At 56.9% G+C, this 57,671-nt stretch carries 57 protein-coding genes, 1 pseudogene and 2 riboswitches (2 of these 60 running past the window's edge); of the genes and pseudogenes, 1 reads left to right on the top strand and 57 read right to left on the bottom strand.

Annotated elements, in window-relative coordinates; genetic code table 11:
• The 26 genes and pseudogenes from OCY70_RS24115 to OCY70_RS24240 all read right to left on the bottom strand — a co-directional run.
• On the bottom strand, positions 1–1,264 hold the 5' portion of the coding sequence (locus tag OCY70_RS24115; protein ID WP_249724722.1) for a glycosyl hydrolase family 95 catalytic domain-containing protein. Its footprint begins 596 nt before the window's first position; the window shows 1,264 of its 1,860 coding nt (coding positions 1–1,264); the start codon lies at positions 1,262–1,264; its stop codon lies off the left edge, out of view.
• Positions 1,265–1,331: 67 nt separating this feature from the next.
• Positions 1,332–1,859: pseudogene (locus OCY70_RS24120) on the bottom strand (glycoside hydrolase family 95 protein); the annotation flags it as partial.
• Positions 1,860–1,979: 120 nt separating this feature from the next.
• Positions 1,980–3,488, bottom strand: coding sequence for a lysine--tRNA ligase (lysS, locus tag OCY70_RS24125; protein WP_213427238.1), 1,509 nt, complete (start codon positions 3,486–3,488; stop codon positions 1,980–1,982).
• Positions 3,489–3,778: 290 nt separating this feature from the next.
• Positions 3,779–4,255 (bottom strand): transcription elongation factor GreA, encoded by a 477-nt coding sequence (gene greA, locus OCY70_RS24130; RefSeq protein ID WP_006678253.1) that lies wholly within the window; start codon positions 4,253–4,255, stop codon positions 3,779–3,781.
• A 372-nt stretch (positions 4,256–4,627) separates the two neighbouring features.
• On the bottom strand, positions 4,628–5,620 hold the full coding sequence (gene dusB / locus OCY70_RS24135) for a tRNA dihydrouridine synthase DusB (RefSeq protein ID WP_213427193.1): 993 nt from the start codon (positions 5,618–5,620) through the stop codon (positions 4,628–4,630).
• 95 nt (positions 5,621–5,715) lie between these two features.
• Positions 5,716–5,931, bottom strand: coding sequence for a helix-turn-helix domain-containing protein (locus tag OCY70_RS24140; protein WP_197259756.1), 216 nt, complete (start codon positions 5,929–5,931; stop codon positions 5,716–5,718).
• Entirely contained in the window at positions 5,913–6,422 is a 510-nt protein-coding gene (folK, locus tag OCY70_RS24145) for a 2-amino-4-hydroxy-6-hydroxymethyldihydropteridine diphosphokinase (RefSeq protein WP_213427194.1), read from the bottom strand. Before folK ends, OCY70_RS24140 begins: the two co-directional genes overlap by 19 nt.
• A complete protein-coding gene (gene folB, locus OCY70_RS24150; RefSeq protein WP_261945054.1) occupies positions 6,415–6,822 on the bottom strand; it encodes a dihydroneopterin aldolase in 408 nt (135 codons plus the stop codon). Before folB ends, folK begins: the two co-directional genes overlap by 8 nt.
• 39 nt (positions 6,823–6,861) lie before the next feature.
• A complete protein-coding gene (gene folP / locus OCY70_RS24155) occupies positions 6,862–7,701 on the bottom strand; it encodes a dihydropteroate synthase (protein ID WP_213427196.1) in 840 nt (279 codons plus the stop codon).
• A gap of 91 nt (positions 7,702–7,792) precedes the next feature.
• On the bottom strand, positions 7,793–8,680 hold the full coding sequence (locus OCY70_RS24160; RefSeq protein WP_213427197.1) for an aminotransferase class IV: 888 nt from the start codon (positions 8,678–8,680) through the stop codon (positions 7,793–7,795).
• Entirely contained in the window at positions 8,677–9,255 is a 579-nt protein-coding gene (locus OCY70_RS24165) for an anthranilate synthase component II (protein ID WP_213427198.1), read from the bottom strand. Before OCY70_RS24165 ends, OCY70_RS24160 begins: the two co-directional genes overlap by 4 nt.
• Complete coding sequence (locus tag OCY70_RS24170) at positions 9,239–10,879, bottom strand: anthranilate synthase component I family protein (RefSeq protein WP_213427239.1); 1,641 nt, start codon at positions 10,877–10,879, stop codon at positions 9,239–9,241. The genes OCY70_RS24165 and OCY70_RS24170 overlap by 17 nt, the downstream gene beginning before the upstream one ends.
• A 202-nt stretch (positions 10,880–11,081) precedes the next feature.
• Complete coding sequence (gene cysK, locus OCY70_RS24175) at positions 11,082–12,020, bottom strand: cysteine synthase A (protein ID WP_213427199.1); 939 nt, start codon at positions 12,018–12,020, stop codon at positions 11,082–11,084.
• 254 nt (positions 12,021–12,274) lie between these two features.
• Positions 12,275–13,219 (bottom strand): SurA N-terminal domain-containing protein, encoded by a 945-nt coding sequence (locus OCY70_RS24180; RefSeq protein WP_213427200.1) that lies wholly within the window; start codon positions 13,217–13,219, stop codon positions 12,275–12,277.
• A gap of 154 nt (positions 13,220–13,373) precedes the next feature.
• Positions 13,374–14,294 carry an Hsp33 family molecular chaperone HslO gene (gene hslO / locus OCY70_RS24185; RefSeq protein WP_283776723.1) on the bottom strand — a complete coding sequence of 307 codons (921 nt, stop codon included), beginning with the start codon at positions 14,292–14,294 and terminating at the stop codon, positions 13,374–13,376.
• Positions 14,295–14,345: 51 nt separating this feature from the next.
• Complete coding sequence (locus OCY70_RS24190; RefSeq protein WP_213427201.1) at positions 14,346–15,119, bottom strand: type III pantothenate kinase; 774 nt, start codon at positions 15,117–15,119, stop codon at positions 14,346–14,348.
• Between the two features lie 3 nt (positions 15,120–15,122).
• Entirely contained in the window at positions 15,123–15,968 is an 846-nt protein-coding gene (nadC, locus tag OCY70_RS24195) for a carboxylating nicotinate-nucleotide diphosphorylase (RefSeq protein WP_213427241.1), read from the bottom strand.
• 10 nt (positions 15,969–15,978) lie between these two features.
• Complete coding sequence (gene nadB / locus OCY70_RS24200; protein WP_213427202.1) at positions 15,979–17,604, bottom strand: L-aspartate oxidase; 1,626 nt, start codon at positions 17,602–17,604, stop codon at positions 15,979–15,981.
• Between the two features lie 70 nt (positions 17,605–17,674).
• On the bottom strand, positions 17,675–18,613 hold the full coding sequence (gene nadA / locus OCY70_RS24205; protein ID WP_213427242.1) for a quinolinate synthase NadA: 939 nt from the start codon (positions 18,611–18,613) through the stop codon (positions 17,675–17,677).
• Between the two features lie 159 nt (positions 18,614–18,772).
• On the bottom strand, positions 18,773–20,896 hold the full coding sequence (ftsH, locus tag OCY70_RS24210; protein WP_213427203.1) for an ATP-dependent zinc metalloprotease FtsH: 2,124 nt from the start codon (positions 20,894–20,896) through the stop codon (positions 18,773–18,775).
• An 89-nt stretch (positions 20,897–20,985) separates the two neighbouring features.
• A complete protein-coding gene (gene hpt, locus OCY70_RS24215) occupies positions 20,986–21,534 on the bottom strand; it encodes a hypoxanthine phosphoribosyltransferase (protein WP_213427204.1) in 549 nt (182 codons plus the stop codon).
• Between the two features lie 47 nt (positions 21,535–21,581).
• Positions 21,582–23,198, bottom strand: coding sequence for a tRNA lysidine(34) synthetase TilS (gene tilS / locus OCY70_RS24220; RefSeq protein ID WP_213427205.1), 1,617 nt, complete (start codon positions 23,196–23,198; stop codon positions 21,582–21,584).
• A 372-nt stretch (positions 23,199–23,570) separates the two neighbouring features.
• Complete coding sequence (locus OCY70_RS24225) at positions 23,571–24,590, bottom strand: protein kinase domain-containing protein (RefSeq protein ID WP_306433912.1); 1,020 nt, start codon at positions 24,588–24,590, stop codon at positions 23,571–23,573.
• The gene (locus tag OCY70_RS24230; RefSeq protein WP_213427206.1) at positions 24,574–25,338 is read right to left on the bottom strand and encodes a vWA domain-containing protein; all 765 of its coding nucleotides are present in this window, start codon (positions 25,336–25,338) and stop codon (positions 24,574–24,576) included. The genes OCY70_RS24225 and OCY70_RS24230 overlap by 17 nt, the downstream gene beginning before the upstream one ends.
• Before the next feature lie 201 nt (positions 25,339–25,539).
• Positions 25,540–28,044 carry a stage II sporulation protein E gene (spoIIE, locus tag OCY70_RS24235; RefSeq protein WP_213427207.1) on the bottom strand — a complete coding sequence of 835 codons (2,505 nt, stop codon included), beginning with the start codon at positions 28,042–28,044 and terminating at the stop codon, positions 25,540–25,542.
• 38 nt (positions 28,045–28,082) lie between these two features.
• Entirely contained in the window at positions 28,083–28,385 is a 303-nt protein-coding gene (locus tag OCY70_RS24240) for a hypothetical protein (protein WP_213427208.1), read from the bottom strand.
• Between the two features lie 230 nt (positions 28,386–28,615).
• Here OCY70_RS24240 and OCY70_RS24245 point away from each other — a divergent pair, with 230 nt between their 5' ends.
• A complete protein-coding gene (locus OCY70_RS24245; RefSeq protein ID WP_261948811.1) occupies positions 28,616–28,939 on the top strand; it encodes a hypothetical protein in 324 nt (107 codons plus the stop codon).
• 234 nt (positions 28,940–29,173) lie between these two features.
• Here the strand turns inward: OCY70_RS24245 and OCY70_RS24250 are convergent, their stop codons facing one another.
• From OCY70_RS24250 to OCY70_RS24400, 31 genes are all read right to left on the bottom strand, one after another.
• A complete protein-coding gene (locus tag OCY70_RS24250; RefSeq protein ID WP_213427210.1) occupies positions 29,174–29,635 on the bottom strand; it encodes a S1 domain-containing RNA-binding protein in 462 nt (153 codons plus the stop codon).
• Positions 29,636–29,761: 126 nt separating this feature from the next.
• On the bottom strand, positions 29,762–30,082 hold the full coding sequence (locus OCY70_RS24255; RefSeq protein WP_249724724.1) for an FtsB family cell division protein: 321 nt from the start codon (positions 30,080–30,082) through the stop codon (positions 29,762–29,764).
• 45 nt (positions 30,083–30,127) lie between these two features.
• Complete coding sequence (yabQ, locus tag OCY70_RS24260) at positions 30,128–30,772, bottom strand: spore cortex biosynthesis protein YabQ (protein WP_213427211.1); 645 nt, start codon at positions 30,770–30,772, stop codon at positions 30,128–30,130.
• On the bottom strand, positions 30,769–31,056 hold the full coding sequence (gene yabP / locus OCY70_RS24265) for a sporulation protein YabP (RefSeq protein WP_006679532.1): 288 nt from the start codon (positions 31,054–31,056) through the stop codon (positions 30,769–30,771). Before yabP ends, yabQ begins: the two co-directional genes overlap by 4 nt.
• A gap of 124 nt (positions 31,057–31,180) precedes the next feature.
• Positions 31,181–31,672, bottom strand: a complete 492-nt coding sequence (gene queF, locus OCY70_RS24270) for a preQ(1) synthase (protein WP_213427212.1) — start codon at positions 31,670–31,672, stop codon at positions 31,181–31,183.
• 110 nt (positions 31,673–31,782) lie between these two features.
• Positions 31,783–32,508, bottom strand: coding sequence for a 7-carboxy-7-deazaguanine synthase QueE (queE, locus tag OCY70_RS24275; protein ID WP_213427245.1), 726 nt, complete (start codon positions 32,506–32,508; stop codon positions 31,783–31,785).
• Entirely contained in the window at positions 32,505–32,993 is a 489-nt protein-coding gene (gene queD / locus OCY70_RS24280) for a 6-carboxytetrahydropterin synthase QueD (RefSeq protein ID WP_213427213.1), read from the bottom strand. Before queD ends, queE begins: the two co-directional genes overlap by 4 nt.
• Complete coding sequence (gene queC / locus OCY70_RS24285) at positions 32,990–33,667, bottom strand: 7-cyano-7-deazaguanine synthase QueC (RefSeq protein WP_213427246.1); 678 nt, start codon at positions 33,665–33,667, stop codon at positions 32,990–32,992. The genes queD and queC overlap by 4 nt, the downstream gene beginning before the upstream one ends.
• 217 nt (positions 33,668–33,884) lie before the next feature.
• A riboswitch (PreQ1 riboswitch) is annotated at positions 33,885–33,928 on the bottom strand.
• A 248-nt stretch (positions 33,929–34,176) separates the two neighbouring features.
• Positions 34,177–34,455: an RNA-binding S4 domain-containing protein gene (locus OCY70_RS24290; RefSeq protein WP_213427214.1), complete on the bottom strand. Its 279-nt coding sequence runs from the start codon at positions 34,453–34,455 to the stop codon at positions 34,177–34,179.
• Positions 34,455–34,727, bottom strand: coding sequence for an HU family DNA-binding protein (locus OCY70_RS24295; RefSeq protein WP_006679526.1), 273 nt, complete (start codon positions 34,725–34,727; stop codon positions 34,455–34,457). The genes OCY70_RS24290 and OCY70_RS24295 overlap by 1 nt, the downstream gene beginning before the upstream one ends.
• Before the next feature lie 197 nt (positions 34,728–34,924).
• Positions 34,925–36,430 carry a bifunctional methyltransferase/pyrophosphohydrolase YabN gene (locus OCY70_RS24300; protein ID WP_213427215.1) on the bottom strand — a complete coding sequence of 502 codons (1,506 nt, stop codon included), beginning with the start codon at positions 36,428–36,430 and terminating at the stop codon, positions 34,925–34,927.
• Between the two features lie 47 nt (positions 36,431–36,477).
• A complete protein-coding gene (locus OCY70_RS24305; protein WP_213427216.1) occupies positions 36,478–38,136 on the bottom strand; it encodes a putative polysaccharide biosynthesis protein in 1,659 nt (552 codons plus the stop codon).
• 201 nt (positions 38,137–38,337) lie between these two features.
• Entirely contained in the window at positions 38,338–38,880 is a 543-nt protein-coding gene (gene spoVT, locus OCY70_RS24310; RefSeq protein WP_213427217.1) for a stage V sporulation protein T, read from the bottom strand.
• A 362-nt stretch (positions 38,881–39,242) separates the two neighbouring features.
• Positions 39,243–40,340, bottom strand: a complete 1,098-nt coding sequence (locus tag OCY70_RS24315; protein WP_213427218.1) for a peptidylprolyl isomerase — start codon at positions 40,338–40,340, stop codon at positions 39,243–39,245.
• The gene (mfd, locus tag OCY70_RS24320) at positions 40,327–43,857 is read right to left on the bottom strand and encodes a transcription-repair coupling factor (RefSeq protein WP_213427219.1); all 3,531 of its coding nucleotides are present in this window, start codon (positions 43,855–43,857) and stop codon (positions 40,327–40,329) included. Before mfd ends, OCY70_RS24315 begins: the two co-directional genes overlap by 14 nt.
• A gap of 119 nt (positions 43,858–43,976) precedes the next feature.
• The gene (locus OCY70_RS24325; RefSeq protein ID WP_197259768.1) at positions 43,977–44,207 is read right to left on the bottom strand and encodes an anti-sigma-F factor Fin; all 231 of its coding nucleotides are present in this window, start codon (positions 44,205–44,207) and stop codon (positions 43,977–43,979) included.
• Positions 44,208–44,281: 74 nt separating this feature from the next.
• Positions 44,282–44,842, bottom strand: a complete 561-nt coding sequence (gene pth / locus OCY70_RS24330) for an aminoacyl-tRNA hydrolase (RefSeq protein WP_213427220.1) — start codon at positions 44,840–44,842, stop codon at positions 44,282–44,284.
• Between the two features lie 130 nt (positions 44,843–44,972).
• On the bottom strand, positions 44,973–45,926 hold the full coding sequence (locus OCY70_RS24335; RefSeq protein WP_213427221.1) for a ribose-phosphate diphosphokinase: 954 nt from the start codon (positions 45,924–45,926) through the stop codon (positions 44,973–44,975).
• A gap of 126 nt (positions 45,927–46,052) precedes the next feature.
• On the bottom strand, positions 46,053–47,447 hold the full coding sequence (gene glmU, locus OCY70_RS24340) for a bifunctional UDP-N-acetylglucosamine diphosphorylase/glucosamine-1-phosphate N-acetyltransferase GlmU (RefSeq protein WP_315973937.1): 1,395 nt from the start codon (positions 47,445–47,447) through the stop codon (positions 46,053–46,055).
• 123 nt (positions 47,448–47,570) lie between these two features.
• Positions 47,571–47,855 (bottom strand): septation regulator SpoVG, encoded by a 285-nt coding sequence (gene spoVG, locus OCY70_RS24345; RefSeq protein WP_005545528.1) that lies wholly within the window; start codon positions 47,853–47,855, stop codon positions 47,571–47,573.
• A gap of 137 nt (positions 47,856–47,992) precedes the next feature.
• Entirely contained in the window at positions 47,993–48,376 is a 384-nt protein-coding gene (locus OCY70_RS24350; protein ID WP_213427222.1) for a RidA family protein, read from the bottom strand.
• Positions 48,377–48,413: 37 nt separating this feature from the next.
• On the bottom strand, positions 48,414–49,247 hold the full coding sequence (gene purR, locus OCY70_RS24355) for a pur operon repressor (protein WP_213427223.1): 834 nt from the start codon (positions 49,245–49,247) through the stop codon (positions 48,414–48,416).
• Between the two features lie 153 nt (positions 49,248–49,400).
• Positions 49,401–50,270 carry a 4-(cytidine 5'-diphospho)-2-C-methyl-D-erythritol kinase gene (gene ispE / locus OCY70_RS24360; RefSeq protein ID WP_213427224.1) on the bottom strand — a complete coding sequence of 290 codons (870 nt, stop codon included), beginning with the start codon at positions 50,268–50,270 and terminating at the stop codon, positions 49,401–49,403.
• Positions 50,271–50,419: 149 nt separating this feature from the next.
• Positions 50,420–50,602: a small, acid-soluble spore protein, alpha/beta type gene (locus OCY70_RS24365; RefSeq protein ID WP_213427225.1), complete on the bottom strand. Its 183-nt coding sequence runs from the start codon at positions 50,600–50,602 to the stop codon at positions 50,420–50,422.
• Between the two features lie 179 nt (positions 50,603–50,781).
• Positions 50,782–51,057, bottom strand: a complete 276-nt coding sequence (gene veg, locus OCY70_RS24370; protein ID WP_006678203.1) for a biofilm formation stimulator Veg — start codon at positions 51,055–51,057, stop codon at positions 50,782–50,784.
• 147 nt (positions 51,058–51,204) lie between these two features.
• A complete protein-coding gene (gene yabG, locus OCY70_RS24375) occupies positions 51,205–52,098 on the bottom strand; it encodes a sporulation peptidase YabG (RefSeq protein WP_213427226.1) in 894 nt (297 codons plus the stop codon).
• 53 nt (positions 52,099–52,151) lie between these two features.
• Positions 52,152–53,066 carry a 16S rRNA (adenine(1518)-N(6)/adenine(1519)-N(6))-dimethyltransferase RsmA gene (rsmA, locus tag OCY70_RS24380; RefSeq protein ID WP_213427227.1) on the bottom strand — a complete coding sequence of 305 codons (915 nt, stop codon included), beginning with the start codon at positions 53,064–53,066 and terminating at the stop codon, positions 52,152–52,154.
• Positions 53,047–53,649 (bottom strand): ribonuclease M5, encoded by a 603-nt coding sequence (rnmV, locus tag OCY70_RS24385; protein ID WP_213427228.1) that lies wholly within the window; start codon positions 53,647–53,649, stop codon positions 53,047–53,049. The genes rsmA and rnmV overlap by 20 nt, the downstream gene beginning before the upstream one ends.
• A gap of 120 nt (positions 53,650–53,769) precedes the next feature.
• A complete protein-coding gene (locus OCY70_RS24390) occupies positions 53,770–54,882 on the bottom strand; it encodes a 3D domain-containing protein (protein ID WP_213427229.1) in 1,113 nt (370 codons plus the stop codon).
• Positions 54,883–55,161: 279 nt separating this feature from the next.
• A riboswitch (cyclic di-AMP (ydaO/yuaA leader) is annotated at positions 55,162–55,367 on the bottom strand.
• A 194-nt stretch (positions 55,368–55,561) separates the two neighbouring features.
• Positions 55,562–56,329: a TatD family hydrolase gene (locus OCY70_RS24395; protein WP_213427230.1), complete on the bottom strand. Its 768-nt coding sequence runs from the start codon at positions 56,327–56,329 to the stop codon at positions 55,562–55,564.
• 110 nt (positions 56,330–56,439) lie between these two features.
• Positions 56,440–57,671, bottom strand: the 3' portion of a protein-coding gene (locus OCY70_RS24400) for an HD domain-containing protein (protein WP_213427248.1). It continues 55 nt past the right edge of the window; 1,232 of the gene's 1,287 nt are visible here — the last part of the coding sequence; the start codon falls outside the window, past its right edge — the gene reads right to left on this strand; it ends in the stop codon at positions 56,440–56,442.

Below are 57,671 nucleotides of genomic sequence, written 5' to 3' on the forward strand. Positions count from 1 at the left end.
GAGCGAACAGATGGGAAATATGCCGATGGCCCAGTTCCACCTCATCGACATCCTCCGCCCATTCGAGAAGCTGCCCTTCCCGGCCAACTCGATGCAGAGGCAGACGACTCAATGCCCCCTGCACCCGTTCGCGGAACGCCTCTTCCTCCGTTCGGCCTTCGCTTGCCTCAAGACAGGCTTGGAACAGCGCCCGCATGATTTGCGTATCCATAGACGGACCCATACCTAATGTACCTTGATGCCCGTTCGGCAGTCGGTAACGGTTTTCAGGCGAGATTGAAGGAGACGTGACCCATTCTCCCTGCTTATTTTCCACCAGATAGTCCAGCAGAAAGAGCGCGGCATCCTTCATAACGGGATAAGCCCGCTCGCGCAAAAACGCTTCGTCTCCCCCATAACGATAATGCTCCCACGCATGCAGCGCCAGCCAGGCTCCGCCCATCGGCCAGAAGGTGGCAGACACGACATCGCTTACCGGAGCGGTGTCCGCCCATAAGTTAGTCGCATGATGCGCCACGAATCCGTCCGCACCGTACAGGAGAGCTGCCGTTCGCCGCCCGTTGGTACGCAGCCGCTCCAGCAGATCGAACACCGGCTCATGGCATTCCGCCAGATTGGCCGCTTCAGCCGGCCAGTAATTCATTTGCAGATTAATATTGAGATGAAAATCCGACTCCCACGGCGGTGTGACATGCGGGTTCCAGATTCGTTGCAAATTGGCGGGCAGCGTCCCGGGCCGGGAGCTCCCCATCAGCAAGTAACGTCCATATTGAAAGAATAGGGCGAACAATCCGGGATCAGCCAGCCCTTGCCGCACCCGCTCCAGCCGTTCATCCGTCGGGAGCTGGCACAGCGTACCCTCCCCCGCCCCGCCCAAGCGGAGTTCGACCCGGTCATACAGGGCGCGGTGGTCCCGCACATGATCAGAGCGGACCTGCTGGTAGCCTTTCACAGCGGCCGCTTCCACCTGGCGCAGGCATGCCTGCAGCGGATTCGATTCCCGGTAGGTGGTCGCCGCCGCGACATAGACGGTAACCTCATCCGCAGCATCGATAGACAGGCAATCGCCGATAGCCGTCACTTCCCCATTATCGGCAAGCGCTTTCAGCGCAGCGCAGTAACGAACCCCTCCATCCCCGCACTGCCCCTGCATCGCGATCGTGCCGGATGCGATAACCGTCGTCCCTTCCTCGAAGGAGCGCCGGTTCAGATACAGGGATAAGGATAACCGCTTCGCGGAGGCCGTCAATCGAAGCGCGATCACTTGATCGGGGACGCTGCTGAACAGCCTCCCGGGAATAGACGATGCCGCCGCGGGTATATTCGACCCGGGCGATTCCCTCGGATAAGGACAGCTCCCGCGAATACCCGGACACTTCTCCATCTACTCCATGAAAAAACATCTTCAGCTCCCCAAGCGTCTGATAAGGTCCAAAATGCTTCGGCACCGAGGTGAGCGCCAGCCTGGCGATCCGCTCCGCCTCTTCGGGCCTGCCTTCCAGCAAATACTGCCGGATGACGGGCAGATAGGCAGCGGCATCCGGGTTCTCGCGAGCGGCCGGTCCGCCGTGCCAGACCGAATCTTCATTTAACTGCAAGCGATCCGAATCCACTCCGCCGAATTGCATGGCCCCCAGGCGCCCGTTCCCTACCGGCAGCGCCTCCGCCCACTGTCCGGCAGGCTGCCGGTACCATAACCGCTCGACCCGCTGCTCCGTTATGTCTTCCCTCATATAACTCCTCCTCGTAAGCCCATCCCGGTCAACCCCCAAACGCAAAGCGCCGGCACCGGAATGAGCCGGAATACCTTCATCACACGGTGAAAAATACTCTGAGGTGTTATCGGCACCCCCAAACATAGCAAACCCGTTTCCAAAATGTCAATTTCCATTCCCAGTTTCTTTTCAAAAAGCCGGCGTTTGTTAGACGCAGAAAGACCGGCCCTCCTCGCGGGAGCCGGTCTCCATGGCCGTGCTATATTACGAATTGCCGCGATCGCGCATATGCGGGAACAGCAGCACATCGCGAATCGAAGGCGAATCGGTCAGCAGCATAACGAGGCGGTCAACCCCGATGCCCAGTCCGCCTGTCGGCGGCATGCCGTATTCCAGAGCGCGGATGAAGTCGTCATCCATCTCATGCGCCTCGTCGTTGCCATGCTCGCGCTCTTCCAGCTGCGCCTCGAATCTCTTGCGCTGGTCGATCGGATCGTTCAGCTCTGTGAACGCGTTGGCATGCTCGCGGGCCACGATGAACAATTCGAAGCGATCCGTGAAGCGCGGATCCTGCGCATTTTTCTTCGCCAACGGAGAGATTTCCACCGGATGACCCGTAATGAAGGTCGGCTGGATCAGCGTCTCTTCCACGAAATGCTCGAAGAAGGCGTTCAAAATATGCCCGAACGTGAAGTGCTTCTCCACCGGAACTTTGTGCTCCTTGGCCAGCGCATGCGCCTCTTCGTCGGTCATCTGCACCGAGAAGTCGACACCGGTTACTTCCTTGACCGCGTCAACCATCGACAAGCGGCGCCATTGCGGCGTCAGATCGATATCGTGGCCCTGGTAGCGAATCTGCATCGTGCCAAGCACTTCTTGCGCGATATGCGCGATCATGTTTTCCGTCAGACGCATGATATCTTCATAATCGGCATACGCTTCGTACAGCTCGATCATCGTAAATTCAGGGTTATGGCGGGTAGAAATCCCTTCATTGCGGTAGACGCGTCCGATTTCATAGACCTTTTCCAGGCCCCCGACAATGAGACGCTTCAAGTGCAGCTCAATCGCGATCCGCATGTACAGCGTCATGTCGAGCGCGTTATGATGCGTGATGAACGGCCGCGCCGCAGCGCCGCCCGCGATCGCATGCAGCGTCGGCGTCTCCACTTCCAAATAACCGAGCGAGTCCAAATAGCGGCGCATCGATTGAATGATGCGGGAGCGCGCGATAAAGGTCTGCTGCACGTCCGGATTCATGATGAGATCGACATAGCGCTGGCGGTAGCGCAGCTCCACGTCCTTCAAGCCGTGATATTTCTCCGGCAGCGGATAAAGCGACTTGGACAGCACCTCCAAGTCCGTTACCTTCACCGACAGCTCGCCGGTCTTCGTCTTGAATACCTTGCCGCTGACCCCGATAATATCGCCAAGGTCCAGCATCGTGAACGCCTCATACTTCTCCGCAGGCACCGTATCCTGTCGAACATAGATCTGCAGGCGGCCGCTCAGATCCTGAATATGGGCGAAGCTCGCCTTGCCCATCTCCCGCTTCGCCATAATGCGTCCGGCCAGACTGACGACAGCGCCTTCCGTCTCCAGCTCTTCCTTCGTCATGCCGTTATATTTATCCAATACCGCCTTCGCAGTATGCGTGCGGCTATATTTGGCACCGAACGGATCAATGCCGAGCTTCCGCAGCTCGTCCAACTTGTTGCGGCGAATCTGTAGCAATTCGCTTAATTCGGTCTCTTGATTGACGACATCCGTCATACGTTTCACTCCTTCTATTGCTCCGCCTGTCCGGTTGGCATCGGCCCGTTGCGGATCATTCCATACCGTTATCATAACATGACAAGGACGCCGGGATATAGTCAATGATTGTGATCGGCCCGGCAGCTTGTCCGTCAACCGCCGGCTGCACCCCGTAACCTATGCCGCACGATGAGAAAAAAGCTTCCCTAAAGGAAGCTTTCATCCGTTATGTCCCCGTAGCCGCTGCCGGCCAACTGCCGCTATGCTTGCCGACTAGCCGGCTTCATCGCTCTCGCCAGGGTCGCGGCTTAGAGCTTGATATCGACGATTTTGTATTGAATCACGCCTGCTGGAACGCTGACGTCAACCACAGTACCCTTGGCTTTGCCCAAAATCGCCTTGCCTACCGGACTCTCATTCGAAATCCGGTTCTTCAATGGATCGGATTCCGCCGTACCGACAATGGTATACTCCATCGTATCCCCGAACTCGAGATCCTGAACGATGACGGTGGAGCCGATGCTCACGATATCCGTATCGATCTCGTCGTTGTTGATGATGCGGGCATTGCGAAGCATTTTTTCCAATGTAATGATACGACCCTCAATGAATGCCTGTTCGTTCTTCGCGTCTTCGTACTCGGAGTTCTCGCTGATGTCCCCGTAGCCGATCGCTATCTTGATTCGTTCCGCCACCTCGCGGCGTTTGACGGATTTGAGATTATCGAGTTCTTCCTCGAGCTTCTTCAGACCCTCCTGGGTCAGAATGACTTCTTTATCACTCATCTTACCGATTCTCCTGTCATGATCATTATTTTCGCATGCGAGCTTCGGCCGCTCTCGCAGTGGGCGGCGGCTTATCGATGCGAATGCCTTAATCTCATCATATGGCGCCATGGCCACATGATGCCCCCTTCGCGCAGGCTTGTTCCAGATTCCCAATAGATGCATGGGCACGCATCAGCCCGTAGCTAATTTTCTATTGTTGAATTATATGGGATGATTTTGTAAAAGTCAATGAGACGTCCCACTGACGTGAAAACGCTTTGATTCAGGTCCTGTCTTGAATCAACGGAACAGAGCGCTATCAATACCTTTCCATGGTTTCCAATATTGACAAAAATCAGCAGGGCATCGCGCCCTGCTGCATCCGTTCATCTAGTTGACCATACTTTCTGTGGCTCCGATGCCGGCTACATAATCCTCCAGCAGCCGCACCATCTCGTCACGCCGCGTCTCTTCCATCACCTTGTCCTTGACGCGGGCCGCCCCCGGCAGCCCCTTCAAGTACCAGGCCAGATGCTTGCGCATTTCTCTGACCGCCACCTTCTCGCCCTTCAACGCAATCAGGCGGTCCATATGGATAATCGCTATGCGCACCTTCTCCTCCGGCGTCGGATCCGGGAGGAGCTTCCCGGTCGTCAAATATTCGACGGTCCGGTACAGCATCCATGGATTGCCCAAGGCGCCGCGGCCGATCATGACGCCGTCGCATCCCGTCTCATCGAGCATGCGCCGCGCGTCTTCCGGCGTCGCCACATCGCCGTTCCCGATCACCGGAATCGAGACCGCCTCCTTCACTTGGCGAATGTAGCTCCAATCCGCCTTGCCGGTGTACAACTGCTCGCGCGTGCGGCCATGCACGCTGACCGCCTGACCGCCTGCGCGCTCGACCGCCTTCGCGTTGTCCACGACATAAATATGCTCGTCATCCCAGCCAATGCGCATTTTGACGGTAACCGGCTTATCTACGGCATCGACAACCGCCGACACCATCTCGTAAATCTTGTTCGGATCGAGCAGCCAACGCGCGCCCGCATCGCATTTCGTCACTTTCGGCACGGGACATCCCATATTGATGTCGATAATATCCGCGTTCGACTCTTTATCGACAATTTTGGCCGCTTCCACCAGCGATTTACGGTCTCCTCCGAAAATCTGCAGACTGAGCGGCTTCTCCCGATCGTCGACATACAGCATTTCTCTCGTCCGCTCGTTGCCATGGACGAGCGCTTTGTCGCTGACCATCTCCGCGCAGACGAGGCCGCAGCCGAATTCCTTCGCGATCAGCCGGAACGCCGGATTGCAGACGCCGGCCATCGGCGCCAGCACGACTTGATTTTTCATTTCGATGTTGGCGATTTTCAACACATCGACCACTCTCCTTTCTCTCGTTATTCTATCGAGTCCACCGTCTCCGCCTCGGGAGCCGGGTATTATGCTAACGGAAATGCCAGGATTTCATTTTATCGGAAAGAAGGATCAGATGCCAGTTCCTCTTGCGTTACGCCGAGCTCCCCGGCAATGCGCCCCATCGTCGCTTCATCCAGTCTCCTCCGTCCCCGCTCGATCTCGCCCAGCACGGATACCGACATGCCCAGCCGGTCAGCCAGCTGCTGCTGGGTCAAGCCTCTTAATTTGCGGAAGGCGCGGATTCGCCGGGCTAACTGAAGCGTGTCCACTTTCGAATATCTTCCTTCCCATCCAGTGTTCCCAGGGCGCGGTGAACGAATGCGTGCAGCCGACTATGTTCCGGAAGCACGATGTCCGCCATCGGAATGAGCACGAACAGCCGCTCTCCCATCCGCGGGTGAGGCAGCGTCAATTCCGGCGAATCCATCTCGAATCCTTCCATATATAACAGGTCCAGGTCGATAACGCGGGGCCCCCAGCGAACATCGCGAACCCGTCCCATCTCCAGTTCGGTATCCAGCATGACGCGCAGCAGGTCCTGCGGCGCCAGCGTACTGGCCACCCGGGCCGCCATATTCAAAAACTGGGGCTGATCCGTGTACCCGACCGGCTCCGTCTCATAAATGTCCGAGCATGCGGCCACGCGTATCTCGGGATGGGCGTTCAGTTTCGCCAGCGCCTCCCGCAGAGAGTGCTCCCGATCGCCAAGATTGGCTCCGAGCGCAATATAGGCCACAGCTTCCCGCTTCATCTCATTCATCCGCAGCCTCCAATTGACGGCTCTCTTCCCGAGCCCGCGTAATGTCTATCGTCACGCCCTGGAAATGAATATCGAACGGCGGGTGAGGCTTCGTTACCCGCACATGAGCCTCATGAATCGCAGGATAGCCATCCAGCAGCGTCTCGGCGATCCGCTCGGCCAACGCCTCCACGAGCTGATACGACTGCTCCTCTACAATCGATTTGACGGAATAGAACAATTCGGCATAATTAATGGAGTCCTCCAGCTTATCCGATTGCCCCGCCTTCTGCAAATCGATCTGCAAATCGAGATCGACGATCCAGAGCTGGCCCAGCGCCCGTTCCTCCGTGAACACCCCATGCTTGCCGAAAAACTCCATTCGATGGAGCTGCATCCGATCCGGCTTTACGACTCTCATCGCTTCCGCTCCTTCCCTTCCTTGAATTGCCGCCTGCAGTCAGCGGTACAGCACCGCGTCGCACATGCGCGCCGTCCGCGCGATCGAGGCGACATCATGCACGCGCACGATCTGGCAGCCCTGCGCGATGCCGAGCGCCACCGTCGCCGCCGTTCCTTCCACCACATCGTCGACCGGAAGCTGCAGCGTATCCCGGATGAACTTCTTGCGGGACGTGCCGAGCAATACCGGATATCCTAACGCGCACAGCTCGTCGAGATGGCTCATCAGGACAAGATTGTCCTCCCCGGTCTTGGCGAAGCCGATTCCGGGATCGAGCCAAATCTGGTCGTCCTTTACTCCTGCCGCTTTGGCCAGCTCTACGCTTTCGAGCAGATCGGCCTTCACCTCTTCGACGAACTGCTCATACCGCCGTTCCGGCCGATTATGCATCAATATGAGAGGACACCCATAGCGGGCGGCGACCTGCGCCATCTCCGGCTCCTTCTTGCAGCCCCAGATATCATTAATAATATGGGCCCCGGCCTCCAGTGCTTGCCGGGCAACCTCCGCTTTATACGTGTCCACCGAGATCGGCGCCTGCGGCAGCTCCCGGCGGAGCGCCTCGATGACCGGCAGCACCCGCTCCAGCTCTTCCTCCTGCCCGACGGGATGATGGCCCGGACGGGTCGACTCCCCGCCGATATCGATAATGTCGGCGCCCGCTTCCAGCATCTCCTCCGCGTGCCGCAGAGCCGCGTCTACACGGTTATACCGCCCGCCGTCCGAGAAGGAATCCGGGGTCACATTCAATATACCCATAATCAAGGTGCGCTGACCGAGAGTCAAGGCACCGTTCGCCCAACGATAGGTTCGTTGCCGCCATGTCGGCTGCAGCATATTCAACATCTCCGATCTGTCACAAGCTCTTATTCATTAGGTTAAAAGTCAATCATAGACCGCCTACAACTCGTCCTTCATTCGCAGACTGTCAAGTATGGCGCACCGTAAGGGAGCGGTAAGCGTCCAGCAGCGCGCGTGTGGTGCTTCCGATTCGTCCTCCGCTAACTTCGGCGGCCTGCCCTGTCTCATCCCATAGCGACGTAATCGGGACGAGCTCCTGCACGGAGGTCGTAATGAAAATTTCGTCTGCCCGCAGCAGGTCATCCCAGCGGTACAGCCCTTCCTCTGCCGCAAGCCCGCATGCCGTAGACAGCTCCAGCACAGCCCCCCGCGTGATGCCGGGCAGAATGCCCGTGGCAACCTCCGGGGTGCAGAGCCGGCGGCCCTTAACGAAGAACAGATTGCTGACGATACCCTCCGCCAGCCATCCTTCCGCCGTCAGCATGCACCCTTCCGCCCCGAGAGGGGCCGACTCATAGCCGGCCAGCTCGCGCTTGGCGAGAATATTATTCATATAATGGCCCGACTTGAAGCGCCTGTTCCCTTCGGGCCGGTTGCGCGTCAAGCGCAGCCGCTGCAGCGGCTTCCCGTTCGCATACAGCGCTTCCGGGACGTCTGGCAGCGGCTTGACCAGGACAATCGTCACCGGGCTGGCGTAATCGCCGCCCGGCAATCCGTAGCCGTTCTCGCCGGCGCTGACCGTATACCGGACATAGGCCTCTTCCAGATGATTCGCGGCCATGACAGCCCGGATATGGGCCTCGGCCTGCTCCGCTTCGGCTCTCCAGCGGATTCCCAGCTCCTCGCAGGCGCCGGCCAGCCGCTCCAGATGCCGCTCCAGCAGGAAGGGACGGCCGCCATACGTGCGCATCGTCTCGAACAGGCTCATGCCGTACAAAAAGCCGTGGTCCATTACGGAAACCGCGGCTTGATGGCTCGGCACCAGCTCTCCATTCCAACCGATGAAGCCCGTCATCGCGCAGGCGCCGCCATGCTCAAGAAATTGCGCAGCATCTGGTGGCCATGCTCCGAAATAATCGATTCCGGATGGAATTGGACGCCAACAATCGGATATTCCTGATGCTGAAGCCCCATAATTTCCCCTTCGGCGGTCTCCGCCGTAATCGCCAGGCAAGCCGGCAGACTCGCCCGATCGACGATAAGCGAATGATACCGGGTCGCCGTGAACGGATTCGGCAAGCCGGCGAAGATCGATTCGCCCTGATGAAGAATCGGCGACGTCTTGCCGTGCATCAGCCGCCCGGCACGGACCACCTCTCCGCCGAAGGCTTGGCCAATCGCCTGATGGCCGAGACATACGCCCAGAATCGGGATCCTGCCCGCGAAATGCTCTAGCACCTGCAGCGTGATGCCCGCTTCATTCGGCGTGCATGGGCCCGGGGACAACAGCAGATGATCCGGCTTCAGCCGTTCAATCCCCGCGATATCGATCTCGTCATTGCGGTAGACCCGGACCTCTTCGCCGAGCTCCCCCAAATATTGCACCAAGTTGTACGTAAACGAATCATAGTTATCAATAACCAGAATCATCCTGAACCGCTCCTCTCGCCTCGTCTGCCTCTGCTTCCTTCACTCCCGGCGGAACCGCATCCGCCGGAACGCTCTCGCTCAACTGCACTGCCTTCCATAATGCCTTGGCTTTGTTCAGGCATTCGGCATATTCCCGTTCCGGGTCGGAATCGATCACGATGCCGGCCCCCGCCTGAATATAACCTATCTGGTCTTTCACCACCAGCGTACGAATAATAATATTTAATTCCAAATCGCCGTTATAGTCAATCCAGCCGAAAGATCCGGTATAGGGCCCGCGGCGAACCGGTTCCAGCTCCTCGATAATTTCCATCGTCCGCACCTTCGGCGCGCCGGTGATCGTCCCGCCGGGGAATGTCGCCTGGATGACATCGAAGGCATCCTTGCCCTCGGCAAGCGTCCCGCGCACCTCCGAGACGAGATGCATGACATGGGAGTACGTCTCGATGACCATCAGCTCGTCCACCCGCACCGAACCGTAGGCCGAGATGCGGCCGAGGTCGTTGCGCTCCAGATCGACGAGCATAATATGCTCCGCGCACTCCTTCTCGTTGGTCCGGAGCTCCTCCGCCATGCGCGCGTCCTCCTCCGGCGTACGGCCGCGGCGTCTCGTCCCGGCTATCGGACGCGTGCTGACGACGCCTTGCTCCAGCCGGACCAGCAGCTCCGGAGAGCAGGATACGAGCTGGAAATCGGGGAATCGAAGCAAGCCCATGTACGGGGACGGGTTCAACGCGCGCAGCCATTCATACAGCCGCTCCGGCGTCTCCCGGAGGCGGCGCGACTGGCGCATGGACAGGTTCACCTGGAACACATCGCCCTGCCCGATATACCGCTGAATGCGGCGCACCGCCTCCTTGAACTCCTCCTTCGGAAATGCCGAAGCGACCCCTTCGAACGCCTCAATATCCATCGTCTGCAGATCGTGGCCGCCACCGGACAAGGAGCTTACCGCTTCACCCGGACGAAAGCTCGCGGCAGCCCGTTCCTGCCATCCGTCCCACTGGGCCTTCATCGCCTGCGCCCGTAAGGCCGCTTCCTCATACTTCGCGGCAAACGCAGCCGCCGCTCGCTGTCCGGCGTTTCCGTCCGGCCACCGCGTCATTACGGCGCAGAACAACCGCTTCTCCAGCTTGTCCACAATCCACAGCTCATCCACTTGCACAAATACATAATCGGGCAGTTCTAGATCATCTGCCGCGGATTCGGGCAGCCGTTCCAGGGAACGGGCGACGTCATAGCTTAAATACCCGATGCAGCCGCCGATGAACTTCGGCAGCTCTTCCACCTTCGGCGCCCGGTAAGGGGACATCCAGCGCTTCAACAGCTGCAGCGGCTCCCCTTCCTCCCGGCGGGCCGGCTTGTCCCCTTCCTGAATGAACGCCTCCCGATCCTTGCCGGTAATGACGGATACGGGCCGGCAGGCCAAGTACGTGTACCGGCCATCCTTGCCGCTCTCCAGCACGGCCGCATGGCTCCCCGCATCCTCCCATACCGGAAGCCATGAAGCCAACGCCTCATGCCCCCATTCATATTCCGCAATATAAGGAAGTACGGTGTACCCTTCCTGTACCCACCGGCTCCAATGGCCGGCCGTAATGATCGCTGCTTCACGCAGGGACATCTGCTCCACTTCTCCACCTCGCCTTACCCGTGATCTCATATCTGTGACATGAATCACCGGAATCGTTACCGTAAGTATAAACAAAGAGCCCCGGGAAGTAAAGGCTCCCTCGCATATCCAAAAAACCCCTCGCCGCCAGAAAGCGCGCAGGGCAATGGCTTGCCCGCGTGCTCCCGACGGAAGGGGATATCGATAAAAGCGATTAATTCTCGAAGTTGAACAGCGGCGTGCTCAAGTAGCGCTCGCCATTGCTAGGCACAACGGCAATAACGCGCTTCCCTTCGCCCAGCTCGCGGGCGACCTGCAGAGCCGCATGAATGGCCGCTCCCGAGGAGATCCCGCACAGAATACCTTCCGACTTCGCTACCTGGCGGGCTACCTCGAACGCATCTTCATTATCCACCGCAATGATCTGATCGTAGATGTCGCGATTCAGAATCTCCGGAATGAAGTTCGCCCCGATGCCTTGAATCTTATGCGGTCCCGGCTTGCCCCCCGACAGCAGCGGAGAAGCGGACGGTTCGACTGCAATCACGCGAATGCCCGGGAAATTCTCCTTCAGCACTTCGCCGGTTCCCGAGATCGTGCCGCCGGTGCCGATTCCGGCCACGAACGCATCCAGCCGGCCGTCCAGCGAACGAATCGCTTCGACAATCTCCGGCCCCGTCGTCTCCCGGTGCACCTTGACGTTGGCCTTATTTTTGAACTGCTGCGGCATGAAGTAAGAAGGATTCTCCTGAGCAAGCTCCTCTGCCTTCCGCACGGCCCCGTTCATTCCTTCCGCGCCCGGGGTAAGCACAAGATCCGCGCCGTAGGCGCGCAGCAGATTGCGGCGTTCGATGCTCATCGTCTCCGGCATGACAAGAATCGCCTTGTAACCTTTGGCTGCCGCCACCATCGCCAGGCCGATCCCGGTGTTGCCGCTCGTTGGCTCGACGATCGTATCGCCAGGCTTCAGCAAGCCTTCCTGCTCCGCCACTTCGATCATGCTGATGGCGATCCGGTCCTTCACGCTGGCGCCCGGATTCTGATATTCCAGCTTGACGTAAATCTCGGCACTGCCTTCCGGCACAATGCGGTTCAAGCGTACCAGTGGAGTATCCCCAATCAATTCGGTTACATTATTGACGATTCTTGCCATAACGATGCCCTCCTGCCATTATTCAATATCTCGGTCTTGCCGCGTATACATCCCGCAATTATCCACTAATTTCCGACTAAAGCACTAGGTTTTATTTAATCTTACCAATCCAACGGTATGTTGTCAATAGAGCGCGCAAATGCTATGACAAAAAATTGAAGCTTGCGGCAAAAAAATGACCGCTGCTTGGATAACAAAAAGGGATAATCGCAAGGGCGGACGAATCCACTCGCTCTTGCGGTTACCCCTTTTATTTACCCGTTCGCTGACGCAGCTGCGACAACGACGGCATTATATTTTTTACGGAGCGCCTCTTCCCACTCCTTCAGCGGGGGCGATTTGGACAGCGCCACATCCCGGCGGGCCTGCTCCTTGATCGCCGCTTCGCTCTCCGACTGCGCTTCACGCTTGCCCGTTACGGTCAGAATGGCGTATCCGTCGCTCACTTCGATCGGCTCCGAGATGTCGCCTACCTCCATCTCGCGCGCCGCTTCCAGCTCCGCGGGGGAGAAGAACGGATCGTTAGCGTCGATCCATCCGAGACGGCCTTCCTGATAGGAGGAGAACTCATCGACCGATAGCCTCCCTGCCAAGGAGGCGAACGTCTCTCCGTCCTTCAGCTTCGCCAGCACCTCTTCCGCTTCCTCGCGGGTCGGAACGACGATATGGGCGAGCTGATAAGCATCGACAGCCTCGTAAGCCTCCCGATGATCCTGCAAATACTGGTCAAGCTCCTCCTCCGACACATTCACGTTATGAGTCGCGATCTTCTCCAGCAGCAGCCGGTGATGGATATCCTGCCGAATCTGCTCCGGGCTCATGCCCAGTTGTTCCGTCATCGCCTGAAAATACGCTTCAGTGCTTTCATACCCTCGCATTTGCCGCGCAATCTCTTGCTCCACTTCTTTCTGGCTTACTTCAATGCCTAACGCTTTCGCTTCCTTCTCTGCCGCCCTGGCCGTCAACATCTGTTCCATAACCTGCGCGCCATACTGCCGCTCCAATTCCTCATACCATTCCTTGCGCGTTATCTTCTCCCCGGCGACGGTTGCCACAACCGTTGAGGAATCAGGGGAAGCACTCGCATCCGACGCCGCGGAAGGGCGATCATGCTTGAAGATGAGCATGCCGGCGAGCACCAAGATGCAGACGCAAAGAAAGAGGATGCAGCCCCATAAGCTTTTGACTTCTTTGGTCATATCGCTTGCTTCCCTTATCCCGTATTTCCGTGTTAGCCGTTCCTACCTCTGGCTCGCCCTATCGACCGATTCGGATGCGGAACCTCGATCCGGGTCCCATCGATCGATGCCGGGCTCGCCTCCGGCTCGTGCTCATCCATTGCGACTTGTCCGGCTAGGCTTGCTGCGCCTGTTCACGCAGTTGTTCCAGCTCTTCTCTTCCAAATGAGTACTTCTCGTTGCAAAAATGACAGACGACCTCCGCCTGGCCATCCTCTTCAATCATCGCGGTCAATTCGCCCTTGCCTACACTAATCAATGTCCGCTCCACCCGTTCCCGGGAGCATTGGCATTGGAAGCGGACGGGCATCCGTTCCATAACGTTCGCGTCACTGATAATCCAGGTTACCAGCTCATCCAGCTCCATGCCTTGATCCAGCAGGGAGGTCACGGGAGGAAGCACGCTGAGCGAATGCTCGATCTGATTGATCTGTTCCTCGGTCAGCCCAGGCAGCAATTGTACAATGAAGCCTCCCGCATGCAGGACCGAATTGTCGACATCCACCAGCACCCCGAGGCCTACGGCAGACGGGGTCTGCTCGGAGGTGGCGAAGTAATACGTGAAGTCCTCGGCCAATTCTCCCGAGATGATCGGGGAACTGCCGCGATACGGCTCCTTCAGGCCAAGATCCTTGATGACATGGATGAAGCCGCTGCGTCCGACCGCTCCGGCCACGTCCAGCTTGCCTTGGGCATTGCTGGCCAGTTGAACCTGCGGATGCGTAACATAGCCGCGCACCTCGCCATGAGCGTTCGCATCGGCGACAATCTGTCCGATAGGTCCGTCGCCCTTGACCTGAACGGTCAATTTCTCATCGCCCTTCAGCATGGCGCCCATCATGGCGGCAGCGGTAACCGTGCGTCCAAGCGCAGCCGTCGCCGTCGGGTAGGTGCCATGGCGCCGCTGCAATTCATTGACCAGCCCGGTCGTGCGTACCGCGAAGATCCGGACCTTGCCGCCCAGTCCGGTGCCGCGAATCAGCATGTCCTGCATATTCTCCCTCTCTTCGGGTTGCTGTCCTAACATATCGTTCATGGGAGCCTCCTGTACTGTTCTTATTCTACGACGGGATAGGCCGTCAAAGGGTTACAATTTGTTCCGATTATAAATAAGGCGCAAACCTTCCAGCGTCAACAACGGGTTCGTCGTATCAATCGTCCTCGATTCGCTTGCAATAAGCTCGGCCATGCCGCCGGTGGCGATAACGGTAGGTTCGGCTCCAAGCTCGTTCGTTATACGGTCCACGATGCCGTCCACCTGGCCGGCGTATCCGTAAATAATGCCCGCCTGCATGGAATGAACCGTATTGCGTCCAATCACCGACTTGGGCTTCGTCAATTCAATCCGCGGCAGCTTCGCCGCCCGCTGATACAGCGCTTCGGTAGAGACGCCGATACCCGGCACGATCGCGCCGCCGATATAGTTGCCCTTGACGTCGATAACATCGAAGGTCGTCGCCGTCCCGAAGTCGACGACGACAAGCGGCTTCAGACCGCCATACAATTCGATCGCCACCACCGCGTTCACGATCCGGTCCGCCCCCACCTCGCGCGGATTCTCGATGCGGATATTGAGACCGGTCTTGACGCCGGGGCCAACAATGAGCGGCGCCTTGTTCAAATACTTCTTGCACAGCATCTCCATCGTATGCATAATCGGCGGAACAACGGAAGAAAGAATGACGCCTTCAATATCCTGAACCGACAGCTTGGTCATCGTGAACAGATTGTAGATCATGACGCCATATTCATCTGTCGTCGACTGCCGGCTCGTCGACAAGCGCCAGTTATGAAGCAGCTTGTCTCCCTCGTATACGCCCAGGACAATATTGGTGTTCCCTATATCGATAACGAGTATCACGGCCTAACCTTCTTTCTTCTCATTCAAGTCGAGGCTGATATCCAACGCATGGAAGGAATAGGTCAACGCGCCGACAGACACGACGTCGACCCCGGTCAGCGCCTTGTCGCGAATCGTATCCAGGGTGACGCCTCCCGATGCTTCGATGAGGACATGCGGCGCCGCTTCACGGATGAGGGCGACCGCCTCGCGCATCTGCGCCAAATCCATATTGTCCAGCATAATAATGTCCGCCCCCGCCCGCAGCGCTTCCTTCACCTGCTCGATCGATTCGGCTTCGACCTCAATCTTCATCGTATACGGAATGTTGGCGCGTGCCCGGCTTACGGCCGCTTCGATCCCGCCTGCGCCCTTGATGTGGTTGTCCTTGATCATGACGGTGTCATACAAGCCGAAGCGGTGATTGCTCCCTCCGCCGACACGCACCGCATATTTTTCCAGTGCGCGGTGGCCCGGAGTGGTCTTGCGCGTATCGACCAGCTTCGTGTTCAGGCCCTCAATGGCTTGAACAAACTTATTCGTCTTCGTCGCAATCCCGGACAAGCGCTGAAGCAGGTTCAAGGCGAGCCGCTCCCCGCTCAAAATGCTGTGCGTGGTGCCTTCCACTTCCGCCAGGACGGCGCCGCGGGCAACCACGGCTCCGTCTTCGACCCGGGCCGTGAACCTAAGCGAGGGATCAACGGCCTCGAACACGGCTTCGGCTACCGGCAGTCCCGCGATCATGCCGTCTTCCTTCGCATGAATGATGCCGCGGGATTGGTGTCCGGCCGGAATGGTGTAGGCTGTCGTGACGTCGCCCGTTCCTATATCTTCTTGCAGCCACGCTTCCAACTGTCGGCGCAGCGCCATTCGTTCCAAGCTATACAATGCTCACTCGCTCCTCCGTAATTCCATATTCACGATGCAGCAGGGTATGCTTGCACCATTTCTCGTCATCCCGCTCGGGGAAATCCTCCCGCGCATGAGCGCCGCGGCTCTCTTCCCGCCACAAGGCGGACTCGGCGACCAGCATGGCGCAGATCAGCAGATTGGCGAATTCATATTCCTCCCGCTTCGACAGCATCATCTCAAAGACGGCCGCCTGGCGCTTCAACTCTCCCATACCCTTCATCAGGCCGTCCGCCTGGCGGCGCAGCCCGACATAACGGACCATCACCTTCTGCAGCTTCAGCCGGCGTTCCACCATCGGCTGGATGCAGGGCTCATGATGGACGCGCTGAGATGCGGCATTAGGACAGGCCTCCCCCCGAGGTTCCAGTGCGGCAATCCGTTCCACGATCCGCTTGCCGTACACGATCGCTTCCGATAAAGAGTTGCTTGCGAGACGATTCGCCCCATGCACGCCGGTCGAGGACACTTCGCCGCAGGCGAACAGACGGCGGATATTGGTTTCTCCCCACAAATCCGTTTTGATACCGCCCATCATATAGTGGGCAGCCGGCGACACCGGAATCCAGTCGCTGGTCAGATCCAGACCGTATTGCAGACAGGTGTCGTATATCGTCGGAAAGCGATGCTTGATCATCTCCTCGGGCTCATGGGTAATATCCAGGTAGACGAAGGTCGACTTGGTCGCTTCCATCTCGCTGACGATCGCCCGGGCTACCACGTCACGGGGCGCAAGCTCCAGTTGAGGATGATATCTCTCCATGAAGCGCTCTCCCCGAATATTGCGCAGGTAGGCGCCTTCGCCCCGGACCGCCTCCGAGATGAGAAAGCGCGGCGCCCCCGGATAGCTGAGAACGGTCGGATGGAATTGAATGAACTCCATATCCTGAATATATGCCCCAGCCCGATACGCCATGGCGATCCCGTCCCCCGTGGCAACCTCCGGGTTCGTCGTATAGCGGTACAGCTGGCCGGTCCCGCCGGAGCAAATCACCGTGGCCTTGCCGCTGACGAACACGCGCTTGCCGTCCGCCCGCTGGACAATCGCGCCGCAGCATTCGCCTTCCTCGGTCACGAGATCGATCACGAAATGATCGTCCCAGATCGTAACCTGCTCCAACTGCTGGATACGCTCCGCCAAGGCGCGCACAATCTCGTATCCGGTGGCGTCGCCGTTGGCATGCAGAATGCGGCGATGGCTGTGCGCTCCTTCCCGCGTCAAGGCAATGGCGCCGTTCTCTTCATCGAAGGATGCGCCCATCCGGATCAGCTCCTGGACGCCGGCCGGGCCTTCGTGGACAAGCACATCGACCGCCTCAGAGTCGCACAGGCCCGCCCCGGCAATCAATGTATCCTGACGATGGTAGGCCGGGGAATCATCGTCCGCGAACACGGCCGCAATCCCGCCCTGCGCATAGCGCGTATTGCTGTCGAACAGCGACTTCTTTGTTATCATCAGCACCCGCTGCTCCCGGCTTGCCTGGATGGCGGTATAGAGGCCGGCAATACCGGCGCCAATCACAATGACGTCAGTATGAACATGCTCCATATCTTCAAGTGCGAAGTCTATCAAGTAACGGGGAATCCGATTCGCCATTGTATTCACAACCTCATAGATGGAATCTTATGCTTTGTTCTGTTTGAACAGAAGAGTAGCGCATGCTACTCTACTTGACCTGTAACATGCGCTCCAAAGATAACCGTGCATTCTCGGCAACCTGCGGCGGCACATAAATCTGCGGCTGCATCGTTTCGAGGCATTTCACGAGTTTTTTGAGATTATTCACCTTCATATTGGGACAGACAAGATACTTCGTCGCGAAGTGAAATCGCTTCTCCGGGCTGTCCTTCCGGAGCTGATACCCGGTGCCGTCCTCTGTCCCTACAATAATATCGGTCGCATCCGACCGTTTGCAATAATCGATAATGGCGGTCGTGCTGCCGACGAAATCGCCCATGGCCACGACTTCCGGGCGGCATTCCGGGTGCACGACGAACGGCGCGCCCGGATACTTCGCCTTCATCTCCATGACATCATTCACCGTCAGCATATCATGCGTATTGCAGTAGCCTTCCCATTTGATTAAAGGTCGGCCGGTCTGCTGCTCTACATAATGGCCCAGGTTCTTGTCGGGAACCCAGATGATCTCCTCCGCATCCAGCGAAGCGATGACCTTTACCGCATTGGAGGAAGTGCAGCAAATATCGGTCTCTGCCTTAATCTCCGCGGAGGAATCGATATAGGTAACGACTTTGGCATTCGGATGCTCCGCCTTCAGCTTCCGTAGCCCGTCGACATTGACCATGTCGGCCATCGGGCAGCCTGCCCGCTCATCAGGGATGATGACCGTTTTGTTCGGAGCCAATATTTTGGCGCTCTCCCCCATGAAGTGGACACCGCAAAAGACGATAACGTCTGCGTCAGTCTCTGCGGCCTTCTGCGCCAGCAGAAAGGAATCTCCCCTGAAATCGGCGACTTCCTGAATCTCATCCCGCTGATAATAATGAGCTAATATGATGGCGTTGCGCTCTTTCTTCAACTGCATCAACCGTTCACGGAGCTCTTGCTTCTGCTCTTCCTTCCGTGCCAACGCCAGTGCTTCCAATGTCACCCTCCATCCACTCCTTGGCCTTGTCGTTAACCTATAATTTACACACCCCGACCGGCTATGTCAATTCGGAATTCAGGCCCAATCGCCGTAAAAAAGAGCGTACCGGAAGGTACGCTCTTGCAAACGCCCGGAGGGCGGCCCATGTACTTGCGCTTATTGTTCGTCTTTCTTGTCATGCGGCGGCTCATCCTTGTCCGCAGGCGCCTTCGGCTCCTCGGATGTCGGTTCCGTCTTCGGCTCCTCGGCGGTGTCGCCGCGAATGTCAGCAGGCGAAGAGCCGTTCGGAATATCGCCTGTCGGCTGACCGGATGGAGAACCATCCCATTGCGTCGGCCCAAGCTTCTCCGGCTTGCCTACCAGATTCACCTTCACATCGCCCGTCGTCTCGATAACCGGCGTGCCGGCTTCCGGCGCGTCCGTCGATGCAGGTGTTCCTTCGCTCAGCTTGCCATCCTCGATAAGCTGCTTGATCTGCTCCAGCTCCAAGGTCTCGACCTCGAGAAGGGTATTCGCGATCAAGCTCACCTCGCGGGAACGCTCGGTCAAGAGCTTCTTCGCGCGCTCATAGCATTCATTTATGATGCGCTGCATCTCTTGGTCGATCTCGTAGGCAATGGCATCGGAGTAGTTCTGCTCGTGACCGAGGTCTCGGCCCAGGAACACTTCTCCTTGACGATTGCCGAACTGCATCGGCCCAAGCTTCTCGCTCATGCCGTATTCCATAATCATGCTGCGCACGATGCGGGTCGCCTGCTGGAAGTCGCTGTATGCGCCGGTGCCAATCTCGCCAATGAACAGTTCTTCGGCGACACGGCCCCCGAGCAATCCCGTGACTTTGTCCAGCAATTCCTGCTTCGTCACCAGCATGCGGTCTTCCTTCGGCAGCATGATGACGTAACCGCCGGCCCGGCCGCGCGGAATGATCGTTACCTTGTGGACCATATCCGCATGCTCCAGGAAATAACCGATCACCGTATGTCCGGCTTCATGGAAAGCAACAATCCGCTTCTCGCGATCGCTGATCATGCGGCTCCGCTTCTCCGTTCCGACGATGACGCGGTCAATCGCCTCGTCAACGTCCGTCATCGTAATATCTTTATGGTTCTTGCGGGCTGCCAGCAGCGCCGCTTCGTTCAGCAAGTTCTCCAAGTCGGCGCCGGTGAAGCCGGTCGTCCGCTTGGCGATTGTTTCTAGGTTCACGTTTTTGTTCAACGGCTTATTGCGGGCATGCACCTTCAGCACCGCCTCGCGGCCCTTCACATCCGGACGATCGACCGTAATCTGGCGGTCAAAGCGTCCAGGGCGGAGCAATGCCGGGTCCAGAATATCCGGACGGTTCGTCGCTGCGATAATGATGATGCCTTCGTTGGCGCCGAAGCCATCCATCTCGACCAGCAACTGATTGAGCGTCTGCTCCCGTTCGTCGTGGCCGCCGCCCAGACCGGCGCCCCGTTGACGGCCGACAGCATCGATCTCGTCAATGAAAATGATACATGGCGCATTCTTCTTCGCATTCTCGAACAGGTCCCGGACCCGGGATGCGCCGACACCAACGAACATTTCCACGAAGTCGGAACCGGAGATGCTGAAGAACGGAACGCCTGCTTCCCCTGCAACGGCACGGGCCAGCAACGTCTTACCGGTACCCGGAGGGCCGTTCAGCAGCACGCCCTTCGGGATGCGGGCGCCAAGGGCTGCGAACTTGCGCGGATCCTTCAGGAACTCGACAACCTCTACCAGCTCTTGCTTCTCTTCATCCGCACCCGCGACGTCTTCAAAGGTGACGCGCTTCTTCTCTTCATTATACAAGCGTGCGCGGCTCTTCCCGAAGTTCATTACCTTGCCGCCGCCGCCCTGCGCTTGGTTAAAGAAGAAGAAGAACAGGATGAACATAATGATAAATGGAATAATCGACGTCAGAAACGTCAGCCAGAGGCTTTGTTCCTCCATCTTTTTCCAATTAATCTTCAGTGACTGCTGATTGTCCCCTGCGTTCATTATCTCTTCGACGGCCGGATTGCTATCCGGAATATACGTTACGAACTGCTGGGATTTCGCCCCTTCTGGAATCTTGTTATATTTACCGATGACCAAATAAGCCCGACCTTCATACTGAACCGTCATTTCTTGTATATTATTAGCCGAAAGCTCTTTGCGGAACTGGTCATAACTCGGCGTGTCCGTGGCTTCATTGCCGTTGCCGATGAACTGGACAAATCCTACCACGACCAAAAAAAGAATCAGATAAAAACCAGAATTCTTGATGAACCGATTCATCCCCAACCTCCTCTCAAGGACACGAAATTATTGTATCATAGCACGTAATGCCATCACAACTTGACCAGCAAGCGTGTAAGGCGTGTGTCTTATTTGGCTTCATTCGCGTAGATCGTTGGCTTCAACACGCCTATATATGGAAGGTTGCGGTAACGTTCGGCATAATCCAAGCCATAGCCGACGATGAATTCGTCGGGAAGCACGAATCCCTTGTAGTCCGCTTCCAGATTAACGGTGCGGCGCGCCGGCTTATCGAACAGCGTCACGAGGCGAATCGAATTCGCCTTGCGGCCTTGAAGCACCTCAATCAGGTAGCTAAGCGTCAAGCCGGTATCTATAATGTCTTCAACAATGAGCACATCCCGGCCTTCTACGGATACATCCAAATCTTTGATAATCCGGACGACACCGGAAGACTTCGTGGAAGCTCCATAGCTGGATACCGCCATGAAGTCCAATTCCATAGGTACGGTAATTCGCTTGACCAGATCCGCCATGAAGACGAATGCGCCTTTCAGGACACAGATGACCAGCGGGCATTTCCCTTCATACTCGCGGCTAATCTGCGCACCCAGCTCCTGGACCTTCGCCTGAATTTGCTCCTCGCTGATAATTACCTTTTCAATGTCGTTATACAATGATGGGCCCCTCCTAGAGTAAATACTGAAAACTTACATGAACGTGATTACATCATGCGGTCAGGTTGGGCGGAGCGAGATCGCTGCCGTGCCGGAATATGCGCACCGCCTTCCAGCTCCAGCCGGAGGACACGGTCTGTAGAGGGCCCGACCAGCGCGGCATCCGAACGCCGCAAGCCCGGTACCCACAAGATCTGCCCCTTGGCATCCGTCACGACAGGGACGGTGCCGCGAAGCGAGGGCGCGATTTTGGCATCGACGAACATATCTTGCACCTTTTTGCTGCCATTTAACCCTAAAATACGCATTCGATCGCCGTCGCGGCGATATCGGACACGCAGCGGCCAACACAATTGCTCCGCATCGAACAGCGCCTCCGCCTGTCCCGAGGGAACCCGCGTTATTCCGAATGCGGCTTGATGCGCCGCTTCCTGGGCAATGGAAGAGCTCCTTACGGACTCTATAATCCAGTGCAGCCTACTGCCATTCGACGGTATCGGGAGACTGCCCGATTCATATGTACGATCAATCGTCAGATCCAGTACATCCGGCCCGTTCTTCTCTTGACCGACGGGTTGGCGCAGCCACAGCAGGCGGTCGTATTCTCTCTGGAATTCGACTCCGGGGGCCGCATCCGTCTTCCAGGTGGATGGGTGTTCCCGGATCGCCGCATTCCGCAGCGCCTCAACCGTGTCGAAGTCAGCTTGATCCGCTTCCCGCGTGAGATAGTTTAATATTAGTTTAATCAACCTGCGTTGTAAAGCGACATGTGCCTGAACAAGCGCCGTCCGATCGAGAACGACGCCGTCCGGCGACGACGATTCCAGCGGAACGTCTTCTCCATCCTTTACCGTCCTCGCCACGCGTTGAAACAACTGCCGCGCCTGCTCCTCCATCCAATCGTTCTCTTCCCGCAGCACATCGGCCGTGCGGCACAGGGAAGTGACCATGCCCGGGTTCTCCTGCTCCAGCCGCGGCATCACGTCCATCCGGACCCGGTTGCGCAAGTAATCGGTCTTCGCATTGCTGCTGTCCGTCACGTAGGCGATGCCGCGCAAGCGGCACCACTCCAGCAATTCCGCCTTGCGGACGCCAAGGAGCGGACGGACGAAGGAGAAGCCGTCCGCTTCCCGCTTCCAAGCCATCCCCGACAGTCCCGTGCTTCCGGTTCCGCGCAGCAGCCGCATCAGCACCGTCTCCGCCTGATCATCGGCATGATGCGCCAATGCGATGACCGAGGCCTGCTCGCGGGAGGCGACTTCCTTCAAGAAGTCATAGCGGAGCTGCCGCGCTGCCGCTTGCGCATTCATCTTATGCGCCGCCGCCCAGCCCGGAGCGTCCACTCGCTTCATCGCCAGTCTTACCCCGAGCCGCTCCGCTTCCCGCGCCACGAACCGCGCTTCTTCGTCCGACTCCTGCGGGCGGAACCCATGGTGCACGTGGGCGATGATCATCCGTTCGCTTCCCGGACGATGTCCGGTCAGGGCAGCGATGGCATGCAGCAGCAGCATAGAGTCCGGTCCGCCCGAGACCGCGATCACGATGCGGTCGCCATCGTTCCACAGCCGGTGCCGCTCTACGGTATCCCGCAGCTTCTCCGTCCATTGCCGCCACGCATATTCGCTGTCCTTGCCCGCATGCCTGCCCGATGCCGTCATGTCCATCCCCGATTCCTTCCATTATGTGCTGCTGCCGCCGACACCTCTTCCCGGACGTGCCCAGTCCAAGCACAGAATTCGTTATGTATGAAGAGGAGGCCTGCGTGATGAACCTCATAAAGTTATAAAGGCTGTTCAAAAGTCCGCTTTTAATCACAAAGTGACACAGGAAGCAGCTCGGCATCGAATCCTGCACTCACTCTTGAAGTCCTCTGCTCATGTAGTCTCGCCTACACTGCGCTGCTTCTTAAGTTTTGCGAAGCAAAACTCGCATCGGAAGCATAAGCTTCGAGTTCACGCAACCTTCTCGGTGCTGAAAACCGGCCGTTTGAACACATGATTAATATGTATAAATTCAATATAACACAATATGTCCCATTAATCGAAACCCCATGCCCAAAAAGCGATACTCGCCGCAAAAAGCAGCACAGACACGGCAAAAAACCACTTCAGCCACAATGGCGTGGGGCGGTTCAGCGGTTTGCCGGAGCGATGAAGCTTCCGTGTCCGTTCATGCCACAGACGGCATGCCTCTTCCGGGGAAGCGAATTCCCCGCGCAAGGCCGGCGCCAGCCATGGCTCATACGGCAGCACCCGGGGATGGGTCCGGGCGATCTCGAGGAGATCCTTGATATCGCGCGTCTGCGGGAGCGTTGTCTTGATCCGTTCCCGAAGCTCCCGCTCGGCCATCATCTGAATCGTCATGACCGCGAACGAGAACAGATCATACCGAAAATCGGCGGTGCGCGATCCGGCATGCCAATACCCCCGATCATACAATTCCGTGAATTGCTTCACGCTTTTCCCGGTGGAGGTCAGACCGCCGTAATCGATCAATTCAACCTCTCCTTTATCGTTCACCAGCACGTTCTCCGCCTTGAGATCGCCAAAGACAAGCCCCTGCCGGTGCAACTGCCTGAGCTTTTCCAGCAAGCGTCCTCCCACGACGCCATACCATTCCGGCCCATGCTTATAAATGAATTTGCGAAGGCTCACCCCGGGCACATACATCATCACATAGAACGGGATGCGCTTGCCGTGCAGATCGCAATCATCGTTATCGACGAGAAATGGCCGGGCATGGTGGCGGCCCGTGCGCCCCGCCTCCGCTTGCCGTCCCTTCTCCCAGGTCCGCAGCGCGTTAATCTCGGACTGGAGATCGACGGAGTTCATTCCCATCTTCAGCGCATAGGCAGCGGTCCGTCCTCCGCGCGGCTGCGCTGCAGGCGGCAGATGAGTCACCAAATACACGACTCCGTTGGCCCCGCGGCCAAGCCGTCGCTCAATTCGGTAGACGCGCCCGTTCCATACTCCCTGCAGCACGGTTCCCGCTTCGACGCGAAGCGCCGCTGCCTGCGCATGATGCTGTTCATTCTCCATGTTACACGATGTAGTCACTCCACATCCCATCCGTTCCTGTTCCATCTGAGGCGTGCGACGCCAGGTCGCGTTCCTGACTCGCCTTGCCTCCATCATATTGATAATAGTCGATCACTTTCAAGAGGGCAGGTCCCGTCGGGGTCGTTCCCCGCATATTCAACCGCTGGAACAAACGCTTCGCGCGGCTGAGATCGTCGGTCCATTCCATATCCAGCACGGCCTCTTCTCCGCCGTAAGGTCCCGGGAAATGGAACACGCTCAACTCGCTTTTGCCCGCTCTAGCCTGCAGGCTCAGCATCAGATCCCGTATCGCCTCCTCGACTGCCGGGAGCTTCGGCTTCATGCTCGCGCTCGCATCGATGAGCAGGGCGACGCGCAGCGGCGAATTCTCGCTCAGCTCGTCCATGACGCGCACCACTTCCGATCGCTGCTCCGGCGGAAGGGTCTCGAATTCGACGTTCTGCTCGGCTCCGAATATTTGACGCAGTTCCTTGTTCACGGCCTGATGAATCGTCTGCACCACCGTCTTACGCGTCATCATCTGCACCGTCTGCGACAGCTGGTGCGACTGGACAATACGGCTTATCCCTCCTCCGGCACGGGCAATCTCGTCGATCTCCCGGGCTCCAAGCTCACCTATCGTTCCATAATCCACAATGCCGACAACGTTAACCGAGATGCCCCGCTCCCGCGCTTCCGCAGCGGCAACGGCAGGCTGAACGCCCACATTGGAGCAGCCGTCGGTTATCAATAGAATTTGCTTCATTTCGCTTCCGCACATCCTCTCTTCACCGAATCTAGTACGAGCGCAGTTCAAAAAGACCGCTTTTTAGCGCCGAGCAGGCTGCAAGATCTTGATGCGAAGCGGCATTTTTGAACTACCTCTCCTAGTATTTCCAAGGAAAAGAGAGTTTACACCCCGCTGGCCATACGGGGGGCGGCAAGTCAGGAAGCCGCGGCCGAGAGATTAGCTGACCGTCAGCGGCCGCTCCATACGGTCATGCCCATTCCAGTGCAGCGTCGCCCATTGCGGCTGATGGCGGGCAACGCGCGTCACGACGACGGTCATGTCGTCATCGATATGACCGCTGGCATGTCGGATGACGGTCTCCAGGAGAAGATCGGCAATCTCCTGCGGATCGTCCGTCTCCAGCTCGCTGATCAGCCGCTTCATCCACATCTCCTTATTGACTGCCGGACCGGGAGCATCGAAAATGCCATCCGTCATCATGATCAATATATCTCCCGGCTGCAAAGCGGAATCAATCAGCTCGAAGTCGATATCCTGTATAATACCTATCGGCAAGTTGCTGCCGGATACTAAGCGGACGTCCTTGCCGCTCTTGATGAAGCTGGGCGTGGAGCCGCTCTTCATGAACGTCGTCTTGGCGGAATACAGATCGATGATCGCCATATCGACCGTCGCGTAGATCTCGTCCGGCGACCGCAGCGTCAGCACCGAATTGACGGACTGGATCGCCAGCTTCTCGTCAATGCCGGATTGCAGGAATTGGGACAGAAGATTCAAGGCCGTGCTGCTCTCCATGCGGGCCCGCTCGCCGTTGCCCATCCCGTCGCTCAAGGCGACCGCATACTTCCCGCTGCCGAGCTCCAGCGCGCTGAAGCTGTCTCCTGACAGCATATCCCCTCCTTTGGCGGCCCCGGCCATGCCGGTCTCCACCTCGAATGCCTTCGCCGACACGAAGGTGACCCTGCCATGCCCATCGGTTCCGGTTAACCTCTCCTCTCTGACGGCGATATGCTCGCCCAATATATCCGACAGCAGCGGCGCAATAAGCTTGCGGCACTCGTCATAGCCGTCGGTGAAGGAATGAATCATCTCAATCTCGATCCGCCCGGGATCCAGCGATAAAATATCGACGCGGTGCACGGACAGCCCGAGATCCTCCATCGCCTGCCGAATCTGCTCCTCCTGCATGAACAGCTCCCGTCCTTCGCGCCGAATCTCCCGGGCCAGATCATCCATGACCTTGGAGACGCCGGCCAACTGATCGGCTACGAAATGGCGGCTGTCCAAAATCTGCTTCTGCCAATGCTCGTCCAGCGCCCTCCGGATCATATGCTCCCTCATCAGAGCGAGCACCTTCGGCGCCTTCATGCAGTGGCTCCTCCACGTCTGGGGCAGCTGCTTCTCCTTGTAAGAGACGATCTCGGTATCCTGTTCGACCCTGCTTATCATCTGATTCATCATCGTCATCGTCTGGAGCGATTTATGGTTCCAGCAGGCCTGCTGCCGCGGGCAGCCGAGACAGGTGGAGGCCGTTACCGCCTCGATCATCCGGCTGCGCTCCTCTTCCGCTGTCGGAGGCTCGCCGGTATGGGCGGTCTGCTTGAAGCTGCTCGACAGCTGCCGGAACACCTCCGAGAACTGGGTGACCCGTTCCGCCGTCAAATCGCGCATTCGCTTCGCATATTCATGCTGCGATTTCGTATGCTCGTTCGTTCCCGGCACATATTTGGCCAAGGTAGCGCATATCGATTTAGGAGTGAGCAAAAATAGCGCCGCGGCGGCGATCGTCTCCCAGGTCGAGGCCATCACCTCCGTAGGAGGCCCGAGATAGACGGACAGAATGGCCGTCCCGAGCAGCATGCCGAAGGCAACCGCCCAACGCTTGCCGTCCTTCAGCAGTCCGGCGAGCAAGCCGGCAAACGCGAGCACGCTCATCTGCGTCAGCGAGTTCGGCTCGGCCAAGCCGAGAATCAAGCCAAGCACGACGCCGACCGAGGCGCCAAGCGGGGCTCCGCCGACCAAGGCGAACAGCAGCACGAAATAGCGGGAAATGATGTGATCGAGCTGCAGCGATTGGACGGTCCAGCCTACGGCGCCGGTCATAATGGAGGCGAGAAGAATCATCAGACAGATCATTTCCTCCACCCGCAGCGTATAATTGCGTTTACTCATCGTCAGAACCGGCAATGCTTGTATAAACACGAGTGTCAGGACGAGACCGAGCACGGCATCCGTCATATCCATCACGAGGGCGTACCAGGTCAGGGCCGTCGACATAAAGGTCACGAACAGCTTGACGAGCAGCGTCGCGGCGAACACGATCATCGGCGCCATGTTCATATCGGTCCGTTCATACGCTTTCAAGCCGCGGTGCATCAGTACGATAAGCAGCAGCTGCATGCCCATCATGAGCGAGATCTGTTCCGGCGCGAACAAGCTTCCGGCCAGCAGCGCCGTTCCTACCCAGGTTGCCAGCTCGCGCCGCGTAAAATAGACGACCGCGAAAAACGCGGCGGCGAACGGAAACAACTCATTCAAGATCATGGCCCGTCCCAGCAGAAACCCGATAAGCACAAACATGAAGGTCCATTTCCGCGTGCCAAGCAACCGCTTGAATCGTTCCAGCCGCCACTTGTTATGAGGGAGGCCCCATTCGCCCTCTCCTTGCCCCCCGCTCTGCCAGCCTTTCTTCGGAAACGGAATCACCTTTGTCTTACTCATGCCAAGCACCACCTATTCTCTGAAATGTGTGCCTCTCATTATAGAGAAGGAGCTGGAAATAGTTTGTCAGAAAAAGGAGTCCCGTCCAAAAAAATTTCCGACACCAGTTGAGCCGGGCGCGAGAAATCGGATAAGCCTGCGCGCGCAAGGGCTCGTCCGGTGTAAGCCGGCCTGGGGGCAAGCGAACGGTTGTCATTTTTTTGCAGTTCTGGACTTGCCCGCCGTTCGGAAATAAGGGGAAAGGATACGGAATAGCGTAAGAACATGTCGTAACCATCCCGACGGGTGACAAAAATAGTGGCGATGGAAAAATGAATGCGATGAATCTGCCATTCCGTCACAATGTGGAGACTGCGGGCGCGGTTGGCGTGGCGGAAGCTGTTGTGAAAGAGGCGGAGGCACGAGCAGGAGGCCAGAAACCGTCGTGGAAGCTGGCGCAGAGCTCAAGTGGTTGTCCGATGCCAATGGGAGAGCTTGCGTGAAGCTGAGGGGGTTGAACAGATGCCATTGGGAGCTTGCGTGGAACTCAGGTGGTTCGCCAGATCCCATTGGGAGCTTGCGTGGAGATCAGGTGGTTGTCAGATGCATTGTGGGAGATTGCGCGGAGATCAGGTTGGTTGACGAGAAGCCATTGGGAGCTTGCGTGGAGATCAGGGGGTTCGCCAGAAACGTTGTCGACCTTGCGCAGTACCGGTGGAGGCCCCGGGGCAGTTGCCGGGAATCGCCGGAACCGGTGGCGAAGCATGCCGCAGGGGTCGAAGTCAGCACGAGAGTGCGTTCCGTGCTGGCCGACCGGCCAGGGGAGAGGGCGAGTCCTGTTCGTCCTCTCCTGATTGCTGCAGATTTGCAGGAATTCGATAGAAGGCCGTTGTTGAAAAATGGAATCCTGCAATAATACATCAATTTCCTGCCGTTACCGCCTCAACCCCGGTAAGAGGGACAAAAAGATGTATATTTGCATCAATTCCAGCTCTCAGTCTATGAAACGAGGAAAAATGCTGCAGGTTTGCAGGCTTGGCCCGATCAGAACCGTCCCGGAACCGGAACCGGCCACAGCCACGGCCACGAACGCAGCAAAAAAGCCGCAACACCGGATGCCCGGTCTGCGGCTTCGTGTCTTGGTCATCTATTACATGCGGCGTGCGCCACGGCCTCCGCGCTTGGATTCCGTGTTCTTTTTCAAAGACGAGATGCGCTCTTCACTGTCTTTAAGGAAGCGCGACATTTTATCCTCAAAAGAAGCGAAATTAGGCTTGCGGCCCCCCCGGTCGCGGTTACCAAAGCCGCCTCTTCCTCTCCCGTCTCTCGGACGGTCTTGACGAGGTCCTCTTGGCGGTCTCTGCTCCGATGCTGGCTTATCCACTGTCTGCTTGATAGACAAGCCAATCTTGCCGTCCTTGTCGACGTTAATTACTTTGACCGTGACGATATCGTCAATCTTCAAATGGTCATTCACGTCCTTGACATAGTTATCGGCAATTTCAGAGATGTGAACCAGTCCCGTGACACCTCCCGACAGATCAACGAACGCCCCAAAATGCGTAATGCCTGTCACCTTGCCTTGTAACTTGGTGCCCACTTCGATTGTCATAGAATAAAATGTTCCTCCCTTAAAATGTTAAACGGCACACCGCTTCGTTACCGAAAGCAATGCTTATGTCGTGATTATACTGTAACCGCACCAAGTGGTCAACCGACGGTTGTCCCAATATGGCGCCTATTCCTCGTGCTTGCGGATAAGGACTTCGTCCGGAAGCAGCATCCCTTGACTTCTCGCAATCTGAAGAATATATTCCATCGTATTCAGGCGATCGACTTCCTGCTGAACCTCGTTCCGCGTCTGTTCCGCATCCTGCTTCTTCTTCTCCTGAACCTGATAATCGGCTTTGAGCCCCTCAATGGTAGCCGCCTGGTCGATGTACGTATACAAGCCCCACCCCGCAAACACCACCATAAACCCCATCCACAATCGCAATCTTCGCTTGGCTCCCGCCATTTTGTTCTCACGAGTACGGTCCGGTGTCCGGGACGCAGACATACGCACACCCCCATTTTCGATAGAGTCAGATAAAGTACTTACCCGTTACTTCTTATGATGAAACAGGCGGAGCAGACGAGCCGCCTTCGCTCTTCCCGCTGCCACCCATTGATTCATTCGACGCATACCAGAAAATACCTTCTCCTTGATCCGGTAAAGCCTTTCCGTCATGCCCAACCGTTCCCAGATCGGAAGGATGAGCGGCCGGAAAATCCATCGGACCAGCAACCATAGCGGCTTAACACATTGTAGCACAATTTTTCCGATGAACATAGACGCCGACAGCAAAAACGCGCCTAGACCTTTTGTAAAGATCCACAAGCCCTTGACCGTCAGCACGAGCACAACATACAGGCACCGCCGGATGAACCGGGAGATTGCCAATATGGCCCGCACGAGCCACGTCACGATCGCGACCGTGACCTTGCTGAGAAGGATGACATACAACCACGCCCCGGCGGCCAGGCCAAGAAAGACGTAAAATCGAAGCTCTCCCTGATTGCCCTTCACGAGCATCTGAAACACGAACAGCGTCGCAGCCAGCCAATACAGCAAATCCAGCAGCGGAACCGTCCACCGAGGGAAACGGAATTGTCCCGCTACGACGCGGTAGCCGTCAAATACGATGCCCAGCGCCAAGCCGCTCAGCATCATGAGCAGCATGGTCGTCCATTGTACGTATAGACTCACTTGAATAACTTCCCGAAGAAGCCTTTGGATTTATCGTGCGAGCTCGCATCCAGGTAGGTCAGGGAGTTGACCGTGCCTTCAATGGCGACTTGTCCTTGTTCAAGGCTCAAGTTTTTGATATGAAGATTGTGGCCGCGTATAGTCAAAAACCCGCACTCGGTATCAAGCAGGAACTCCTCGCTGTCGAAGCTTTCCACTTTGCTTACCCCGCTAATCTCCAGCAGCTTGCGGTTGACCATCTTAATCTCCTGGCGCTTGGCCGTTGGCTTGTTCAATTCCATCATGGCATGTACCTCCTTCTCAACACTAGCTTATGAAGGGAATGCCGGAATAGAACTTCAACGCGGCCACTCTTCCAATATTTCTCTATCAGTGCGCGATCAAAACATACTTTTTGAACAGCCTCTATTAGCGGTTGTCGACCTTTTCCGGGTACAAATCATGATTCATCAGGCGATAAGCCGCCATCTCCTCATACTTCGTGCCGGGACGGCCGTAATTGCAGTACGGATCGATAGAAATGCCGCCGCGCGGCGTGAACTTGCCCCATACTTCGATATATTTCGGATCAAGCAGCTCGATCAGATCGTTCATAATGATATTGACGCAATCCTCGTGGAAGTCGCCATGATTGCGGAAGCTGAACAGATACAGCTTCAGCGATTTGCTCTCGACGCATTTCCGGTCCGGAATGTAGCTGATGTACATCGTCGCGAAGTCCGGCTGCCCTGTCATCGGACAGAGACTGGTGAACTCCGGACAGTTGAATTTGACGAAATAATCGCGGTTCGGATGCTTATTGTCGAACGCCTCCAGCACATGCGGGGCATAGTCGGTCGCGTATTCCGTCTTCCCTCCGAGATGCTTCAGCTGCAATTCCGCTTCGTTCCTGCCTGCCATGCGATTGCCTCCCCTTCTATATCGGTTATTCATCACTCATTCTTAAGCGTCCCGGCTCCGGGCCGGGGCGAATCCTGTGCGAGCGGCCTGACGACAGGCCTGCCTCTTCGTTATACGCCGCGTTTGTTGCCCCATACGAGCGTGTGAAGCTGCGGCAGCACCCGCACCCGGTTCAGGCGCGGAGCGGCCCCGACCTGATCGATCAGCCATTCATACCGGCCGAGCAGCTTCCGGATCAGCTCGTGGTCATCCGAGCTCCGCACATCGTCATTCCCCGTCTGGAGGACGAACGGAATGTCCGGGTAACGCTCGTGCATGCGGATAGCATACGCGAGATCCGGTTCGTCGAAGACGACGATCTTCAGGCAAAGACCCTTCCGGTCCGGGCGATCCCGCAGCCGGTTCACGATCTGATCGAGCCGCGCTTCATCGGTGCTCATGCCGGAGCTGGGCGGCTTCGGCGACAGCGTGACGTCATCGATGTCCAGCAGCCAGTCCTGCCACCGCGAGCCCTGCGTCTCCACCGCGGTGCGAATGCCTTGCTCTCCCAGCAGGCGCACCAGCTCGCCGATGCCGGGAATCAAGGCGGGATTGCCGCCCGAGATCGTGACATGATCGAAGCGGCCGGCGGCGAGCGCATTCAGCTCCCGCAGGATGTCTTCCGCCGTCAAGCCGCGAATCTCCTCCTTCGCCGAGCCGTCCCACGTGAAGGCGGAATCGCACCAGGAGCAGCGGTAGTCGCAGCCTGCCGTGCGCACGAACATCGTCTTCCGGCCGACCAGCATGCCTTCGCCCTGGACGGTCGGCCCGAACAGTTCCAGCACCGGTATCGTCATTGATCCATCCACTCCCGTCTCGCCTCGGCATAGCTGGTCGGCGTCTCGTAGAGACGGACGAACTCGACCCGCCCGCCTTCGCAGCGGGTGCGGTACGGCTCCTCAGCCAGCGCCGCGCTCATCTGCTCATACAGCCAGACGACCATATTCTCCGCGGTCGTGTTCATCGGGGGGAGCGTCTCATTCAAATAGCGGTGATCGAGGTACGGCTCGATTCGCTCCTTCCAAATCTCCTTGATGTCTCCGAAATCAAGCGCGATGCCAATGTCATTGGGATAGCCGCTCAGGCCGAACACGGCCTTGTACGTATGGCCGTGCAGATTTTTGCATTTGCCTTCGTAGGCGTGCAGATGATGCGCCGCGTCGAAGGTGAATTCCTTGCTGACGAGCACGCGGCGCTTGTGGTAGCGCAGCGACTCGCGGGATATATCGGTTCCGTATTGCTGCAGCTTCTCTACGATGCGGAACGGGCCCGGTCTGTTCATGCTCCGGCCCCCGCCTTCTGCGCTCTCTCCGCGAGATAGCTCTCCAGACCGGCCCGCCGCAGCTTGCAGGACGGGCATTCGCCGCACCCGTCGCCCGGCAGCCCGTTATAGCAGGTCACGGTCTCGGTGCGCACGAAGTCGAACGCCCCCAGTTCGTCCGCCAGACGCCAGGTCTCGGCCTTGTTCAGCCACATGAGCGGTGTATGAAGGACGAAGCCATAGTCCATCGCCAGATTGAGCGTGACGTTCAGCGATTTGACAAAGACGTCCCGGCAATCGGGATAGCCGCTGAAATCGGTCTCGCAGACGCCCGTCACGATATGGCGCGCGCCGATCTGCTTCGCGTAGATCGCGGCGAACGAGAAGAAAAGCAGATTGCGCCCCTCGACGAACGTGTTGGGCAGTTCGCCCTCCTCCTGGGCGATGTCGATATCGGCCCGGGTGAGCGCGTTCGGCGCGAGTTGATTGAGCAGCGTCATGTCGAGCACGCGATTCGGCACCTGCAGCTTGGCTGCGATCCGCTTCGCATGCTCCAGCTCGCTGCGGTGGCGCTGTCCATAGTCGAACGTCACCGTCTCGACCGCTTCGAAGCGCTCCCGCGCCCAGAACAGGCAGGTCGTGCTGTCCTGCCCGCCGCTGAAGACGACGACCGCCTTCTCCCGCGGCTTGCCCATGACGCCTGCGCCCGCCGCCCGATCTGCGGCAGCTTCCTTACGGTTCATTGCATCATTCATCCTGTGTCCATCCCTTCTTATTCCTCTACAGAACAAGACGAAGGCATGTGAATCGGTCCATTCGAAGCAGGGGGCGATCCGGCCTGCGCCGCTTCCCCCGCCTCGATAAGCACAAAAAAGACAACACCAAGGGAAAGCCATACCCATGCGGATGCTGTCAGCCTTAGTTTTTTATAGAGGGAGATTGCGAACCTCTCCCGCCGGGAATCCGGCGGAATGTATTTGGTTATACGTCTATTATAGGAAACGGGGAGAAGAGATTCAAAGCCTTATTTTCCCTCTTGCCGTTCCTTCGGCAGCCTGTTCCCGCCTTACCCGGAATGCCTCCTCCCGGGCATCCATAGCTCAGCCATAAATATCTCGGCCAGCCGAAGGCCGCCTCCCGGAAAGCACAAGAACGGCCCTCCCCCGTTGTCGGGAAAGGGCCGTTCTTGATGGATTCTTGGCGATTACCATTCCAGATCCTGCGATCGCGGAATAGGCTCTTCCTTCAGCAGCGTGTACATGCCCGCCGCTTCTTCCTTCTTCGTCGTCTCCTGGAGACGCTCGATACGGACGGTGACGAGCTTCTGCCCGATCTGAACCGTAATCTCGTCTCCCACCTTGACGGTCGTGCTCGGCTTCGCCTCGCGGCCATTCAACATGACGCGTCCCTGTTCGGACACATCTTTGGCCACGGTGCGCCGCTTAATGAGCCGCGAAACCTTCAGGAACTTGTCGAGACGCATTATTTTACAGCTTCTTTAAGCTTGTTGCCCGCTTTGAATGCCGGAACGGTCGATTCCGGAATCTCAATGGTGTTGCCGGTTTGCGGGTTGCGGCCCGTGCGGCCTGCGCGCTTGCGAGTCTCGAATGTGCCGAATCCAATCAGTTGCACTTTATCGCCTTTGGACAATGCATCGGTAACTTCGCCGAAGAAGCCGTTCAATACCGCTTCTACGTCTTTTTTGGTCAATCCGCTTTTCTCCGAGATGTTGTTGATCAAATCTGTTTTGTTCATGTTTATTGGCCTCCCAATCCTATTAGTCATTCAATAGAGTGTGTTGGCTCGCGGGCTGATGCCGGAGTCGCAAAATACAATCCATGTTGTATTCTCGCATGTATGTATTCTTGCTTTGCGAGTAAAATCCTCCCCGGTTACGGCACTTTTTCATATTTTGACGAAAATAGGGGATATCAGGCCGCTGACCGCTCCGGTCAAGGCTTCAGCTGCTTCGCTTCCTGCCACCACTTCTCCATTTCTAGTAAATCAGTCTGGTCAAAAGATTTGCCGTTTATACGAAGCTGTTCCTCAATATATTGAAAACGGCGAATAAATTTGCGGTTCGTCCCCGTCAACGCTTCTTCCGGGTCGGCTCCCAGAAATCTTGCCGCATTTACTGCCGCGAACAGCACGTCTCCCAGCTCCTCTACGGCATGCGCACGGTGCTTGTCCCCGCCCTTCGCCGTCTCTGCCAAGCTGATCGCCTCTCGCAATTCTTGCAATTCTTCGGCCAGTTTGTCAAGTACATCCTCGATCCGATCCCAGTCGAAGCCGACCTTGGCCGCTTTATGCTGCAGCTCGCGGGCCTTCATCAGCGCCGGCAAATCGCGCGGCACCCCGTCCAATACGGACTTGCGTTCCGCGTCGCGTCCCTTGCGCCGCTTCTCCTCGGCCTTCATCTGTTCCCAATTGCGGAGCGCCGATTCCGAATCGGCGGCCGCCTTGTCCCCGAACACGTGAGGATGGCGGAAGATGAGCTTCTCGTTCAGGCCCCGAATGACATCATATGCCGAGAAGGTCCCCGTCTCTTCCTCCATCTGGGCATGCAGCATAATCTGCAGCAGCACGTCGCCCAGCTCCTCCTGCATGCCGACGGGATCGTCATCGTCGATCGTTTCCAGCACCTCATAGGTCTCTTCGATAAAGTTTTTGCGAATCGACTGATGCGTCTGCTCCCGATCCCACGGACAGCCTTCGGGACTGCGCAGCGTCGCCACGATCTCGTGCAGCTTGTCGAACGTGCCGTTCAGCACCTCGTCCGCCTCCGAACGCGGCACGTAGATGAGCGACAGGTTGCCGTAGCCCTCCAGCCGATCGAGCTCGAACAGCGGCACGCGGCGGATCTCCTCCTGCCCCTCGACGCCGAGCGCATGAGCGGCGATGACCTCGTAATCGTCCGGATATACTTCCATCAAGCCCAGCTTCACTTCGGAAGCTGTAAACGTATCATACACTTGTCCGATAACGGTGTGCAACCGGGGATTGAGCATGTATCGCTTCAGTCCGCTCGCGTCCAGCAGCTGGAACCCTTCGATCGGGTCGAAGCCGAGCCGGATGAAGGCTTGATCGAGGAAGCTCTCCCCGCCCAGGATCTCCAGCCGGATGCCTTCGGCCGGGCAGCGTTCGGCCAGCAGCTTCACGGTGGCCTCCGCCACCATCGGATGGCCCGGCACCGCGTAGACGACTGAACCGCCGTCCTGCGCCGCCGCGATTAATGCCCGGGTAATCTCCTCGTACACCGCCGGGAAATCGTCCTTCGCTTCATACACCTCGTCGAAGGAACGGTATGCCGTCCCTTCCTCCTGCAGCAGCGACATCACCGGATGGCGCTCCGTGCGCACATACAGCCGTTCCGCCCGGCGGAGCCGGTTCCATACGTCCAGCGTCAGCTGTCCGGCGTCGCCGGAGCCGAGCCCGACGACCGTGATTGTTCCTGACATGGGAATGCCTCCTTCGTGTCGCGGTTCCCCCCGGGGAGAACCGTCCGTTACCTGTTCCGCGGCGCGATCTTGGCCGCGATCCGGGCGAGCGCCGGGCCGATGCGCGGCAGGGCGGCCAGCTCCTGCGGCCGCACGAGGCCGAGCCGCAGCGCCAGCCCGGCGAAGATGAGCGCGCCGAGCGGTACGCCGCCGGCGACCGCGAGCAGGGCGCCTGAGCGGCTGCCAAGGCCGAGCGCCGCCGGGACGAGCGCGGCCATGGCGGCAAGCGCCAGCGCCAGCCGCGCGCTGCGGGCGCCCCAGGCGGCGAAGCGCATGCCGCTGGCGCGGCTCAGCGCGGCCGCATTCAGCGCCGCGGCGAGCGCGAGCGAGGCGGCCGCGCTGATGGCGGCCCCGGCGATGCCATAGGCCGGGACCAGCCACAGATTGAGCGCCGCCTTCACGCCGGCGGCGAACAGCAGAATCAGGGCGGGGGCGCGCACGGCCCCCATGCCCTGCAGCAGCGCGGCGGTCACGGCCTGGAGCACGCCGCTGACCGCGGTCGACGCGATCCACACGAAGGCCGTCATGCCGGCGGCATCCGTGTAGAGCGCCACATTGATCGGCTCGGCCATGGCGATCAGCCCCGCCGCCGCGGCCCAGCCGATCAGCCAGGTCCAGCGAAGCGCCGACGCCAGCAGCTCCCGCAGTTGGGCCACATCGCGGCGCGCGGTCGCGGCAACGGCCGGCACGAGGCCGACCGCGAGCGAGCTGGCGACCATCGTCACGAGCTGGACCAGCGGGAAGGCGCGGCTGTAGACGCCGAACTCCGCCAGCGCTCCGGCCTCGCCAAGCCCGTGCTGGGCCAGGAGGCGCGGCACCGTGAACACATCGACGACGTTCACGGCCGGCATCACGATCGCGCCGAGGCAGATCGGCAGGGCCGTCCAGGCCAGCCGCCGCATCCAGGCGCCGATCGTCGGCGAAGACGCCGGGACGGACAGATCTCCCCTCGCCGAACCGGACGGTTCCGCTTCCGCCTGGCCGGACGGCCCCGGCAAGACCCGGGCTGCCGCAGCGGCGGAACGGCGCTCCCTCCACCGGAAGCAGGCCATCGCCGTCAAGCCGCACACGCCGCCCGCGAACGAGCCGAAGGTGGCGCCGGCCGCAATCGTCTCCTCCGGCGCTTCCCGGCTCACATAGTAGAGCAGGAGCGCGATCATGACGGCTACCCGGCCGGTCTGTTCCGCCACCTGCGAGACGGCCGTCGATTCCATCCGTCCGCGCCCCTGATCATAGCCCCGCAGGGCGGCGGCCAACGGCATGACGAGCAGCGCGTAGGCCGAGCTGCGTATCGCCGGCACGGTATGGCGGTTCCCGATCCAGGAAGCGACCGTCTCGGCTCCCCAGGTCAAGGCGAGGAAGCCGATCAGGCCGGTGAAGCTCATCAGGAGGCAGGAGGCGTACAGCACGCGGGCCGACCCCTGCTTGTCCCCCGCCGCTTCGCACTCGGCGACGAGACGGGCCACGGCGACAGGGATGCCTGCCGAGGCGATGACCATCAGCAGCACATAGAAGGGATATACGGCATTGTAGATGCCGAAGACACCGTCGCCCCCGATGTTTTGCAGCGGAATTTTCTGCAGCGTGCCGATGATCTTCGACAGCACCGCCGCCGCGCCCAGCATCAGGGCGCCGGATACGACATGCCTTCCTGTTGTACGCTCCATGCTCGTCTCCCGCCCATCCGAATCCAAAGGTTGCCGCTGCGTCCATGATTTCTTACGCGCGTTGTAATGTACACGTATTATATCATAGACCGCTGCGGCGGACAGAGCGGGGCCTTCCGGAACAAAAAACTCCCGCTTCAGAAGGTGCGCGCGCCTTGGGGCGGCCCTTCACGAGCAGGAGCGATGCACCGCCGAAGCGGATTATTGTTCCATTTGTTTCCCGAGGAAGCCGGCAGCCGTTTCCGCCATTTTCACTTCCATCTGACCCATCTTGACGCTGTCATCCCGGTTCAACAGCACGACCGTTCCAATCGGATCCCCGCCCGATACAATCGGCGCAGCGACAAAAGAAGACAACGTCTCCTGATGATCCTTCACGATCTCATAATTGCCGGAATTCGTCTCCAGCACCGACTTGCGGTTGTCCATGCAATTTTCCAGCAGCATGCCGATCTGCTTGTCCAAAAATTCCTTCTTCGAGCCTCCAGCCAGCGCGATGATGGTGTCGCGGTCGGTGATCATCGTGATGTGGCCTGTGCTTTCATACAGAGACTCCGCATATTCCTTGGCAAAATCACCCAATTCCCCGATTGGCGAATATTTTTTTAGGATAACTTCACCGTCGCGATCAACGAAAATTTCAAGTGGATCTCCTTCGCGAATACGCAGCGTGCGACGAATTTCTTTGGGAATGACCACGCGTCCAAGATCATCAATACGACGAACAATACCAGTAGCTTTCATTAAAGGTTGCCCCGCTTTCCAAGATTAGTTTTAAAGGTCAACTGGATTATTGTTTTTAGGAGAGATGCGGTATAGTTTCAAACTCTGACCATAGTATTCATCTGCTCCCAACTTCTTATACATTTCATGATACTCCGTTCATGCCCGGTTGACTGCAAAGCACTTCACATTTTTCGACATTTAACGACATATTTTCTCCACTTTTCTCAACTTTTTCACATTTATTTGTCATTAACACTGGATAATTTTATCCTAAAACTCTGTTTTTGTCGAATCCAAGCTGGCCTAGGCCTTTTTCCCTAGTCAAGGACAAAAAAGGGGCCGCCCCCGACACCGGGGGCAGCCGCAGCTGGTGAATCACTTTATTTCGTGCCTTCCGCCTTGTCCTCTTTCTGGTCTGTTGCCGCGTTGTTGTCTTGTGGCGTCTCGTTTTTCTTATCGTCTTGCGTTGTGTCTTTATTTTCGCCTGTCGAGTCAGCCGGCTCCTCGGTCTTCGGCAAATCGATCTTCTTGATGAGATTATCCAGTTCTTTCTCCATGAAGTCGTTCATCAATTCCGATGCGGCCTGGGTGCGCAGCGACGTCTTCTCGGTGTCGGTCAGCTTGTCGAATGTCTTCTCCGCACGGGCTTCAACCCGCATGACATGGTAGCCGTAGTCGGTCTCGACCGGATCGCTGATCTCGTTGATCGGCAGCGTCAAAGCCGCCTCCTTGAATTGTGGCACCCAATTGCCTACCGCCACATCCTGGTACAGGCCGCCGTTGTCAGCCGATCCGGTGTCATCCGAGTTTTCCTTGGCCACCTTCGCGAAGTCCTCGCCCTTCTTCAGACGGGTTTGGATATCTTTGGCCAGCTTGAGGGCATCTTCTTTTTTGCGCTCTTTGCCATTCTTATCCTCGAAGCCGATCAGCACGTGGCGAACGGTCGCTACCGTCAAGTCCTTCTTATTCTTCTCGAATTCGGCCTTCAACTGCTCATCGGTGACTTTATCATTATAATCTTGAACGACCGTCAAAATCCGGGTCATGTACGCCGTCACGTCGGCTTCGGTCAGCTTTTGGGCGTCCAGCATCTTCTTGAACTCGTCAGCGCCCGCCTGCGTTTTCATCAAGTCCAGTTGTTCCTTGGCCTTCTCTTCGCCCGTTTTCTTTGCCTTGTCGGACGCTTTGCCCTCCAGATACAAGTAAGCGATCTGCTGCTTCAAGAAATATTCCTGAAACTGCTCCATGCCGATAATTTGCTCATACTCGGGGTAGAACACGAGCATAGTAGCCATTTCCTTCTTGAATTCGTCCTCGGTCACTTCTCCGCCTTCATAGGTAGCTACCACTTTGCTTCCATCCTTCGCTGCCGCCGTTGTATCCTTCTTGCCGCATCCTGCCAGGACGGACAGCGTCAACACGGCAGACAGCGCAAGCAGCAGCCATTTTTTGGAGCGCATCTGTTTATTTTGCAACATGTTGTAATTCTCCCTTCGCTTTGATCGCGTCTGTAGCTTCAAGCATGAACTGCTCCAATTGCATCAGCAGCTGCATTCCATCCAACCCGCGCGCATTGATCTTCACCGTGCCATGCGCTTCGCGATCGACGGCGATACGCCGATCGATGCGGGCCGCAATCGTTGCCAGCTTCTTACGGTCAAGCCATGGTTCAGCCGAAGGGTGGACCTTCATGGTGACCGTATCCCCGCGCTGCACGATGGATTCCAATCCATACTGCTTCGCATGCAGCTTCAGCCGTGCGACGGCCAGCAGCTGCAAGACGGCAAGCGGCGGTTCACCAAAGCGATCGATGAGTTCATCGCGCAATTCTTCGACTTCCTCCAATGAGGCGAGACCGGCAACCTTTTTGTAGATCTCAATCTTCTGAATACTATCATAAATATAATTCGGCGGCAAATAGGCGTCGATATTGAGATCGATAAGCGTCGACAGCTCCTGCTGGTCGCGAATGGCGACCCCGTCCAGCTCGGCTTTGCGCTTGTTGATCTCATCGGCGAGCATCTGCGAGTACAGATCGAAGCCGACCGAAGCGATGAAGCCATGCTGCTCCGCGCCCAACAGATTGCCCGCGCCCCGAATCGACAGGTCGCGCATCGCAATCTTGAAGCCGGAACCGAGCTCGGTGAATTCCTTTATCGCTTGCAGACGCTTCTCCGCGACCTCGTTCAACACCTTGTCGCGCTGGTAGGTGAAGTACGCATAGGCGATCCGGTTCGAGCGCCCGACGCGCCCGCGAAGCTGATACAGCTGGGACAAGCCCATCTTGTCCGCATCATGCACGATGAGCGTATTGACGTTCGGGATGTCCACCCCGGTCTCGATAATGCTCGTGCTGACCAGCACGTCATACTCTCCGTCGAGGAAGTCGAGAATCGTCTTCTCCAGCTCCGTCTCCGACATCTGGCCGTGACTCACCGCCACCTTCGCCTCCGGCACCAGCATCTTGATATGATCCGCCATCTGATGGATGCCCTGCACCCGGTTGAACAAGAAATACACTTGACCGTCCCGCGACAGCTCGCGTTCTATCGCTTCTCTCACCAGCGAATCGCTGTATTCCAACACGTATGTCTGAACCGGGAACCGGTTCTCCGGCGGCGTCTCGATGACTGACAAGTCCCGCACGCCGAGCATCGACATATGAAGCGTGCGCGGGATCGGCGTGGCTGTCAGCGTCAGCACGTCCACATTCGTCTTCAGCTTCTTCAGCTTCTCCTTGTGCGTGACGCCGAAGCGCTGCTCTTCATCCACGATCAGCAATCCCAGCTCCTTGAACACGACATCTTGAGAGAGCAGGCGGTGCGTGCCGATGACCACATCGACGACCCCCGTCTTCAAACCCTTGATTGTCTCATTCTGTTCTTTGCGCGACCGGAACCGGCTCATCACCTGAATATTGAACGGATATTCCGCGAAGCGCTCGCGGAACGTCTCGTAATGCTGCTGCGCCAGGATCGTCGTCGGCACGAGGACCGCCACCTGCTTGCCCTCGATAGCCGCCTTGAAGGCGGCGCGCACCGCAACCTCGGTCTTGCCGTAGCCGACATCGCCGCATAACAGCCGATCCATCGGCCGCGGCAGCTCCATGTCCTTCTTGATCTCGGCGATCGCGCGCAGCTGATCCCGCGTCTCCTCATACGGGAACAAGTCCTCGAATTCCTGCTGCTCCGGCGTATCCTTGTCGAAGGCATAGCCGGATGAGGCTTGTCTAGCGGCATATAGCTTAATCAGATCGTCGGCAATGTCCTTGACCGATGATCGGACTTTGTTTTTGACCTTGGTCCATTCCGTTCCGCCCAGCTTGTATATTTTCGGCTCCTTCTCCTCCGAGCTGACATAGCGCTGGATGAGATGGAGCTGATCGACCGGCACGGACAGCTTGTCGCCGCCGGCATACATAATATGCAGATAGTCTTTATGGATGCCGTTGATCTCCAAGGTGCCAATGCCGATATATTTGCCGATGCCATGGTTCTGATGGACGACGTAATCCCCGATTTTCAGTTCGGTGTAATTGCGGATGCGCTCCGCATTGTCCATCTTCATGCTTGCGTCGGCGCGCCGCGTCTTGCGCTGCTTCTGGGAGAACATCTCGCCCTCGGTAATCACGACGAGATGGATCGAAGGCAGCTCGAAGCCCGACTGCAGATTGCCGGTCATAATCGTCGGCTCCGGAATCTGGTAGTCCTGCAGCACCCGGCGCACCCGATCTACCCGCTCCGGTCCGTTGGCCAGAATGATGACATTGGCCCCGGCTTTTTTCCACCGCTCCATCTCGGCCTTGAGCACGTTCATCTGCCCATGGAAGTTCTGCATCGTCCGGCACATGACATTGACGATGTTCTGCGGCTGGGTGTGCGGCACCTGGCGCAGGAACAGCGCCATGAACAGGGTCTGGAACGGACGCTTGCCCATAGCCGCGTCAGCAGTGAGACCCAGCTCCAGCGATGGCAGCGATTTGCCGTTCTGCAGCAAATGCGTGCTCCACTCCGCTTCATCGCGTTCCAACTGCTTGGCCGTCTCCATGACCCGGGCCGGCTCGTCTATCAGAAGCAGCGTATCCTGCGGCATGTAATCATAGAGCGTATGCCGCTCCGGATAGAGCAGCGACACGTATTTATACATTTCACTAAAATAGGAAGCGCCCCGCAGCCGCTCAATATCGTGACCAATCTCCTGCTGCAGCTTCTCCTTCACCTGGCGGTCGGTCATTCGGGCCAATTGCTCCTCCAGACGTGCGGAAGCCGCTTCGGCCGCTTGGACGAAGCGTGTCTTGTCGGCAATCCATTCCTTGGCCGGCGGGATATTCAACTCCTTCAGCTTCTCCAACGAACGTTGATCGGCCGCATCGAAGGAACGGATCGAATCGATCTCCTCGTCGAACCACTCGATCCGGTACGGATAAGGCGATGTCAGCGGGTAAAGGTCGACGATGCCGCCCCGGACACTGAATTCTCCGGCCGCTTCCACCCGCTCGGTCCGCTCATAGCCGAGAGAGACCAGGGATTCCAGGAAGGAATCTAGCTTCACCTCATCGCCCACGGCGATCGTGAATTGAGAGAATGCCATCGTCTCCCGGGCAGGCAAAAACCGCCGCAGCCCCGCATACGGAGTTACGACGATCCCGCGGAATCCGCGGGCGATGCCCGTCAGTGCCTCTATCCGCTGTGCAATCACTTCCGGACTGGAGATGGCCGCTTCCGCAGCGACCAGCTCATTCGCCGGGTACAACAATACTTGGTCCGCAGACAAGCATTCTTGCAGATCCTCCGCCACCTTCTGCGCAGAGAACATATTGTGCGTCACGACCAGCAGGGGCCGCTCCAACTGATGATGCAGAGCAGCCATCATGACCTGCCGCGTCGAGCCGGCCAGGCCGGATACCAGTTGCTCCTTCATCCCGCTGCGAATGCCTTCAACGATGGAGTCGATATCCCGCTCTCCAGATAATGCTTTCATGAGTGCGTTTAACAAAGGACAGGCCTCTCTTTCTTACCCGCGTAATCATATTTTCAGGGTTATAGTATTCGGTCCATCCAAAATAAGCCTCGGCGGCAAGCCAAGGCTGACGTATCTCCGCATGCAACAAGCTGTCATTGCAAAGGCGATGACAGCAGGGACAATTCGGGGTGCATCTGGATCGCTTCTGTACAAAAATCGCAAGTCATTCGCACCGTTACGTCTCCATTGGTATGAACCTTAATATATTCATGGCGCTCCGCCTCAGTCAGAGTATGAAAGCCGAGTCTCGTCTCGTCGATCTCGCTCCCTTCGACGCGCCCGATTAACGTATGACAATGTTTGCAGACATAATTCACAGACATGTATATGCCCCCTATCGCGAGATTATACCGATTCAGTTACTCAGTATGTCCCGGATAGGGCCGGTTTAGCCGGGTTACCCGTTAAATTTGGCCATGGTCTGATCAAAAGAATGGGTCAGCGCGAATTCGACCGCATCGCAGGTTTTGTCAATGGCCTCCTCGAGCTTGTCGCGCTCGGCCTTGGCGAAGGGCGACAGGACGTAATCCACGATCTCGCGCCCTGGCTGCGGGCGGGAGATGCCCATGCGCACCCGGTTGAACGACTGGGTGCCCAAGTGCTGAATGAGCGACTTGATGCCGTTATGGCCGCCGGAGCTTCCTTGATACCGCAGACGGACCTTGCCCAGCTCGGTATCCATATCATCGTACAATACGATCAGGTCTGCCGGATCGGCCTTGTAATAATCCATATAGGCTCGTACCGCTTCGCCTGATAGATTCATATAGGTCATCGGCTTAATCAGCACGATTTTCTCCGTGCCGACGCGTCCCTCGCCAATCAGGGCTTTGCATTTGCTGTCGCGCACCTGAATCTGATGGCGCTCCGCCAGCCTGTCTATCGCCATGAAGCCGATATTGTGGCGCGTGGACGCGTACTGCGTGCCCGGGTTCCCGAGCCCTACAATCCATTTCAAGACGGCTCCTCCTTTATCAATGCCGATAAGGGTTACTTCTCTGACCGATGGTCAAAGACGTAACCCTTACTATTCAGACTACTTGTGATTATTTCCCCAAGTAACGTTGCGACATACGCGAACGCTGTTCTTATTCAATCTCGAACAGCTTGCTGATGGACAATTCTTCATGAACGCGAATAATGGCTTCACCCATTAACGGAGCAACCGACAGCACGTGCAATTTGCTGGAAGGATTCTCATGCTTGATTGGAATCGTATCTGTCACAATCACTTCTTTGAATGGCGAAGTCTCCAATCGTTCCATCGCTGGGCCGGACAGGACCGGGTGCGTGCAGCAAGCATACACTTCCTTGACGCCCGCCTTCACCAACGCGTTGGCGCCGAGCACGATCGTGCCCGCCGTATCGATGATGTCATCGATAATGATCGCGGTTTTGCCTTTGATATCGCCGATAATGTTCATGACCTCGCTCACGTTCGGCTCTGGACGGCGCTTATCGATAATCGCCAGCGGCGCGTTCAGGAAGTCGGCCAGCTTGCGCGCGCGTACGACGCCGCCATGATCCGGCGATACGACCACAATATTTTCCAACTGCTTGGAGCGGAAGTATTGGGCCAGGATCGGGACTCCCAGCAAATGGTCCACCGGGATATCGAAAAATCCTTGAATCTGTGTTGCGTGCAAATCCATCGTAATGACGCGATGTGCGCCTGCCGTCTCAATCAGATTGGCTACCAGCTTCGCTGTAATCGGATCGCGGGAACGGGCCTTGCGATCTTGTCTCGCGTAGCCATAGTAAGGAATGACGACGTTAATGCTCTTGGCGGACGCGCGCTTGAGCGCGTCGACCATGACAAGCAGCTCCATCAGACTATCGTTCACCGGATCGCATGTCGACTGGACGACATAGACGTCGCAGCCGCGAACGCTCTCGGAGAGCTTGATCTGAATCTCGCCGTCGCTGAAGCTCGTCGTCACGGCATCTCCCATAGGAATGCCGATGTACTCGGCGATTTGATGCGCCAATTTTGGATTGGAGTTGCAAGTGAATATTTTCAACTTGGAATCACAATACGTCATGATTTTGAATAACCCTCCGTGCCGGTTCTTGTTCATTGAAGTTCTACATTTCCGTTAATGGCAATGCGCGTTCAAGTCTATCAACTTAATGCTACCCTTTACGGGAGCTTAATGCAACTGTTATCATTAGGAGTTCCGTTCTTTTTTTGCCTTCGCGCGGGAGCGTATCTTGTCCGCGTACCCCGGCTTATTCATCTGCCGCTCACGGGCAATGGCGAGATCGCCGGCAGGGATATCATGCGTAATGGTTGATCCGGCGACGACATATGCTCCATCGCCCACCTTGACCGGAGCGATCAGGTTGACGTTGCTTCCAATGAACGCGTCGTCTCCGATTTCTGTAACGGACTTATTATGTCCGTCATAGTTGACGGTAATCGCGCCGCAACCAATATTGACATTCTTCCCTACCTTCGCATCCCCTATATAGCTTAAATGCGATACTTTGGCATGATCGTCCAGAGAAGCATTCTTAATCTCCACGAAATCGCCGACCTTCACCTGCTCTCCCAGCTTGGCGCCGGGACGCAAGTACGCAAATGGACCGATGCTGCTGCCGCTGCCGACGGCCGCCACCTGCAGGACCGATTGCTTGACGTGCACGCGATCGCCAATGATCGAATCGGTCACATCGCTGTTCGGGCCGATCACGCAATCTTCCCCGATGACCGTGCTGCCGCGCAGCGCCGTTCCTGGTTCGATGACGGTATCCGCCCCAATCCGGACGCCCGCTTCGATATACGTCTGCGCCGGATCGATAATCGTTACGCCATTCACCATATGGCGCTTGTTGATCCGTTCCCGCATCAGCCGTTCGGCCTCGGCGAGAGCGCAGCGATCGTTGACGCCAATGGACTCGGCTTCGTCCGCCGTACAATACGCTTGCACGATCTCTCCTTGCGATTTCAAAATACCGATGACGTCGGTCAAATAATATTCCTGCTGAGCATTATGGTTCGTAATCTGCTCCAATGCAGCGAACAGCTTCTCATTGTCGAAGCAATACGTGCCCGTATTAATCTCCCGGATGCGCTGTTCTTCCGGCGTGCAGTCCTTCTGCTCAACAATTTTCATGACCGAACCGTCTGTTCCGCGGACCACGCGGCCGTAACCGGCCGGCTGATCCAGTTCAGCCGTCAAAATCGTCGCCGACGCTTGTGCGCCCTCATGAAGCTCCATGAGCTGCGCCAGCGTCTCGGAAGTGACTAGCGGAGTGTCACCGCAAATGACGAGAGTCGTTCCCTTCTCCCCGTCCAGAAGCGCCTTGGCTTGCTTCACGGCATGTCCTGTGCCAAGCTGTTCGGCTTGAAGCGCGAACTCTGCCCGTTCGCCCAGATAGCTTTGAACCGCTTCGGCGCCATGCCCGACAATGACAACAGTGCGTTCGCAGCGTACCTGCTCCACCGTTTCGAGTACATGGCCCACCATCGGTTGGCCGCACACCGGATGAAGCACTTTATAGAGCTTAGACTTCATGCGTTTGCCTTGTCCGGCGGCAAGCACAATGGCTATTCTTTTCAAAGTGTCCAACCTCCTGCTCTCCCTTTGATTCCATAGAAGAATATATCTCATTATGAACAAAAAGAAAAGAGAGCCCCCTATGATTGGCTCTCTTTCTTTGCAACCCCATAATTACCCAGACGCTTACGCGCCTTCTTCAATAACTTCCTCTTCCGTTGCCGCACGCTCGTATTCAGCCAGTACCGCAGCTTGAATTTTCTCGCGTGTCGCAGATGAAATCGGATGCGCAATATCGCGGAATTCGCCGTCCGGCGTCCGTTTGCTTGGCATGGCAACGAACATGCCGTTGTTACCATCGATAACGCGAATGTCGTGTACGACAAACTCATTATCGATCGTAATGGAAGCGATTGCTTTCATTCTCCCCTCTGTGTTGACGCGGCGGAGTCTTACATCAGTAATTTGCACGTGTGTTCACCACCTTTTTCCATCAAGACTTGGTGTATAATTCCACACGCGCAACAAAAATCCTTCTTAATTTTGCCACAAAAAGCGCTTTTTTTTAAAATTTTTAACGCTCTTTAGCGGTTTCGACATGCTTCGATCTAAATCGTAGCAATCAGTTCGATTTCGACAAGCACATCTTTGGGTAGCCGCGCCACTTCCACGGTGGAGCGGGCCGGCTTATGCGATCCGAAATAAGCTTCGTAAATGGCGTTGATTTGAGCGAATTGATTCATATCCTTGAGGAACACGGTCGCCTTGAGCACCTTGTCCAAAGAAGTTCCTGCCTCCTCCAGCACGGCCTTCAGATTGCGGAATACTTGATGGGTCTGCTCCTCGATGCCGCCCTCCACAAGCTGGCCTTCCGCAGTCAGCGGGATTTGACCGGAGGTAAATACGAGATTGCCCCATCGCACCGCTTGGGAATAGGGACCTATCGCTGCAGGAGCCTCATTCGTCGCTACAGGAACTATTTTTTCAGACATGGCGTTTCCTCCTTTTCATACAGAACCTCTGACATGTTTACTTCATTCCATCGAAATAATTGCCTGGCTGAACAACAAGCTGGCGGCCGCCTGGGTCCTTCGTTCCGACCCGGACCAGGGATACATAATCGTGAAGTAGCCGTTCTTCCTTCGGCACGTCTTCGGATTCGACCAGGACGCCGACACCGGCCACCATCGCATTGAACTCATGCAGCAGCTCGATCATGCCGTGAACCGTTCCGCCCGCGCGCATGAAATCATCCACGATCAACACGCGCGAACGCTCCTTCAATGCCCTGCGGGCCAATGTCATCGTATGAATGCTCTTTTGCGAGCCGGATACATAATTAATGCTGACGGCCGATCCTTCCGTGACGACATGGTCCCGGCGCACCAGCACCACCGGCAGATTGAGATGCGCCGCCGTCGCGTAGGCGATAGGAATCCCCTTCGTCTCTACGGTCATGACGACGTCGATCTCGCGCCCTACGAACGCGGAAGCGAACATGCGTCCGATATCATTCATGAGCGCCGGTTGGCCGAGTATATCCGTAATGTAGAAATAACCGCCGGGCAGCACGCGATCAGGCTGCTCCATGACGGTGCATAATTCCTCGATGACCGGAAGAGCCTTCTCCGGACCGCACTTAGGCATGAACTTCACGCCTCCCGCCGCTCCGGCAAGGGTTAGCAGCTCCCCCGTTCCTTCCTCTTCGAACACTTCCTTGATAATCGCGAGATCTTCGCTGATGGACGATTTGGCCGCACCATAGCGTTCAGCGAAGGTCGTGAGTGGAATGAGCGTATGAGGCTTCGTCATCAAGTATTGCGTCATTTCAACCAAGCGGGCGCTGCGCTTCATTTTTTTCATCGTGACTCCTCACTCACAAAAACCGAATATTATAATGTAAATATTACATGAATGTACGTCCATTATCAACAATTTCTCAATATGTCAAGGCGGGGGGGGCCGCGCGCCGTGGCGAGAGCGCCCGCTCATGCAAGCGCAGGCCGCTCCGCGGCGTCAGTTCCCCTGCCGTGAACCGAGCAGGCGTACCGCATAGACTTCCTTGCAGAAGCCTCTCAGTCCGTTGTAAATTCTCGCTATCTTCGACTCCCTCGACACGAGGCCGAATACGGTTGGCCCGCTGCCGGACATCAGGACGCCGTCGGCGCCGAGCTTCACCATCGCGTCCTTCAGCTGCTGCACCTCGGGATACAGGGGCAGCGTCACGTCCTCCAGCACATTGCCGAGCGAGCGGCACACCCCATAGAAGTCATGCCCGTCGATGGCCTGTACCATAGCGGCCAATGAAGGATGTTCCTTAATTCTATCCGCGCGCAAGCGGCCGTAAATATCCGCGGTGGACACATTGATCGGCGGCTTGGCCAGAATAACCCAGCACTGCGGCGGATTGGCAATCGGCTGCAGCCGCTCTCCTCTCCCGCTCGCAATGGCCGTGCCTCCGGTGACGCAGAAGGGCACGTCCGAGCCGAGCTCCGCCCCGAGCGCTTGCAGCTCCTCATCCGGGATGCCGAGGCGCCACAGCCGGTTCAGCCCCCGCAGCGCCGCCGCCGCGTCGCTGCTGCCGCCCGCCAATCCGGCGGCGACGGGGATTTTTTTATCCAGGTGAATATATACGCCCTGCTTCACTTCATACCGTTCCTTAATCAGCTTCGCCGCCTGGAACGCCAGGTTCTTCTCATCCAGCGGAATGAAGCCCGCCTGGCTGGAGATGATAATAGTATCGCGCGGCAGTTCCTCCATCTCGAGACGATCCGCCAAATCGACCATGGTCATGACCATCTCTACTTCGTGATAACCGTCGCTGCGCTTTCTCAGCACATCCAGCAGCAAATTGATTTTGGCCGGCGCTTTCTCGTATACCTTCACTCACGTTCACCCTTCTTTATCCTACGGATCGCTTAGGTTATTATAACAGACTCTCATGGCCAAGTCATTCACGGCGGCCGGAGCCTGCGCCGCAACAAAAAAACGAGCAGGTGAAGTGCCGCCTGCTCGCTCGGAATGAAGAGGAAGGATCATGATTTCTTGGCTGCCGCTTGCTCGGCAAGTTGAATGGCACGCTTGACCATATCCCCGGCATCTTTGGTACGAATGGCACCCCACCCGTACTCCTGAACGGTGTCATAGAAGCCCAGATCTTTGGCCAGCTCCGCCTTCAACTCCTCGGACATGAAGCCGCCGCGTCTTCTCCGGCCCATCGCCATACCTCCTCGCAAGAACCCTTCCGGATTCATGGGTATTGTGCATTTCGCCGCATGCTCCCGCGCACGCGGTATGTCTATAATGTGGGTCGTTCGCCGGGCCGTTATTCGTGCCTCCGCGATCCGAAATATGGAATAACAAAAAGGCAGCCCCGAAGGACTGCCATCCAGTTCGCTTAGCCGCGAACATATTCAATCTTCATCTCGCCGTTCTCGGCGCATACGGTTACTTCGACCGTATCTGTTAATATATCTGCATAGCTGTAGGATACACGCTTAAATGCGTTCTGATCCTGGTCCAACTTGACAATAAATACAGAAGGGTAGGTCTCTTCTAACACGCCCGTGCGTTCGATTGTCTTACGACGGCCTCCATTCGCACGAAGCATAATCTTCTGCCCTACATGAGCTTCAAGACAGCGTCGAATTTCAAACAGCGCGTTTCTCGCCATTTCAGCCACCACCTCTTTCCTTGTCCATTATAAACAATTCCAGAGGTTTTGTCAAATTAACAAATAATTATAACAACAAGTTTAAATTAATGTCAATGTGTTTTTTTGCCCAAATGGTATAACATATGATGAAAATTCGTTTTTTATTCAAATAACGGACGGTGTAACTTTTAAAGTCGATAAATCTTTCCATTTCGGCATGCCGATCCGGTAGCTTCCTCTCGTCTCAATGCCGCCGACTCCATCGATTCCCGACATCGTATGAGGCGAAATTTCCGCGATCTTCACCGTGTTCTTGACCGGGGTGTAGGAGGCCCTGACCGCCACATAGACCGGATCAAGCGCGTGAATCATAATCCGCCCCGGAGAGCTGGCGAAGTTGGCCCCGGCCTGAAGAAGGGCTTCGAAATGGGATTGGCATGCCCCCGCCACAATCGTCATCAGATCGAGATGGCGTTCGAACTGCCTGGCAATGTGAACGGCATTGACGAAGTTCTGGGAGTTTTTGTAGCTTTGCAAATTGTACAGATCACGCTGCTTCAACTGCTTGAGCACGCCGTCATGGCCTGTCAGCACCACGATGTCGGGCTGGACCACCGGCAGCAGCCGGTACAGCGCGTCTGCCATATTTGCCTCCGACACATAATGACCCTCCGCAGGGACCCGCAGCTGCCGATAGATCGCCAAGCTTTTCTGCAAATAATTCGGATCTCCGTCCAAGTGTAACACCTTGCCGGGCATTTCGAAATAAGCCGATGAATGGACCGGATCAGCCATTGAAATTTCGGCCTGCTGACGTTCCGTCTCTCTCCTGTTCTTCTCCTCTAACGCTTCCACCGACTGCAGCATCTTGATGTGGGCCTGCTGTGTGCGGCGCTTGACGGTCGACTCAGGCACTCTCACCAGATCATGAATCGGCGAGTCGGCGATCAGGCGGTAATCCGTGCCTTTGAGGATTGCCTTGTCTAGATGGACCGTCTCCACACGGAACGTAATATCGCCGCCATAAGACTTGCGTACGACCAAATCTCCTTGCTTCATAGGATCGATCACCTCTCTTTGACCATCCTATGGGCAGATGCATCATTTGGTGCTCATTGTTTTGGCGATGCGGCATCTTTCCCGTTCTTGAACCGATCATGAAGCACATTGCTGAACCGGGCAAATTCTTGCAGCGACAGCGTCTCTCCCCGGCGGTTCGGATCAATATCCGCCTCCGCGAACGCCTGGCTCAGCAGCTCCGTTCCCCATGCCGTGCCGTATTTGGCCTTCATATTGTTCCACAAGGTCTTCCTCCGCTGGGCGAACGCCCCCTGGATGACCTCGAACAGGAGCGCTTCGTCCTTCGCCTCCACCGGCGGCTGCTCGCGAATGCGCAGCTTAATGACGGCCGACTCCACATTCGGCTGCGGAATAAATACGGAGGGAGGCACGGTGCATACCAACTGCGGCTCGCTGAAGTATTGGACCGCCGCGCTCAAGCTGCCGTAATCCTTCGTTCCGGGTTGGGCCGCCATCCGTTCGGCCACTTCCTTCTGAATCATGACGACGATGTTTTTGAGCGGCAGCCGTTCCTCCAGCAGCTTCATCAAAATCGGGGTCGTGACGTAGTAAGGGAGATTGGCTACGACACTGACCTTGTCCATGGCGTCGAACTGTTCCCGGAACAGCTCGCCCAGATCGACCTTCAGCACGTCTCCGTGAACAACACGCACATTCGGATAGGGCTCGAGCACCTCGCCCAGAATCGGAATCAGGCGCTGATCGATCTCCACGGCCGCCACTTGACCCGCCTGCTGCGCCAACTGCTCCGTCAAGGCTCCGATCCCCGGCCCGATCTCCAACGCGCCTGTCGCGCTGTCCAGCTCCGCTGCGTCGACGATGCGCCGCATAATATTCATATCGACCAAAAAATTTTGCCCGAGGCTTTTCTTAAAAGCAAATCCGTGCTTGCGCACAATCTCCTTCGTCCTCGATGGCGTTGCGATATCAATCGAAGGCTTGTTCATTCTGTCGTTCTCCTTCCGTACCCGTTACGATATGTGCAGAAGCCTCCTGCTTGTCCAATCTGGCCAGCGCGGCCTCGAACTCCGCGCGGCCTATCTGGAACATGCGGCATCGCTTAAGCAGCTGCTTCGCATTGCAATATCCGATGCCGAGAATCTCCCCCAGCCGGTTCCGGCGTTCCGCCGCTCCCGTCTGGATCGTCAGGCCCGCTTCCACCAAATCCGCCCAGACGAGCTCCGCAGGGGCAGAGGGCATCTCGGTCCTGACGTGGGCCAGCGCCGCGCGAATCGCCTCCGGCGAGGCGTTCTCCACGCCAAGGTCTCCCTTGGCTATCGCTTCCTGCCGCGGCAGGAAGGCGTGCTTGCAGCCAGGCACCCGCTCCGCGAGCTTTTTGCGAATCCGTTCCCCGGCATGATCCGGATCGGTAAATATGATGACTCCCCGCCGTTCCTGCGCCAAGGCGATGCGCCGTATCGTCATCTCGCTGACGGCCGAACCCCCCGTCTCGATCGTGTCGGCTTCCACGGCCCGCTGAATGGCTACGGTATCATCTTTTCCTTCCACCACAATCACTTCTCGAATCACAACTGCTGCTCCTCTCCGTTCCCGCTGCCGCCTCTATGTAAAAACACAAAAGAAGAGGGAATTCCCTCTTCTTAGAATGACATAAAACGTTGTATCTTACTATATGTTTATAACGCCGCCCTAATTCAATTCGGGCTTCACCGGACCGATAACATATACCGTGTATCCGTGCTTGCGGCCGAATTTGCGGACGGTGCTGCTGCTGTCGAAGTAGACATCAATGATGTTGCCCTTGACTGCCCCGCCGGTATCTTCCGCGCGGCGGAATCCGATACCTTCAATGTACACCCACCAGCCGAGCGGTATGACATCCGGATCGACGGCGATGGTGCGGCCTTCGGACACGATGGCCCCGGATGCGGTCTTCGCTCCTGCAGAGCCCTCCTGTTCGGTATAGGCGGTCAATTCCACGTTTTTAAGCACTTTTTTATAGTTGAAATCAAGGCTTCCGTCAGACAGGTTCCCCCCGCTGGCGGACAGTACGGCGACTTCCGGCTCTTTTTTGGTGCCGTAAGCAACGATTTGGTTCACTTGCTTCGTTTCCACCTTTTTATCCACCATTTTGGAGTACACGAGCTTGCCGTCCTCGTACACCTTCTCGATCTTTTGGATAACCAGGCCTTCCTGGCCTTTTTGGACCGTCTTCGTCTTGCCCTTCGCCAAGCTCGGATCGGCTTTCTTTACCGTCCGGAACGGAACCTTTACTTTTCGCTCCTCGACATTTTTGCGGACGTCGATAATCCGGATATCCATATTTTCCGTTACGGCGGTCTCTTTTTCAGGGATGACCTTATCCTCCGGCTTGACGGGTATATTCAATGCGATCAAGGCTTCGTCGACTGATTTCTTCGTCGTGTAATGCGTCGCTTTCTTGCCGGCCATCAGAATATTGACCGGCTTGGCGCGTTCGATGATGACCCGATCACCATCGGCGATTTCCGAATCCAACGGCTTCGACACCACATCATGGGCCCCAACGGCTATCGCGTGCTCATCCAAAACATCGCGCAGCATCGATTCCCGGGTGACCAAAGCTTCTTCCCGTCCATCCACATAGACGGACAGGGTCTTCTTGGACGCGCTGTACTGAAATAATACGGCTATCAAGGTAATTACAACCGCCATAACGATGATGACAGAGACGATACGAACATTTTCATGCTTCCATCGCATTGCGAGCGACATGCTGGATGATCGGGGTTCATGGGTTTCGTCTTGAACGAGCTGTCCCACTTCTCGGTCCTCCTTACATAGTCCCGCCGTCGAGTGTTACGCATGATTTCTGGCTGACGCGACTATTTGAAGAATGTTTACGAAGCAACCTTGCGGTTCCTCCGCACCAACACCAGTAACGGTTGTTCCTCACCTCCTGTTTCTTACACCTATGACGTCTTTCTTTTCTTTATTCAAAAAAAGAAGATTTCAAGAAAAACAAAAGAAGCCTGGTGCAAGAGGCGACTCTTTCATGGCTTCTCAATGAAACCCAAACGTCATCAGTCAAGGACGCACGAGGACCCCTCTCTCCGTACGCTGACGAGGTTAGCTGTCGGGTTCGGGCTGCGAGAGTCGCCCTGTCGCTGCGAACCGGCTCATGGCTCGGCTGCACCGAATTCACCCCAAGGAATCAATCCACGCGTACAGCCAGGCAATCGATGCGCGGCCAACACGCCATTTGGTTCCCCCGCTCTCCACTCAAGGAGATTAAGCGATACTGGTTGGTTGGAACAATATTCAAGTTTTCGTTTCGAACATCTGTGAGAAATCATATCGTGTTTGTAATCACCTTGTAAAGACAGTATCAATTCCGTTTTAAGCGAAAAAGGGTTAAAAAAAGTTACAATTTCGCATTTTCACAATGTAATCCACTTATTTGGTGGCCTACATCTTTATTTCATCGGTTTTTCATCGATTTTCAACGTATGTCAAAACATGTCAAAGCATTTTCGGTCGTCATTCTGCAAATTTCTTCAAATTCCATTCCTTTCAATTCAGCCGCCGCTTCGGCAACGAGACGAACATAAGCAGACTCATTCCGCTTTCCTCGAAATGGATGCGGCGTTAAATATGGGGAGTCCGTCTCGACGAGCAAGCGGTCATTCGGGATGCGGACGAGCACTTCCTTCGGCTGCTTGGCGTTCTTGAACGTAATCGGTCCGCCAAATGAGATATAAAATCCCATGTCAAGGCATATTTTAGCCGTTTCCCAGCTTCCGGAGAAAGAGTGCATGATGCCGCCCACCTCGCTGGCCTTCTCTTCGCGCAAAATCCGGACGACATCCTCATGAGCCTCGCGGTTATGAATAATAATCGGCAGCTTCAGCTCCCGCGCCAGCCCGATCTGTTGCCGGAACACGCGCTGCTGCACATCCTTGGGAGACGTGTCCCAATGGTAGTCCAGCCCGATCTCCCCGATGGCAACTACCTTACCATGCTGTGTCAGATCGGCAATCCACTGCATATCCTCGGTCTTCATCGTGATGGCATCGGTTGGGTGCCAGCCCACGGCGGCGTATATAAAATCGTATTTCTCCGCCAAGGCCATCGTCGTCGGGATCGTCTCCCGGTTGAACCCGACATTCACCATTCTCGTGACTCCCTGCTCGAAGGCGCGGGCGATAATCTCTTCCCGGTCGGCGTCAAAAGCTTCATTATCTAAATGGGTATGCGTATCAAATAGCATCGAAGTCACTCCTTCTTGATGATGGTATGCTTGTCTTCCCGAATGAACGTCCGGCTTGGTCCCGTTCTGGATCGCTTCCCGCCCTCCTATGATGAAGAGAAGACGGCTTGTTATCCGATCTCGCCGGACAGGAACAACTGCCGCACATCGGCGGGCAGCGCATGCTGAGCGGCTTCCAGCTTGTCCTTCGGAAAGTAAATATAATGCTTCCCTCTCCGGATGCCGCTAATCGAGCGGACGATATCCGATTTCTTCGACAGCTCCATGACGCGGCCATACGGATCGAGCAGCAAAATATGCTGCTGCGTCGGCTCATCGCCTACCCGGTACACATCGTACGGATTGTCTGAAGGCGAATCGAACATCAAGTCGTACTCCGGGTCGAGTCCCGCTTCCGTCCAGACTTGGGACAGGCGGCGCACCGTCGCTTTATCCAGTTGATCCGTTTCAATATATTTGTATAGTTTACGCTCCATGAACCGCTCGCACAAGTCGGCCAACCGCTCATCCTTCTCCAGGCGCCATTGCGTGAACGTCGTCTGCACCAGAGCTTCATCCAGCTTCAAATAATCCGAGGTTCCGATCGTCCCCTCGAACAGCGAGGTAAGCGGCGGCAAAAAGAACCGAAACGCAAAGCCTTCCCGGTACAGCTCCGCCGCGCGTTTGAAAATATGCCGCAGCAGCATCTCGGAGCTGCGGGTCACCGGATGGAAGTAGACCTGCCAGTACATCTCATACCGGGAGAGCAAGTAATGCTCCACCGCATGCATGCCGCTCTCCTTCACGACGATGCGATCCTTATGCGGGCGCAGAAGCCTTAATATCCGATCGAGATCGAAGGTGCCGTAATTGACGCCGGTGAAATAGGCATCCCGCAGCAAATAATCCATCCGATCGGCATCGAGCGGTCCGGATACAAGATTGACGACAATCGGGGATGCGTATGATTTGCGAATGACGGACGCGACCTTCTCCGGGAATCCGGGATCGATCCTGGCCAGTACGCGGTGGATTTCAGTATCTTCCAATATAATACGGCAAGTCCAGTCCTCGTGGAACATGCCGAACGCCTCTTCTATCGAGTGGGAGAATGGCCCGTGCCCCACATCATGCAGGAGGGCGGCGCACAGAGCGAGCAGCCCTTCTTCTTCGGGCCAATCCGCATACCGGTTCCGTTCGAATTGAGAAATGATCCGGCGCGTAATCTCATATACGCCGAGCGAATGGGAGAAGCGGCTGTGCTCGGCCCCATGGAACGTGAAATAGGAAGTCCCCAACTGGCGGATACGACGTAGCCGTTGAAATTCGCTCGTATTGATTAGATCCCAGATTGTCCGATCCT

It is taken from the genome of Paenibacillus melissococcoides, from assembly GCA_944800085.1.
Taxonomy (GTDB): domain Bacteria; phylum Bacillota; class Bacilli; order Paenibacillales; family Paenibacillaceae; genus Paenibacillus_B; species Paenibacillus_B melissococcoides.

Excerpts from the sequence above, each read along its gene's own strand:
- lysS (WP_213427238.1), bottom strand. The coding sequence starts at position 3,488 with ATGACGGATGTCGTCAATCAAGAGACCGAATTAAGCGAATTGCTACAG.
- greA (WP_006678253.1), bottom strand. The coding sequence starts at position 4,255 with ATGAGTGATAAAGAAGTCATTCTGACCCAGGAGGGTCTGAAGAAGCTC.
- folK (WP_213427194.1), bottom strand. The coding sequence starts at position 6,422 with ATGAATGAGATGAAGCGGGAAGCTGTGGCCTATATTGCGCTCGGAGCC.
- folB (WP_261945054.1), bottom strand. The coding sequence starts at position 6,822 with ATGAGAGTCGTAAAGCCGGATCGGATGCAGCTCCATCGAATGGAGTTT.
- folP (WP_213427196.1), bottom strand. The coding sequence starts at position 7,701 with ATGCTGCAGCCGACATGGCGGCAACGAACCTATCGTTGGGCGAACGGT.
- OCY70_RS24160 (WP_213427197.1), bottom strand. The coding sequence starts at position 8,680 with ATGACGGGCTTCATCGGTTGGAATGGAGAGCTGGTGCCGAGCCATCAA.
- OCY70_RS24165 (WP_213427198.1), bottom strand. The coding sequence starts at position 9,255 with ATGATTCTGGTTATTGATAACTATGATTCGTTTACGTACAACTTGGTG.
- OCY70_RS24170 (WP_213427239.1), bottom strand. The coding sequence starts at position 10,879 with ATGTCCCTGCGTGAAGCAGCGATCATTACGGCCGGCCATTGGAGCCGG.
- cysK (WP_213427199.1), bottom strand. The coding sequence starts at position 12,020 with ATGGCAAGAATCGTCAATAATGTAACCGAATTGATTGGGGATACTCCA.
- OCY70_RS24180 (WP_213427200.1), bottom strand. The coding sequence starts at position 13,219 with ATGACCAAAGAAGTCAAAAGCTTATGGGGCTGCATCCTCTTTCTTTGC.
- hslO (WP_283776723.1), bottom strand. The coding sequence starts at position 14,294 with ATGAACGATATGTTAGGACAGCAACCCGAAGAGAGGGAGAATATGCAG.
- nadC (WP_213427241.1), bottom strand. The coding sequence starts at position 15,968 with ATGGCGCTGCGCCGACAGTTGGAAGCGTGGCTGCAAGAAGATATAGGA.
- nadB (WP_213427202.1), bottom strand. The coding sequence starts at position 17,604 with ATGGCGAATCGGATTCCCCGTTACTTGATAGACTTCGCACTTGAAGAT.
- ftsH (WP_213427203.1), bottom strand. The coding sequence starts at position 20,896 with ATGAATCGGTTCATCAAGAATTCTGGTTTTTATCTGATTCTTTTTTTG.
- tilS (WP_213427205.1), bottom strand. The coding sequence starts at position 23,198 with ATGGACATGACGGCATCGGGCAGGCATGCGGGCAAGGACAGCGAATAT.
- OCY70_RS24230 (WP_213427206.1), bottom strand. The coding sequence starts at position 25,338 with ATGAAGCAAATTCTATTGATAACCGACGGCTGCTCCAATGTGGGCGTT.
- spoIIE (WP_213427207.1), bottom strand. The coding sequence starts at position 28,044 with ATGAGTAAGACAAAGGTGATTCCGTTTCCGAAGAAAGGCTGGCAGAGC.
- OCY70_RS24250 (WP_213427210.1), bottom strand. The coding sequence starts at position 29,635 with ATGACAATCGAAGTGGGCACCAAGTTACAAGGCAAGGTGACAGGCATT.
- OCY70_RS24255 (WP_249724724.1), bottom strand. The coding sequence starts at position 30,082 with ATGTCTGCGTCCCGGACACCGGACCGTACTCGTGAGAACAAAATGGCG.
- yabP (WP_006679532.1), bottom strand. The coding sequence starts at position 31,056 with ATGATGGAATTGAACAAGCCAACGGCCAAGCGCCAGGAGATTAAGATG.
- queF (WP_213427212.1), bottom strand. The coding sequence starts at position 31,672 with ATGGCAGGCAGGAACGAAGCGGAATTGCAGCTGAAGCATCTCGGAGGG.
- queE (WP_213427245.1), bottom strand. The coding sequence starts at position 32,508 with ATGACGATACCGGTGCTGGAACTGTTCGGGCCGACCGTCCAGGGCGAA.
- queD (WP_213427213.1), bottom strand. The coding sequence starts at position 32,993 with ATGAACAGACCGGGCCCGTTCCGCATCGTAGAGAAGCTGCAGCAATAC.
- queC (WP_213427246.1), bottom strand. The coding sequence starts at position 33,667 with ATGGGCAAGCCGCGGGAGAAGGCGGTCGTCGTCTTCAGCGGCGGGCAG.
- OCY70_RS24290 (WP_213427214.1), bottom strand. The coding sequence starts at position 34,455 with ATGCGTCTCGACAAGTTCCTGAAGGTTTCGCGGCTCATTAAGCGGCGC.
- OCY70_RS24295 (WP_006679526.1), bottom strand. The coding sequence starts at position 34,727 with ATGAACAAAACAGATTTGATCAACAACATCTCGGAGAAAAGCGGATTG.
- OCY70_RS24300 (WP_213427215.1), bottom strand. The coding sequence starts at position 36,430 with ATGTCAGGAACAATCACGGTCGTCGGGCTCGGCTCCGGCGACGCCGGA.
- OCY70_RS24305 (WP_213427216.1), bottom strand. The coding sequence starts at position 38,136 with ATGGAGCGTACAACAGGAAGGCATGTCGTATCCGGCGCCCTGATGCTG.
- spoVT (WP_213427217.1), bottom strand. The coding sequence starts at position 38,880 with ATGAAAGCTACTGGTATTGTTCGTCGTATTGATGATCTTGGACGCGTG.
- OCY70_RS24315 (WP_213427218.1), bottom strand. The coding sequence starts at position 40,340 with ATGTTGCAAAATAAACAGATGCGCTCCAAAAAATGGCTGCTGCTTGCG.
- OCY70_RS24325 (WP_197259768.1), bottom strand. The coding sequence starts at position 44,207 with ATGTCTGTGAATTATGTCTGCAAACATTGTCATACGTTAATCGGGCGC.
- OCY70_RS24335 (WP_213427221.1), bottom strand. The coding sequence starts at position 45,926 with ATGACGTATTGTGATTCCAAGTTGAAAATATTCACTTGCAACTCCAAT.
- OCY70_RS24350 (WP_213427222.1), bottom strand. The coding sequence starts at position 48,376 with ATGTCTGAAAAAATAGTTCCTGTAGCGACGAATGAGGCTCCTGCAGCG.
- purR (WP_213427223.1), bottom strand. The coding sequence starts at position 49,247 with ATGAAAAAAATGAAGCGCAGCGCCCGCTTGGTTGAAATGACGCAATAC.
- OCY70_RS24365 (WP_213427225.1), bottom strand. The coding sequence starts at position 50,602 with ATGGGCCGGAGAAGACGCGGCGGCTTCATGTCCGAGGAGTTGAAGGCG.
- veg (WP_006678203.1), bottom strand. The coding sequence starts at position 51,057 with ATGGCGAGAAACGCGCTGTTTGAAATTCGACGCTGTCTTGAAGCTCAT.
- yabG (WP_213427226.1), bottom strand. The coding sequence starts at position 52,098 with ATGAAGCAAGGAGATTTGGTCGTACGCAAGTCTTATGGCGGCGATATT.
- rsmA (WP_213427227.1), bottom strand. The coding sequence starts at position 53,066 with ATGAACAAGCCTTCGATTGATATCGCAACGCCATCGAGGACGAAGGAG.
- OCY70_RS24395 (WP_213427230.1), bottom strand. The coding sequence starts at position 56,329 with ATGCTATTTGATACGCATACCCATTTAGATAATGAAGCTTTTGACGCC.